Source organism: Micromonospora sp. NPDC051924 (genome assembly GCF_055586005.1).
The window spans coordinates 110574-167550 of the sequence record NZ_JBVJJA010000005.1 but is presented as its reverse complement, the minus strand read 5'-3'; the positions used below and the strand labels follow the sequence as shown (position 1 = coordinate 167550).

General features: G+C 72.2%; 50 protein-coding genes (2 of these 50 only partly in view). 22 read left to right on the top strand and 28 right to left on the bottom strand.

The genetic code is table 11. From position 1 onward, the window contains the following. Window positions 1-324, top strand: partial view of a hypothetical protein gene (locus ACZ6S5_RS05800; protein ID WP_465998137.1) — the 3' end only. It extends 477 nt beyond the left edge of the window; only the last 324 of its 801 coding nucleotides appear in the window; its start codon lies off the left edge, out of view; the stop codon is at window positions 322-324. A 9-nt stretch (window positions 325-333) separates the two neighbouring features. Here ACZ6S5_RS05800 and ACZ6S5_RS05795 read toward each other — a convergent pair whose 3' ends face one another. Both ACZ6S5_RS05795 and ACZ6S5_RS05790 read right to left on the bottom strand, forming a co-directional pair. Beyond that, on the bottom strand, window positions 334-1332 hold the full coding sequence (locus ACZ6S5_RS05795; RefSeq protein ID WP_465998135.1) for a D-alanine--D-alanine ligase family protein: 999 nt from the start codon (window positions 1330-1332) through the stop codon (window positions 334-336). 7 nt (window positions 1333-1339) lie between these two features. Beyond that, entirely contained in the window at window positions 1340-2653 is a 1314-nt protein-coding gene (locus tag ACZ6S5_RS05790) for an aminotransferase-like domain-containing protein (RefSeq protein WP_465998133.1), read from the bottom strand. A 289-nt stretch (window positions 2654-2942) separates the two neighbouring features. Here ACZ6S5_RS05790 and ACZ6S5_RS05785 point away from each other — a divergent pair, with 289 nt between their 5' ends. After that, window positions 2943-3611 carry a GNAT family protein gene (locus ACZ6S5_RS05785; RefSeq protein ID WP_265007942.1) on the top strand — a complete coding sequence of 223 codons (669 nt, stop codon included), beginning with the start codon at window positions 2943-2945 and terminating at the stop codon, window positions 3609-3611. A 15-nt stretch (window positions 3612-3626) separates the two neighbouring features. Here the strand turns inward: ACZ6S5_RS05785 and ACZ6S5_RS05780 are convergent, their stop codons facing one another. The 7 genes from ACZ6S5_RS05780 to murJ form a co-directional block, all read right to left on the bottom strand. Further along, window positions 3627-4787, bottom strand: a complete 1161-nt coding sequence (locus ACZ6S5_RS05780; protein ID WP_465998132.1) for an N-acetylmuramoyl-L-alanine amidase — start codon at window positions 4785-4787, stop codon at window positions 3627-3629. A 188-nt stretch (window positions 4788-4975) separates the two neighbouring features. Further along, on the bottom strand, window positions 4976-5299 hold the full coding sequence (gene trxA / locus ACZ6S5_RS05775) for a thioredoxin (RefSeq protein WP_465998130.1): 324 nt from the start codon (window positions 5297-5299) through the stop codon (window positions 4976-4978). Window positions 5300-5335: 36 nt separating this feature from the next. After that, complete coding sequence (trxB, locus tag ACZ6S5_RS05770) at window positions 5336-6289, bottom strand: thioredoxin-disulfide reductase (RefSeq protein WP_465998128.1); 954 nt, start codon at window positions 6287-6289, stop codon at window positions 5336-5338. A 196-nt stretch (window positions 6290-6485) separates the two neighbouring features. Beyond that, window positions 6486-7466 (bottom strand): serine/threonine-protein kinase, encoded by a 981-nt coding sequence (locus ACZ6S5_RS05765; protein WP_465998126.1) that lies wholly within the window; start codon window positions 7464-7466, stop codon window positions 6486-6488. Then, window positions 7463-8194 (bottom strand): RNA polymerase sigma factor SigM, encoded by a 732-nt coding sequence (gene sigM, locus ACZ6S5_RS05760; protein ID WP_465998124.1) that lies wholly within the window; start codon window positions 8192-8194, stop codon window positions 7463-7465. Before sigM ends, ACZ6S5_RS05765 begins: the two co-directional genes overlap by 4 nt. A 43-nt stretch (window positions 8195-8237) precedes the next feature. Next, on the bottom strand, window positions 8238-9854 hold the full coding sequence (locus ACZ6S5_RS05755) for a protein kinase family protein (protein ID WP_465998122.1): 1617 nt from the start codon (window positions 9852-9854) through the stop codon (window positions 8238-8240). 425 nt (window positions 9855-10279) lie between these two features. Then, window positions 10280-12019: a murein biosynthesis integral membrane protein MurJ gene (gene murJ, locus ACZ6S5_RS05750; RefSeq protein WP_465998120.1), complete on the bottom strand. Its 1740-nt coding sequence runs from the start codon at window positions 12017-12019 to the stop codon at window positions 10280-10282. Window positions 12020-12148: 129 nt separating this feature from the next. Here murJ and ACZ6S5_RS05745 point away from each other — a divergent pair, with 129 nt between their 5' ends. Then, window positions 12149-13609 carry a CCA tRNA nucleotidyltransferase gene (locus tag ACZ6S5_RS05745; RefSeq protein WP_465998118.1) on the top strand — a complete coding sequence of 487 codons (1461 nt, stop codon included), beginning with the start codon at window positions 12149-12151 and terminating at the stop codon, window positions 13607-13609. 43 nt (window positions 13610-13652) lie between these two features. Here the strand turns inward: ACZ6S5_RS05745 and ACZ6S5_RS05740 are convergent, their stop codons facing one another. Together ACZ6S5_RS05740 and ACZ6S5_RS05735 are read right to left on the bottom strand one after the other, a co-directional pair. Beyond that, window positions 13653-15149, bottom strand: a complete 1497-nt coding sequence (locus tag ACZ6S5_RS05740; RefSeq protein WP_465998116.1) for a flotillin family protein — start codon at window positions 15147-15149, stop codon at window positions 13653-13655. Between the two features lie 28 nt (window positions 15150-15177). Further along, entirely contained in the window at window positions 15178-15699 is a 522-nt protein-coding gene (locus ACZ6S5_RS05735; protein WP_465998289.1) for a hypothetical protein, read from the bottom strand. A gap of 95 nt (window positions 15700-15794) precedes the next feature. Here ACZ6S5_RS05735 and ACZ6S5_RS05730 point away from each other — a divergent pair, with 95 nt between their 5' ends. Next, a complete protein-coding gene (locus ACZ6S5_RS05730) occupies window positions 15795-16274 on the top strand; it encodes a methylated-DNA--[protein]-cysteine S-methyltransferase (RefSeq protein ID WP_465998114.1) in 480 nt (159 codons plus the stop codon). 63 nt (window positions 16275-16337) lie between these two features. Here ACZ6S5_RS05730 and ACZ6S5_RS05725 read toward each other — a convergent pair whose 3' ends face one another. Next, window positions 16338-17417 (bottom strand): inositol-3-phosphate synthase, encoded by a 1080-nt coding sequence (locus tag ACZ6S5_RS05725; protein ID WP_465998113.1) that lies wholly within the window; start codon window positions 17415-17417, stop codon window positions 16338-16340. Between the two features lie 23 nt (window positions 17418-17440). After that, the gene (locus tag ACZ6S5_RS05720) at window positions 17441-18079 is read right to left on the bottom strand and encodes a PadR family transcriptional regulator (protein ID WP_123242184.1); all 639 of its coding nucleotides are present in this window, start codon (window positions 18077-18079) and stop codon (window positions 17441-17443) included. 174 nt (window positions 18080-18253) lie between these two features. Between ACZ6S5_RS05720 and ACZ6S5_RS05715 the strand changes: the two genes are divergently transcribed. The 4 genes from ACZ6S5_RS05715 (at window position 18254) to ACZ6S5_RS05700 (ending at window position 24009) form a co-directional block, all read left to right on the top strand. After that, window positions 18254-18718: a DUF5318 domain-containing protein gene (locus tag ACZ6S5_RS05715; RefSeq protein ID WP_465998111.1), complete on the top strand. Its 465-nt coding sequence runs from the start codon at window positions 18254-18256 to the stop codon at window positions 18716-18718. Between the two features lie 194 nt (window positions 18719-18912). Continuing rightward, the gene (locus ACZ6S5_RS05710; protein ID WP_465998109.1) at window positions 18913-21666 is read left to right on the top strand and encodes a transglycosylase domain-containing protein; all 2754 of its coding nucleotides are present in this window, start codon (window positions 18913-18915) and stop codon (window positions 21664-21666) included. 188 nt (window positions 21667-21854) lie between these two features. Beyond that, entirely contained in the window at window positions 21855-22376 is a 522-nt protein-coding gene (locus ACZ6S5_RS05705; RefSeq protein ID WP_465998107.1) for a DUF2690 domain-containing protein, read from the top strand. Between the two features lie 124 nt (window positions 22377-22500). After that, window positions 22501-24009: a glycosyltransferase family 87 protein gene (locus ACZ6S5_RS05700; protein WP_465998105.1), complete on the top strand. Its 1509-nt coding sequence runs from the start codon at window positions 22501-22503 to the stop codon at window positions 24007-24009. A gap of 55 nt (window positions 24010-24064) precedes the next feature. Here ACZ6S5_RS05700 and ACZ6S5_RS05695 read toward each other — a convergent pair whose 3' ends face one another. After that, window positions 24065-24586: a DUF2690 domain-containing protein gene (locus ACZ6S5_RS05695; RefSeq protein WP_465998103.1), complete on the bottom strand. Its 522-nt coding sequence runs from the start codon at window positions 24584-24586 to the stop codon at window positions 24065-24067. Window positions 24587-24824: 238 nt separating this feature from the next. On the opposite strand from ACZ6S5_RS05695, the gene ACZ6S5_RS05690 reads away from it, so the two are divergent. After that, on the top strand, window positions 24825-25073 hold the full coding sequence (locus tag ACZ6S5_RS05690) for a hypothetical protein (RefSeq protein WP_465998101.1): 249 nt from the start codon (window positions 24825-24827) through the stop codon (window positions 25071-25073). A gap of 79 nt (window positions 25074-25152) precedes the next feature. Here the strand turns inward: ACZ6S5_RS05690 and ACZ6S5_RS05685 are convergent, their stop codons facing one another. Both ACZ6S5_RS05685 and ACZ6S5_RS05680 read right to left on the bottom strand, forming a co-directional pair. Continuing rightward, window positions 25153-27414 carry a hypothetical protein gene (locus tag ACZ6S5_RS05685; protein ID WP_465998099.1) on the bottom strand — a complete coding sequence of 754 codons (2262 nt, stop codon included), beginning with the start codon at window positions 27412-27414 and terminating at the stop codon, window positions 25153-25155. After that, on the bottom strand, window positions 27411-28193 hold the full coding sequence (locus ACZ6S5_RS05680) for a deoxyribonuclease IV (protein WP_465998097.1): 783 nt from the start codon (window positions 28191-28193) through the stop codon (window positions 27411-27413). The genes ACZ6S5_RS05685 and ACZ6S5_RS05680 overlap by 4 nt, the downstream gene beginning before the upstream one ends. A 673-nt stretch (window positions 28194-28866) precedes the next feature. Here ACZ6S5_RS05680 and rpsF point away from each other — a divergent pair. From rpsF to rplI, 4 genes are all read left to right on the top strand, one after another. Next, window positions 28867-29157, top strand: a complete 291-nt coding sequence (rpsF, locus tag ACZ6S5_RS05675) for a 30S ribosomal protein S6 (RefSeq protein WP_013736576.1) — start codon at window positions 28867-28869, stop codon at window positions 29155-29157. Window positions 29158-29237: 80 nt separating this feature from the next. Next, window positions 29238-29765, top strand: a complete 528-nt coding sequence (locus tag ACZ6S5_RS05670) for a single-stranded DNA-binding protein (protein ID WP_199737222.1) — start codon at window positions 29238-29240, stop codon at window positions 29763-29765. A 41-nt stretch (window positions 29766-29806) separates the two neighbouring features. Beyond that, window positions 29807-30046 (top strand): 30S ribosomal protein S18, encoded by a 240-nt coding sequence (gene rpsR / locus ACZ6S5_RS05665; protein WP_013289355.1) that lies wholly within the window; start codon window positions 29807-29809, stop codon window positions 30044-30046. Window positions 30047-30060: 14 nt separating this feature from the next. Continuing rightward, entirely contained in the window at window positions 30061-30507 is a 447-nt protein-coding gene (gene rplI / locus ACZ6S5_RS05660) for a 50S ribosomal protein L9 (protein WP_465998095.1), read from the top strand. Between the two features lie 79 nt (window positions 30508-30586). Here the strand turns inward: rplI and ACZ6S5_RS05655 are convergent, their stop codons facing one another. Then, the gene (locus tag ACZ6S5_RS05655; RefSeq protein WP_465998093.1) at window positions 30587-32098 is read right to left on the bottom strand and encodes a hypothetical protein; all 1512 of its coding nucleotides are present in this window, start codon (window positions 32096-32098) and stop codon (window positions 30587-30589) included. Window positions 32099-32491: 393 nt separating this feature from the next. Here ACZ6S5_RS05655 and dnaB point away from each other — a divergent pair, with 393 nt between their 5' ends. Beyond that, on the top strand, window positions 32492-33895 hold the full coding sequence (gene dnaB / locus ACZ6S5_RS05650; protein ID WP_465998091.1) for a replicative DNA helicase: 1404 nt from the start codon (window positions 32492-32494) through the stop codon (window positions 33893-33895). 12 nt (window positions 33896-33907) lie between these two features. Here the strand turns inward: dnaB and ACZ6S5_RS05645 are convergent, their stop codons facing one another. The 5 genes from ACZ6S5_RS05645 to ACZ6S5_RS05625 all read right to left on the bottom strand — a co-directional run bounded on the left by ACZ6S5_RS05645 (window position 33908) and on the right by ACZ6S5_RS05625 (window position 39742). After that, complete coding sequence (locus ACZ6S5_RS05645; RefSeq protein ID WP_465998089.1) at window positions 33908-34588, bottom strand: maleylpyruvate isomerase N-terminal domain-containing protein; 681 nt, start codon at window positions 34586-34588, stop codon at window positions 33908-33910. An 82-nt stretch (window positions 34589-34670) separates the two neighbouring features. After that, window positions 34671-35054, bottom strand: coding sequence for a TFIIB-type zinc ribbon-containing protein (locus ACZ6S5_RS05640; protein WP_465998087.1), 384 nt, complete (start codon window positions 35052-35054; stop codon window positions 34671-34673). Between the two features lie 23 nt (window positions 35055-35077). Next, window positions 35078-35710, bottom strand: a complete 633-nt coding sequence (locus tag ACZ6S5_RS05635; protein WP_465998085.1) for a phosphoribosyltransferase — start codon at window positions 35708-35710, stop codon at window positions 35078-35080. A gap of 56 nt (window positions 35711-35766) precedes the next feature. Continuing rightward, on the bottom strand, window positions 35767-37068 hold the full coding sequence (locus ACZ6S5_RS05630) for a glycosyltransferase 87 family protein (RefSeq protein ID WP_465998083.1): 1302 nt from the start codon (window positions 37066-37068) through the stop codon (window positions 35767-35769). A gap of 139 nt (window positions 37069-37207) precedes the next feature. Further along, on the bottom strand, window positions 37208-39742 hold the full coding sequence (locus ACZ6S5_RS05625) for a putative bifunctional diguanylate cyclase/phosphodiesterase (protein ID WP_465998081.1): 2535 nt from the start codon (window positions 39740-39742) through the stop codon (window positions 37208-37210). A 452-nt stretch (window positions 39743-40194) separates the two neighbouring features. Between ACZ6S5_RS05625 and ACZ6S5_RS05620 the strand changes: the two genes are divergently transcribed. The 5 genes from ACZ6S5_RS05620 (at window position 40195) to ACZ6S5_RS05600 (ending at window position 46200) form a co-directional block, all read left to right on the top strand. Then, the gene (locus tag ACZ6S5_RS05620; RefSeq protein WP_465998079.1) at window positions 40195-43269 is read left to right on the top strand and encodes an AfsR/SARP family transcriptional regulator; all 3075 of its coding nucleotides are present in this window, start codon (window positions 40195-40197) and stop codon (window positions 43267-43269) included. Between the two features lie 225 nt (window positions 43270-43494). Beyond that, window positions 43495-43986 (top strand): cyclic pyranopterin monophosphate synthase MoaC, encoded by a 492-nt coding sequence (moaC, locus tag ACZ6S5_RS05615; RefSeq protein ID WP_465998077.1) that lies wholly within the window; start codon window positions 43495-43497, stop codon window positions 43984-43986. Beyond that, window positions 43983-44453, top strand: coding sequence for a MogA/MoaB family molybdenum cofactor biosynthesis protein (locus ACZ6S5_RS05610; protein ID WP_465998075.1), 471 nt, complete (start codon window positions 43983-43985; stop codon window positions 44451-44453). The genes moaC and ACZ6S5_RS05610 overlap by 4 nt, the downstream gene beginning before the upstream one ends. A 35-nt stretch (window positions 44454-44488) precedes the next feature. Beyond that, window positions 44489-45748, top strand: coding sequence for a molybdopterin molybdotransferase MoeA (locus tag ACZ6S5_RS05605; protein WP_465998073.1), 1260 nt, complete (start codon window positions 44489-44491; stop codon window positions 45746-45748). Between the two features lie 20 nt (window positions 45749-45768). Continuing rightward, entirely contained in the window at window positions 45769-46200 is a 432-nt protein-coding gene (locus ACZ6S5_RS05600) for a molybdenum cofactor biosynthesis protein MoaE (protein ID WP_465998071.1), read from the top strand. A gap of 35 nt (window positions 46201-46235) precedes the next feature. Here the strand turns inward: ACZ6S5_RS05600 and ACZ6S5_RS05595 are convergent, their stop codons facing one another. Further along, window positions 46236-47672, bottom strand: a complete 1437-nt coding sequence (locus ACZ6S5_RS05595) for a glycosyltransferase 87 family protein (protein ID WP_465998069.1) — start codon at window positions 47670-47672, stop codon at window positions 46236-46238. Between the two features lie 204 nt (window positions 47673-47876). Further along, window positions 47877-48422: a DoxX family protein gene (locus ACZ6S5_RS05590; RefSeq protein ID WP_465998067.1), complete on the bottom strand. Its 546-nt coding sequence runs from the start codon at window positions 48420-48422 to the stop codon at window positions 47877-47879. Between the two features lie 146 nt (window positions 48423-48568). Here ACZ6S5_RS05590 and ACZ6S5_RS05585 point away from each other — a divergent pair, with 146 nt between their 5' ends. Then, window positions 48569-49114 carry a GNAT family N-acetyltransferase gene (locus tag ACZ6S5_RS05585; protein ID WP_465998065.1) on the top strand — a complete coding sequence of 182 codons (546 nt, stop codon included), beginning with the start codon at window positions 48569-48571 and terminating at the stop codon, window positions 49112-49114. 9 nt (window positions 49115-49123) lie between these two features. Here ACZ6S5_RS05585 and ACZ6S5_RS05580 read toward each other — a convergent pair whose 3' ends face one another. Further along, window positions 49124-50359 (bottom strand): AAA family ATPase, encoded by a 1236-nt coding sequence (locus ACZ6S5_RS05580; RefSeq protein WP_465998063.1) that lies wholly within the window; start codon window positions 50357-50359, stop codon window positions 49124-49126. 138 nt (window positions 50360-50497) lie between these two features. Continuing rightward, window positions 50498-51184 carry an LppU/SCO3897 family protein gene (locus ACZ6S5_RS05575; protein WP_465998061.1) on the bottom strand — a complete coding sequence of 229 codons (687 nt, stop codon included), beginning with the start codon at window positions 51182-51184 and terminating at the stop codon, window positions 50498-50500. Window positions 51185-51271: 87 nt separating this feature from the next. Between ACZ6S5_RS05575 and ACZ6S5_RS05570 the strand changes: the two genes are divergently transcribed. Both ACZ6S5_RS05570 and ACZ6S5_RS05565 read left to right on the top strand, forming a co-directional pair. After that, the gene (locus tag ACZ6S5_RS05570; protein ID WP_465998059.1) at window positions 51272-52273 is read left to right on the top strand and encodes an EamA family transporter; all 1002 of its coding nucleotides are present in this window, start codon (window positions 51272-51274) and stop codon (window positions 52271-52273) included. Window positions 52274-52284: 11 nt separating this feature from the next. Then, a complete protein-coding gene (locus ACZ6S5_RS05565; RefSeq protein WP_465998057.1) occupies window positions 52285-53037 on the top strand; it encodes a prepilin peptidase in 753 nt (250 codons plus the stop codon). Window positions 53038-53128: 91 nt separating this feature from the next. Here ACZ6S5_RS05565 and ACZ6S5_RS05560 read toward each other — a convergent pair whose 3' ends face one another. Beyond that, window positions 53129-56323: a UvrD-helicase domain-containing protein gene (locus tag ACZ6S5_RS05560; RefSeq protein WP_465998055.1), complete on the bottom strand. Its 3195-nt coding sequence runs from the start codon at window positions 56321-56323 to the stop codon at window positions 53129-53131. Between the two features lie 94 nt (window positions 56324-56417). Next, window positions 56418-56977, bottom strand: the 3' end of a protein-coding gene (locus ACZ6S5_RS05555) for a metallophosphoesterase (RefSeq protein ID WP_465998053.1). The gene runs 718 nt beyond the window's last position; 560 of the gene's 1278 nt are visible here — the last part of the coding sequence; its start codon lies off the right edge, out of view — the gene reads right to left on this strand; it ends in the stop codon at window positions 56418-56420.

The window sequence follows — 56977 nt, the reverse complement described above, 5'->3', positions numbered from 1 at the left end:
CAGCTGCGGGGCACCTTCCTGTCCCTGTGGGATTCCATCCTGCCGCCCATCTCCGAGGCGCAGTGGCGGGAGAACCTGGCCCTGGTCGCCGCCTGGCTGGCCGAGTTCGGCGGTCGTCCGCTGGCTGAGCCGCCGCGGATCCAGTGGCAGGCGCCGTCGAGTCTCTCCGCCTCCCCGGCGGAGAGCGCAGAGCCGGACGCCGAGGAGGAGCCCGCTTCAGTGATCGAGGCGGCCGAGGAGATCCCGGAGCCGGAGGAGGCCCCGGAACCGGCGGAAAATCCGGGGGCGGACGAGGCGACGGCCGAGCAGTCCCGGGCCGGTTGAGGGCGGGCCCTACGCGCGGCGGGCGGCGGCTCGGCTCACCAGCGAGCCGAGCACCCGGCCGAAGTCCAGCCCGGCCGCCTGGACGGCCAGCGGCAGCAGCGAGGTCTCGGTCATCCCGGGGGAGACGTTGACCTCCAGCACGTGCGGTTGCCCGTCGGAGTCCACGATCAGGTCGACCCGGGACAGGTCGCGCAGGCCCAGCGCGGTGTGCGCGGCGAGCGCCACCTCGGCCACCCGCTCGGTCGTCTCCCGGTCGAGCCGGGCCGGCGCGTGCCAGGTGGTGCGGCCGGCGGTGTAGCGGGCGGCGTAGTCATAGACCCCATTGCGGGGCACGATCTCGACCGGGGGCAGGGCCTGCGGGCCCTCGCCCAGGTCGATCACCGAGACCGCCACGTCCATGCCGGGCACGTACCGTTCCACCAGCGCCGTCTGGTCGTACGCGAAACAGCCGACCATCGCGGCCGGCAGCGACGCGGCGTCCCGAACCACGGCGGCGCCCAGGCCGGAGCCGCCCTGCGCCGGCTTCACCATCAGCGGCAGGCCGAGCCGGTCGGCGATCCGGTCCAGCACGGCCACCGCGCCCAGCTCGGAGAAGCGGTCGTGCGGCAGGGCCACCCAGTCCGGGGTGGGAATGCCGGCCTCACGCAGCACCGCCTTCGCGGACGGCTTGTCCCAGGCCAGCCGGGAGGCGCGTGCATCACAGCCGACGTACGGCACGTCGCAGAGGTCGAGCACCCCGCGCAATGAGCCGTCCTCGCCGGTGGCACCGTGCAGGGCGATCACCACGGCGTCCGGCGGGTCGGCGGCCAGCGCGGGCAGCAGGGCCACGTCCGCATCGCGCAGCTCGGCGTCCATGCCGACCGTCCGCAGGGCGTCGAGCACCCGACGGCCGGACCGCAGCGAGACGTCCCGTTCGTAGGAGAGCCCGCCGGCGAGCACCAGGACGTGCAGCTCGTCGGTGGCGGCGGGGTCGGTCACGGAAGCCTGGGTGGCAGGGCTGACGGCCATGCGGGAATCATGCCAAGTCGGGACCGGGCGCGTCCGAGCCGCCCTGCCGGCGCCGCGGCCCGGGACCGCCGACCGCGCCGAAGACCTTGCGCATGGCGATCTCCTGCTCCATCACGCCGGACAGCCGGCGGATGCCCTCGCGGATCCGCTCCGGCGGGGGGAAGGAGAAGTTGAGCCGCATGTTGCCGCTTCCCGCGCCGTCGGCGTAGAAGCCGGTGCCCGGCACGTACGCGACCCGGGCGGCGATGGCGCGCGGCATCATCGCCTTGGAGTCCAGGCCGTCGGGCAGGGTCGCCCAGACGAAGAGGCCGCCGCCCGGCGTCGTCCAGGTGGTGCCCGCGGGCATCAGGTCCGCCAGCGCGGCGAGCATCGCGTCCCGGCGCTCCCGGTAGACCTCGCGGTAGACCTTGAGCTGCTGTCGCCAGGGCATCGTGCCGAGGTAGGTGGAGACGGCGGCCTGCGCGTAGCCGCTGGGGCAGAGGATCTGCGCCTCGCTGGCGATGACCAGCTTGTCGCGGACCGCGTGCGGGGCGAGGATCCAGCCGACCCGCAGGCCCGGGGCGAAGGTCTTGGAGAAGGTGCTCAGGTAGAAGACCCCGTCGCGCCGCCGGGCCCGCAGCGGCGCGGGCGCCTCGCCCTCGAAACCGAGCTGACCGTACGGGTCGTCCTCGACCACCAGCAGGCCGGCGCGCTCGCAGATGTCGAGCACCCGTTCCCGCCGCTCCTCGCTGAGTGTCACGCCGGTCGGGTTCTGGTAGGTGGGGATGGTGTAGAGGAACTTCACCCGTCGCCCGGCGCGGGCCAGGTCGGCGATGGCCGCCTCCAGCGCCTCCGGGATCAGCCCTTCGTCGTCCATCGGCACGTGGGCCACCTGAGCCTGGGCGGCCTGGAACACCCCGAGTGCGCCGACGTACGTCGGCCCCTCGGCGAGCACCACGTCACCCGGGTCCAGGAAGAGCCGGGCCACCAGGTCGAGCGCCTGCTGCCCGCCGACGGTTACCACCACGTCCTCCGGGGAGGCGCCGCAGGAGGCGTCGATCCCGGAGAGGGCCATCACCTCGCAGATCCGCTCGCGCAGCTCCAGGGTGCCCTGGCCGATGCCGTACTGGAGGGTGGTCGCGCCGTGCTCGGCGGCGAGCCGGCCGAGCATCTCGCCGACCGCGTCCAGCGGCAGTGCCGCGATGTACGGCGCCCCGCCGGCGAGCGAGACCACCTCCGGCCGGCTCGCCACCGCGAAGAGCGCCCGGATCTCGGAGGCGGTCATCCCCCGGACCCGGCGGGCGTACCGGTCGGTGTAGTCGTCGAGCGTCGTGCCGGTCATGACATCACCTCGATCGGGTGTCGGCGGGGCTGCCGCCCGGTGTGGTACCCGCGATGCCGGCATCCATGGCGGCGCGGGACGGCCGGTTGGTCGATCGTAGTCCCCGCTCACCAGGGACGGACCCGCCATGTGGGTACGTCCACATCCCGGACCGGCCCGCTCGCCGCCCCGGGTGGCGGTATGCGCGTCCCCTCCCGAACCGCCCGACGGCGGCGTACGATCGCTCGTCGGGGGCAGAAAGCGGCACGAATGTGGCTTCCGCCCCGAGCCTATTGGTGGGGATGCGCTGATGTCGCGACGTCTGGTCAGTCTGACCCTCGACACCCTCGAGGACCTGCCCCGCCCGTGCCGTGAGTGCGTCTACTGGGAGCTGGATCCGGTCTCCGCCGACCGGGCCTGCGCCGCCGGTGACCCCGGGCTGGAGAAGGAGGCCTGGGTCTCACAGACCCTGCTGGAGTGGGGTTCCTGCGGCAAGCTCGCGTACGTCGACGGAATGCCCGCCGGTTTCGTCATGTACGCCCCGCCCGCGTACGTTCCGCGCTCGATGGCCTTTCCCACCTCGCCGGTCTCCGCGGACGCCGCGCTGCTGATGAACGCCACCGTGGTGCCGGCGTTCGCCGGCGGCGGCCTGGGCCGGATGCTGGTGCAGGGCGTGGCCCGCGACCTCACGAAGCGCGGCATCAAGGCGATCGAGGCGTTCGGCGACGCCAAGTTCGGGGACGGGGCGGAGGACGACCCGACCCGGGCGTGCGTCGCGCCGGCCGACTTCTTCCTCTCGGTGGGCTTCAAGACCGTCCGCCCGCATCCCCGCTACCCCCGGCTGCGGCTGGAGCTGCGGACCGCGCTGAGCTGGAAGTCCGACGTCGAGTACGCGCTGGAGAAGCTGCTCGGCTCGATGAGCCCGGAGACGCTGCTCCGGCCGGTGCGACCGGCCCCGGCCACCCGTTCCACCAGCTGACCGGCGCCCGCCGGCTCAGTCCACCACGGTGCCGGCGGTGACGATCGCCCGCAGCTCGCTCACGTCGATCGAGCCGGTGGGGACGTCCCGCTCGATCGGGAAGTACATCCGCTGCACGGCGGCGACGATCGCCTCGACGACCCGGTCGCGGAACCGCGGGTCGACCAGCCGACCCCGGTCCGCCGGTGAGGTCAGGTAGCCCACCTCGACCCGGACCGCCGGCATCTTCGTCAGCCGCAGCAGGTCCCAGGCCTTGGCGTGGGTACGGCAGTCGCGCAGCCCGGTGCGGGCCACGATCTCTCGCTGCACCAGCCCGGCCAACCGCTCCCCGGTGGCCGAGGTGACGCCGTTGTCGGTGCCGTAGTGATAGGTGGCTACCCCGTCCGCCGCCGGATTGGCGTGCCCGTCGGTGTGCAGCGAGATGAAGACGTCCGCGCCGAGGGAGTTGGCCAGTTGGGCGCGGTCGGCGTCCGGCCGGCAGGTACGCGGCGACGGGCCGCGGGTGAGCTGCACCCGTACCCCGGCTGCGGCGAGCCGCCCCTCCAGCCGGCTGGCCAGGTCGTACACGATGTCGGACTCGGTCCACCGCAGCGGGCCGTCGGGCACCACCTCGCCCGGGTCGGTGCCGCCGTGCCCCGGGTCGATCACCACGGTCCGCCCGACGAGCGTGGGTCCGGCCTGGCGGATCGCGTCGGACTCGCGGAGCCACTGCGGGCGCCCGCCGACCACCTTCCGGCCGAGGCGGCGCAGGGCGTTCATGGTGTGCGGGCCGCATGCCCCGTCCGGCTTCAGGCCCATCTCCCGCTGGAACTGGGCGACCGCCCGGGAGGTGCGGATCCCGTAGATGGCGTCGGCGCGGCCGGCGTCGTACCCCATCTCCAGGAGGCGTTCCTGGAGCGTGCGGACGTCCTCGCCGATCAGCGGCTCGGGCACCGCGTGGTACAGGGTCCGGGCGCCGAGCCGCCACCGGGCCGCGTCCAGCGCCCGCCAGGTCTCCGCGCCGACCCGCCCGTCCACGCTGAGGCCACGGGACTGCTGGAACGCCCGGACGGCCCGCTCGGTCGCGGCGTCGAACTCGTCGCCCCCGCCGCCGGCGGGGAGCAGGTCCAGGCCGGTGAGGACGGTACGGATCTCGGCCACCGCGGGTCCCCGGTCACCGGGTCGGATCGGACGCACGACGACCTCCTCTGCGAGGGACGCTGGCTGGCCGGAGACTCCGACGAGGTGCTCGCCCCGCACGGGGACGCTTACGGAGCGTACCGTGATCGGTTACCAACCGGCCTCGGGTTCGGCCAGGTCAGCAGAGCCGGAACCCCCGCCACCCGGGACGGGCGACGGGGGTTCCGGAGGTGTCGGGCGTCGGCTCAGAGCGCCGACTGGATGAGCCGGACCAGTTCACCCTTGGGCTTGGCACCGGCGATGGACTGCACCGGCTCACCGTTCTTGAAGATGGTGAGGGTCGGCACCGACATCACCCGGTAGGCGCGCGCGGTCTCGGGGTTCTCGTCGATGTTGAGCTTGACGATGCTGACCTCGTCGCCCATCTCGCCGGCGATCTCCTCCAGCAGCGGCGAGACCTTGCGGCACGGCCCGCACCACTCCGCCCAGAAGTCGACCAGAACCGGCTTGTCCGACTTCAGCACATCGCTCGCGAAGCTCGCGTCGGTGACCGCCTTGGTTGCTCCCACTATGAACCCTCCTCCGGGAACTGTTATGAAGATGTTTCAGCTTTGCAGGGTGGCGATGAAGCGCTCGGCATCCAGCGCGGCCGCACAGCCCGTACCGGCGGCGGTGATCGCCTGACGGTAGGTGTGGTCGACCACGTCGCCGGCCGCGAAGACACCCGGGACGCTGGTCCGGGTGCTCGGCGCCTGCACCTTCACGTACCCCTCGTCGTCGAGTTCCACCTGGCCGCGGAAGAGCTCACTGCGCGGGTCGTGGCCGATCGCCACGAAGACGCCCGTGACGTCGAGCACCTTGCTCTCGCCGGTGTGCACGTTGCGGACCCGGGCCCCGCTGACCTTGCCGTCGTCGCCGAGGATCTCCTCGATGACGGTGTTCCACTCGACCTTGATCTTGTCGTTGCCCAGCGCCCGCGTGGCCATGATCTTGCTGGCCCGGAACGAGTCCCGGCGGTGGATGATCGTGACCGACTCGGCGAACCGGGTGAGGAAACTGGCCTCCTCCATCGCCGAGTCGCCGCCGCCGACCACCACGATGTGCTGGTTACGGAAGAAGAAGCCGTCACAGGTGGCGCAGGACGACACGCCGTGGCCCAGGTACTCCTGCTCGCCCGGCACGCCCAGTGGACGCCAGGCCGAGCCGGTGGAGAGGATGACCGCCTTGGCCCGGTACGCGGTCTCGCCGACCCAGACGGTGCTGAGCGCGTCGGAGCCGACCTCGCCGGTGTCCTTCAGCTCGACCCGGGTCACGTCGTCGGTCAGGAACTCGGCGCCGAACCGCTCGGCCTGCTTGCGCATGTTGTCCATCAGCTCGGGACCGAGAATGCCGTCCGCGAAACCGGGGAAGTTCTCCACCTCGGTGGTGGTCATCAACGCGCCGCCGGACTGCACGCCCTCGATCACGAGCGGCTTGAGGTTGGCGCGCGCGGCATAGACCGCCGCCGTGTAACCGGCCGGCCCCGAGCCGACGATGATCAGGTTGCGGACCTCGTCCACTGCCGTCTCCCGATGTGTGTGTTCGTCATCTGCTCCGGCTGATCCCCCGCCGGGACGATGTCGATCCCGAGTGCCGGCGGACCGTGGCGGCGCCGGCGCCTGACTTGCAGAACGTCATCGTACGAAGCGGGGATTCCCAATCCGGTCATCCGGTGGGTCACGTCACGTGGAACGGCATCCGCCGATGACCGCGCCCTCACCCTACCCGCGCATGGAACCGGGTGTCCGCGCCGGAGCCCGGTACGCCGCACTCCGGTCCGCTGGCCCACGCCCAGCGGCTGCCCGCCGGGTCGACGAAGGTCACCACCAGGGCGGGGAGCCCCTGGAACGACGCGTAGTCGACCAGGTCGACGGTGATCGACCCGGACCCGTGCTCGATGCCGATCGCGGTGAGGCAGGCGTCCAGCGCTCCGGGTCGGGCCAGCCGTTCCAGCCCGAGTGGAGTGGTCATCCGCCCGCCCTCCGGGGCCAGGCCCGGCCGACTCCCCTTCTCTCGCGACGGGCTGGCGAGCATGCTGCTGAGGCCGCCGGCCAACCGCTCCGGGGTGTAGTCCGTGCCGCTGCTCGTCGTGGGTGCGCTGATCCGGTAGGGGGCGGCGTTCCTCGGGACCGCCGCCGGCTTGCCCGCGTCCTGCGCGGAGAAGCCGGCACCGCCGATGCCGGTGCCGACCAGGTTGCTCAGCCCGAGCCCGACCGCCGTGATCGAGGCGGCCGCCACGGCGACCGGGACGCCGATCCGGGCCCAGTGCCGCGCGCGCCGGCCCGGACCGGTCCGGCGATCCGGGCCGTCCGCCGGCCGGGTCGCCCCCCTCGCCCGTCGGCTCCCGCCGGTCGTCTGCGCCGGCACGGTGTGGCGGACGTCGGCCGGGTCGCCGTCGACCCCGGGCACCGTGAGCGGCGCGGCGTCGGCCAGTGCGGGGCCGGCGCCCGCGAGCGCCGCCGTGATCCGGTCCGCCACGACCAGGGGCAGCTCCGGCGCCGGTCCGGCCGCCCATTCGGCCAGGTCCGCGTCCACCAGGTCCAGCGCCCGCACCAGCTCGGCGTACGCGTCGCCCCAGGCCGCGTCCTCCTGGACCAGCCGGGCGACGGTCTCCTGCTCCCGGGTGCCGTCCAGCGCCCCGCCGACGTAGTCGGCGAGCAGGTCGTGGTCGACCCCGCTGAACTTCCCGGCAGTCACGTCTCCTCCTGGCTGGCGTCCGGCCGGGACCACCCCGGCGTGGATCCGACGCCCTCGGGCGGGCGTGGGTTCCCCCCGGTGACCGGGCGCACGTCCGTCCCCTCGTCCGATCCGGTACGCAGGTGCCCGAGGAGCACGGCCAGCCGGGCCCGACCCCGGGCACACCGGCTCTTCACCGTCCCCTCGGCGACGCCGAGGATGCGGGCCACCTCGGCCACCGGGTAGCCCTGCACGTCCACCAGCACCAGCGCGGCGCGCTGCTCGGCGGGCAGTTCGGCGAGGGCCTGCCGGACCACCAGCGCGGTCTCGTGGTCGCGGACCGGCGCGGCCGGCTCCACCCCGCCGGTGTGCCGGCCGGGCTCCCCGTCGGTGTGCACGCCGTCGGGGAGCGGGACCGTGGCGTGCGTCTGCCGCCGCCGCAGCCGGTCCAGGCAGGCGTTCACCACGATCCGGTGCAGCCAGGTGGTGACCGCCGAGTCGCCGCGGAACCGGGCCGCCCCGCGGTGCGCCGAGAGCATCGCGTCCTGCAGCGCGTCCGCCGCCTCCTCGCGGTCGCCGACGGTACGCAGGGCCACTGCCCAGAGCCGGTCCCGGTGCCGGTGGAACAGCTCGGTGAAGGCGTCCCGGTCGCCGGCCACGTGCGCGCGCAGCAGGTCGAGGTCGGAGCCACCGGTCGTCGCGGCGTCCCCGGTCACCGGCTCGGGCGTACGCCCGCCGCGACCCGTCATCACCACGTCCGAAAGAGGCGGTGCGGCAGCCGCGGCGGCCGGTTCACGAGCCCTGGACCGTGATCTCCTGGACCCCCACCTTGTAGCCGCTGCCGCCTTCCTTCTGCGGGAGCTCGGTGATCCAGAAGAGCAGGTACTGGTACTTCTGCTCCGGGTCGAACCCGTTGAAGGTCATCTTGGTGCCGTCGTGCTCCTCGAACGGCTGCCCGATCGGCTTCTTCAGGTAGCTCGCCAGGAGCTGCTTGTCGCCGGCGGAGTTGACCGGGAAGTCGGCGGTCCCGGCGAGAAGTTGGGCGGAGGCGCCGGTGGCGGAGAGCACGGCCTGCACCGACTTCACGGAGTGCGGCGAGCCGAGGTCGATCCAGACCCCCATGCCGCGCTTGAAGTTGCCGAAGTTCGCCCGGGTGTAGGTGTCGGTCTCCCAGCCCTTGTCCAGGTTGCCGTCGATCACCAGCTCGGCGTCCTCCAGCTCGTCGCGGGTCCTGCTGTCCGGGTCGATGATCCGGACGTCCTCGACGGGGAGCTGCCGCGCCGCTGGGGCGGCCGGGGTGGTGTCGCCCGTGGCGGGGGCGCTGCTGGACGGGCGGGCCACCGGCTCGGTCTTCGGGTCCTTGTCGTCGCCGCCCAGGGCGCTGATCCCGATGAGCAGGCCGACCAGGGCCACCGCCAGCAGGCCCGCGATGCCCAGGGCGACCTTGCGGCCGGCGACCGAGGCCAGCGGCGACGGCTCCTCGCCGGTGTCGGCGGTGAACCGGAGCGGCCCGGCCTGGTCCAGGAAGTGGTCCTCGGCGGGGATGTCCAGCCGGCTCAGCTCGGCGGCGAGCACGTCCGAGGAGGGCGGGGCGATCTCCGGGTCGAGCAGGTCCATGGTGAGGTCGTCGAGGTACGCCGGCACCCCGGCGCGGACCTGGCGGGGCGCGGCGATCGAGCCGCCGGCGTCCCGTACCGCGTCGGGCAGGGCGGCCCGGCCGTGCCCGGCGGTGGCGCCGTGCAGCGGGGCCTCGCCGTGCGGCCAGTGGCCGGTCAGCGCGAAGTAGAGCACCCCGCCAACCGCCCGGAGGTCGGTCTCCTGGCTGTCCGCGCCGTCGGTGCGCGCGTCGGCCAGCACCACCCGGCCGTCGTCGCTGATCATGACGGTGCCGGGGTGGACGTTGCCGTGCACCATGCCGGTGGCGTGTACCGCCGCGAGGGCGCTGGCCACCGCGTTGCCGATGGCGGTCGCCCGGGCCGGGTCCAGCGGCCCGTCCCCGGCGACCAGCTCGCGCAGGGACTGGCCGTCCACCCACTCGCGGACGACGTACGCCCGGTCGGCCTCGTCGATCGCGTCGTAGACGCCGACCAGGTTGGGGTGGATCACCCGACTGGCCGCCACGGCGGCCTGGAGCATCTCGGTGGCGGAGTCGCCACCCGGGTAGCGGAGGACCACCGCGACGGGACGGCGCAGCACGACGTCGACCCCGCGCCAGACCAGCCGGCCCGCGCTGTCGTTGTTGATGTGCTCGACCAGCTCGTACCGATCGGCAAGGATCTCACCGGCCGTGGGAGCACCGAAGGTCATGACCGGAGGGGCAGTCTCCTCCGCCTCCTGACCCTCGCCGACCTGGGTCACCCGTCCTCCCTCGGTGATCGTGTCGATCGATGGACCCGTGCTGCTGGGCATGTGGCTTTCCGCTCTGCCTTCGAAGGAACCGGCGGACCCGTGTCGACGCCCACGTCGGCACCTGCCGTATCCGTCGTGAGTGACCTTACCCGGGATGCCCGGTTCCCCGACATGTCATCTTCCCGCCGGAGTTGGTGGGACGCCAGTGGTCACGGCGGCCGGCCGGGTCGCGGCCCGAACCTGCCCTGTCACTGACAACACGCTTCAGCCAATCTAGAGGTTGACGGCAAGTAGTCGGCGCAGGGGCGCACCGGTGTGGCGACCGTGCGACGTACCTGTGAATTCCCTCGGGCGGGTCGCCCACCCTCATCCTTACGGATGGTTGTCCACAGGCCGAGGGGCCTACTGCGCGGCGCAATCCCGAGTTATCCACAGCCGTATCCCCAGGCTGGTGATCCTCGTTCACCGTCCGTCATCCGGGCCGGTCAGCGGCCCAGCCGGCGCCGCACCATGCCGACCACCTCGGTGATCTCACCGATCCGCAGCACCATGGCCAGCCCGAGGTACGTCGCGCCGATCACCGCGCCGCCGATCACCAGCTGGGCCGCCGCGGCGAGCCAGCTCAGGTGGCCCGGGTCGCCGGGGAGCAGCTTGACCACCAGCAGGCCGACCAGGGCCGCGCCGAGCGCGGCGACGACCACCCGGCCCATGGTCCGCATGATCCCGCCCAGCCCGATCCGGCCGACCCGCGGACGGAGCAGCATCGCCGAGATCACCGCCGCGGCCACGTAGGAGATGGCGTTGCCGAGCATCATGCCGGCCGCCGCGAAGGTGGCCGAGAAGGCGAGGAAGAGGCCGACCTGGAGGAGCACCCGCAACGCCACCACCGGGATGTTGACCAGGGCCGGGGTCCGGGTGTCCGGCAGCGCGTAGAAGGCGAAGGTGAAGAGCTGGCTGATCGCGAACGGGACCAGGCCGAGCGCCGCCACCAGCAGCACGGTCGAGGTGGCCACGGCGTTGTCGCCGGTGAAGGCGCCGTACCGGAAGACCACCACCGAGATCGGGCCGGCCAGCACCGCGTAGCAGACGGCGATCGGGGCGAGCACCGCGGTGACCATCCGGGTGCCCCGGGACAGGTCGGCGGTGACGTCGCGGAACCGGCCTTCGGCGGCGGCCGCGCTCATCCGGGGCATCAGCGCGGTGATGATCGAGACGGCGATGATGCCGTGCGCCATCATCAGCAGCAGGAAGACGTTGTTGTAGATCAGCAGGCCGGCGTTCTTCCCGCTGGCACCCCGCAGCAGCAGGTTGACCACCACGAAGAGGCCGAGTTGGTTGACCCCGACGTAGCAGAACATCCAGCCGCCGAGCCGGGCCAGCTCGCGCAGGCCCAGTTCGCGGAAGTCGAAGCGCCACTTCCACCGGAAGCCGACCTTGCGCAGCGCCGGCAGCAGCCCGGCGGCCTGCACCGCCACGCCGAGCAGGGTGCCGCCGCCGGCCAGCAGGATCCGGCCGGCGGTCATCTGGTCCGGGTGGAGCGCCTTGGCGCCGTAGATGGCGATGTACAGGCCGAAGGTGCCGATGACCACCAGGTTGTTGAGGATCGGCGCCCACATCGGGGCGGCGAAGTGTCCCCGGGTGTTCAGCACCGCGGCGATCAGCGCGCTCACGCCGGTGAAGAACAGCATCGGCAGCATCAGGTAGGACAGGTCGTTGACCAGCCCCTGGTACACCGCCCCCTTGCCGCTCGCGTAGATCGCGGTCAGCACCGGGGCGAGGAGCACCGCGATCAGCGCGGCTGCGGCCAGGGTGATGACCGCGAGGGAGAGCAGCCGCTGGGCGTACGCCTCACCCCGGTCCGGGTCGGCGTTGCGCCGCCGGACCAGCACCGGGATCAGCACGCTGGTGAGCACCCCGCCGAGCAGGAACTCGTACACCTGGTTCGGCAGGAACTGGGCGGTGGTGTACACATCGCCGACGGCGTTGCCGAGGGCGGCGCCGATCATCAGGTTGCGGATGAAGCCCGTACCCCGGCTGACCAGGCTGCCGATCGCCATCACCGTGCTGTTCGCCGCGGCGCTGCTCTCCGCCACCACCTCCTGCGGCGGCGCGGTGGCCTCCACCGCCGGCTGGTTGAGCGGCTCGGCCGAGATGAAGACCGCCTCGTCGTCCGGCGGCTGGCCGCCGCCGTGCGCGTTGGCGCTGCGGTAGAGCCCGCCGCTCATCTCCAGCCTCCCAGGGGTACGTCCGAGCCGGACCTCCGGGCCCGCACGCCCAAGACGATAGTCAACCTCGGTGGGTTACCCGCGCCCGGCGCAGTTGATCGCGTCCTGGACCGATAGGCTGGCGATCCCATGTCCGAAGCCTCCGCATCCCACGCCGCCGACCGCCGTGAGCTGACCGCCGCGCAGCGCAACGCCGTCGCCGAACTGCTCCGCGTCTCGCCGGTCGCCGACGAACTCGGCCGGCGCTTCGCCCGGGCCGGTCACGAACTGCACCTGGTGGGCGGATCGGTACGCGACGCCCTCCTCGGCCGCCTCGGCGAGGACCTTGACTTCTGTACCGATGCCCACCCGGACGAGACGCTGAAGATCGTCCGGGGCTGGGCCGAGTCGATCTGGGAGACCGGGCGGGAGTTCGGCACCATCGGCCTCCAGCGTGACGGCCTCCGGCTGGAGGTCACCACCTTCCGTGCGGAGGCGTACGACCAGGTCAGCCGCAACCCCGTCGTCGAGTACGGCACCAGCCTGGAAGAGGACCTGAAGCGCCGGGACTTCACCGTCAACGCGATGGCGGTCAGCGTCCCCGATCACCGGTTCACCGACCCTTACGGCGGGCTGGCCGACCTGGCTTCCAAGATCATCCGTACCCCGGGCACGCCGCAGGAGTCGTTCCGCGACGACCCGCTGCGGATGCTGCGCGCGGCCCGGTTCGCCGCCCAGCTGCGCTTCACGGTCCACCCGGACGTCCGCGAGGCGATGACCCGGATGGCCGCGGACCTGGATCGCATCACCGCCGAGCGGATCCGGGACGAGTTCACCAAGCTGCTCTGCGGCGCCGACCCGGTCACCGGGCTGCGGCTGCTGGTCGACACCGGGCTGGCCGAGCGGTTCCTCCCGGAGCTGACCGGGCTGAAGCTGACCATCGACGAGCACGCCCAGCACAAGGACGTCTACGAGCACACCCTCACCGTGGTCAGCAACGCCATGGCGCTGGAGGAGGACGGCTGCGACTTCGTGCTGCGGATGGCCGCCCTGCTGCACGACGTCGGCAAACCGGCCACCAAGGCGGTCGGCGGGGACGGCCGGGTCAGCTTCCACCACCACGAGGTGGTCGGCGCCCGGCTGACCAAGGTCCGGATGAAGGCGCTGCGCTACCCCAAGGACGTGACGGCCCAGGTGGTCAAGCTGGTCGGCCTGCACCTGCGCTTCTACGGGTACGGCCGGGGCGAGTGGACCGACTCGGCGGTCCGCCGGTACGTCACCGACGCCGGCGACCTGCTTGCCCGGCTGCACAAGCTGACCCGTTCCGACTGCACCACCCGCAACCGGCGCAAGGCGGCCCAGCTCGCCGCCGACTACGACGCGCTGGAGGAACGGATCGCCCGGATCGCGGCCGAGGAGGACCTGGCCCGGGTCCGCCCCGACCTGGACGGCAACGCGATCATGGAACTGCTCGGCGTACCGCCGGGGCCGCTCGTCGGGAAGGCGTGGCAGCACCTCAAGGAGCTGCGGCTGGAGCGCGGCCCGCTGGACCGCGACGAGGCCGAGGCGGAGCTGCTCCGCTGGGCCCGGGAGCAGGGCCTCCTCGACTGACGACAGGGCCCCCGGCCGACGCCGGGGGCCCCGCGCTCGCCGGTCAGGCGTCGACGGCCGGCTTGGTGTTCCCGTTGCGGTTTGCGCTGCCCAGCTTGGCGAGCAGGCCGGCCAGGTCGATGCCGGTCAGGTCGCTGCCGAGCTGGAGGCCCTGGGCCACGTTCCCGGCCACCGACTTGGTCAGCGAGGACGCGCCGTCGGTCGAGATGACGGTCATCTTGTCGATCGCGCCGATCGGGGCGCTGGCCGCCTCGACCACCTGCGGCAGCACCTTGACCAGCAGGTCCAGCACGGCCGCCTCGCCGTACGCGGCGAACGACTCGGCCTTGCGGGCCATCGCGTCGGCCTCGGCCTGTCCCTTGGCCAGGATCGCGGCCGCCTCGGCCTGGCCCTCGCGCTCGACCGCCTCGGCGATCGCGCTCCGCCGGCGCTGCTCGGCCTCACCCTCCTTGGCGCCCTCGATCGCGTTCGCCTCGGCCAGCGCGGCCCGGCGGGCCCGCTCGCCCTCACCGGTGAGGCGGGCCTGCTCGGCGGCGGCCTGTGCGGCGGCGATCGTCGCCTGGCGCTGGGCGTCCGCGTTGAGCACGGCCGCGTTGCGGGCCGCCTCGGCCTCCTGCTCGACCTTGTAGCGGGCGGCGTCGGCCGGCTTGCGCACCTCGGTGTCGAGCTGCCGCTGCTTCAGCTCGGCGTTCCGCTCGGCCACCTTCTGCTGCTCGGAGAGGATCGCCTGGTCCCGCTCGGCCTGGGCGAGCGGGCCGGCCGCCGCCGACTTCGCCTTCGCCGCGTCGATCTCGGCCTGGATGGCGGCCTGCTTGAGCGCCAGGTTGCGGTTCGCCTCGGCGATGGCCTCCTCGGCGAGCAGCCGCTCCTGCTCGGCCTGCTGCCGTGCCCGCGCCTCGGCGATGGCCGCGTCCTTGAGCACCCGGGCCGCTTCCGGCCGGCCCAGGTCCTGCAGGTACGAGCCCTCGGCCAGGATGTCCTGGAGCTGGAAGGTGTCCAGCACCAGGCCCTGGTTGGTCATCGAGTGCTCGGCCTCCTCGGCGACCGCGCTGGCGAACGCCGCCCGGTCCCGGATGATCTCCTCGACGGTGAGCCGTCCGACGATCGAGCGGAGCGCGCCGGCCAGCACCTCCCGGGTGAAGTTGTCGATCTCCTCCTGCTGGTTCAGGAAGCGCTGGGCGGAGGCGCGGATCGCGTCCTCGGTGCCACCGACCTTGACGATGGCGACGCCGTGCAGGTCGGTACGGATCCCCTGCTTGCTCACCGCACCGCGGATGCTGACGTCGATCCGGCGGCTGGACAGGTCGAGGGACTGGAGCTTCTGTACCACGGGCAGGACGAAGACCGAGGCACCGAGCACCACCTTCTGCCCGGACATGTCGGTGGCCCGGCCGCCGTCGGCGGTCTGGGTGGTCCGGCCCTTGCGGCCGGTCACGATGAACGCCTGGTTCGGGCCGGCCACCTTGATCCGAGAGAGGACGAACAGGACGAGGAGGACGGCGAGGAGGACCGCGCCGCCGATGGCGACGAGCAGGGGCATGGGCGTTCCCGTCTGTGCGAAGGGGAAATCAGTAGGTCTCGACGTGCACGCTGGTCTCGCTGAGCGCTTCGACCACGAAGATCCGGGCACCGACCGGGAGCGGATGGTCGGCGCGGGCGTTGAGCTTCACCGGTTGCCCGGCGAGGCGTACCCGCACCTCGCCGTAGCCGCCGGTCGGGATGGGGGTGACCACCAGGCCGGTCGCGCCGACCAGGTGGTCGCGGGTGGGCGTGGCGTCGGTTCGCATGTTGCGGGCCGCCCGGCTGAGCCGGGCCGCGAGCCACGCGGTGGGCACGGCGGCCGCCGCGCCGCCGGCCACCGCCGCCGCGATCATTCCGGGGGTACGCCCACCGAGCAACTCGTTGACGATGGCGGCGCCGAAGCCGAAGGCGCCGGTGAACCCGGCGACCGCCTCCAGCGACACCGGACCGTCGACGTCCGGGTGGCCGATGTGCAGCAGTCCTGCGCCGACCAGCGCGAGGGCGAGTACGCCGACTCCCGCCCCGCCGATGATCAGGAAAAGGAACGTCCCCGTGGCCACGACCTGCACGGTATCGACGTCGCGCAAGGTCGCCGGCTGCGCCGCGGCTCAGTGCGCTCCCGGTCGCGGCCGTCCCTGTCCCACCGATCGGCAAGAATGGGGGCATGCGCTGGACCGTGCTCGACTCGCCGATCGGGGAGTTCTCCGTCGCCACCGACGGCGAGGCCGTCCGCGCGGCGCATTTCGGCCGGGTGGCGTCGGCCACCGAGGAGCCCAGTGGCGAGCTGGCCGGCCGGGCGCTGGCCGAGCTGCGCGCCTACTTCGCCGGCGAGCTGACCGAGTTCACCGTCCCGGTCGCGGTGCTGCGCGGCTCGGAGTTCGAGCGCGCGGTGTGGCGGGAGATGATCCGCATCCCGTACGGGGAGACGCTGACCTACGGCGAGGTGGCGAAGGCGGTCGGTGATCCGGGCGCGGCCCGGGCGGTCGGGGTGGCCTGCAACCGCAATCCGGTGCCGGTGATCGTGCCCTGCCACCGGATCGTCGGGGCCGGCGGCAAGCTGGTGGGCTTCGGCGGCGGGCTGCCGCGCAAGGTGACCCTGCTGGAGTTGGAGGCGGCGGTGGCGCTGCGACGCGCCTGGTCCTGACGTACGCGGACGAAAGAGGCCGGGTCCGTGCGGACCCGGCCTCTTTTCCTGCGTGTCAGCGCGTCAGCGCTCGACCTCGCCCTTGATGAACGCCTCGACGGCGGCGTGCGCGTCGTGGTCGGCGTACTGCTTCGGCGGGGACTTCATGAAGTACGAGGAGGCGGAGAGGATCGGGCCACCGATCTTCCGGTCCAGCGCGATCTTCGCGGCGCGGACGGCGTCGATGATGACACCGGCCGAGTTCGGCGAGTCCCACACCTCGAGCTTGAGCTCGGCGTTGAGCGGGGTGTCACCGAAGGAGCGGCCCTCCAGGCGGATGTACGCCCACTTGCGGTCGTCGAGCCACGGCACGTGGTCCGACGGGCCGATGTGCACGTCGCTCTTCTGCATCTCGTGCGGGATCTGGGAGGTCACCGACTGGGTCTTGGAGATCTTCTTCGAGACCAGGCGGTTGCGCTCCAGCATGTTCATGAAGTCCATGTTGCCGCCGAAGTTGAGCTGGTACGTGCGCAGCAGCTCGACCCCGCGGTCCTCGAAGAGCTTCGCCAGGGCGCGGTGCACGATGGTGGCGCCCACCTGGCTCTTGATGTCGTCACCGACGATCGGCAGGCCGGCGTCCTCGAACTTCTTGGCCCACTCCGGGTCGGAGGCGATGAAGACCGGCAGGGCGTTCACGAACGCGCAGCCGGCGTCGATCGCGGCCTGGGCGTAGAACTTGTCGGCCTGCTCGGAGCCCACCGGCAGGTAGGAGACGACGACGTCGACCTGCGCGTCGCGCAGCGCCTGGGCCACGTCGACCGGCTCGACGTCCGACTCCTCGATGATCTCGCGGTAGTACTGGCCGAGACCGTCGAAGGTCGGGCCGCGCTGCACGGTGATGCCGGTCGGCGGCACGTCGCACAGCTTGATGGTGTTGTTCTCGCTGGCCACGATCGCCTCGGCGAGGTCCATGCCCACCTTCTTGGCGTCCACGTCGAACGCCGCGACGAACTTCACGTCCGAGACGTGGTAGTCGCCGAAGGTGACGTGCATGAGACCCGGGACGCGGTCGTTCGGGTCGGCGTTCCGGTAGTACTCCACGCCCTGTACGAGGGACGAGGCGCAGTTACCCACACCGACGATGGCGACGCGGACGGAGCCCATAGCGTCTGCCTCCTTCTTCTTCATCACGGCCGCTCTTTCCTGGACTCTCCAGGCGGGGGCGGGCTGTCTTCTTCTCGTCGGCCGCCGGCCGTCCCGGGTTGCGGGACCGTCGGGGCTCGGCCGGAGCGCTCGTTGGCGATGAGCTCCTCCAGCCAGCGAACCTCGCGCTCACAGGCGTCGAGCCCGTGGCGTTGCAGTTCCAGGGTGTACGCGTCGAGGCGCTCGGCTGCCCGGCCGAGCACGTCACGAAGGCCTTCGCGACGCTCCTCGATCTTCCGACGGCGACCTTCCAGGATCCGGAGCCGGGTGGCCTGGTCGGTCCGGGCGAAGAACGCGAAATGCACCCCGAAGCCCGTGTCGTCGTACGTCTCCGGCCCAGCCTGCGCTATCAGCTGGGCGAAGCGTTCCTTGCCCTCCGCGGTAATGGTGTAGACCACCCGACCTCGCCGGCTGGTCAGGGCGGGAACCTCCTCGGCGGTCGCGGGCGTCTCGGCGGCTTCGGTGATCCATCCCGCCGCCTGCAACCGGCGCAGGGTCGGATAGAGGGAGCCGTAGCTGATCGCCGCCCGGATGGCGCCGAGCTTGGCGGTCAACTCCTTGCGCAGCTCATAGCCGTGCATCGGAGCCTCCTGCAGGAGGCCCAGGATGGCGAACTCGAGCACGGGCCACCCCTTCTTACCCCCGGCGCGGAGTCGTAACCGCCGCGATGTATCGGACCGATACATCGCACGTTAGCGGAGACCCATGATCAGGGCAAACCCCCGTTTGCGCGGCGCCGTCATCACGGATCGTGACGGTGGTCGCCTCGCCCCGCCGGACCGCGTACCCTTTGCCGCATGCGTACGCAGCGCCAGGTCGTCGACTACTCGCTCCAGAAGCGAGCGGTGCTGCGTGACCTGCTCGCCAGCCGGACCGGCACGTACGACGTCTGCGACGCCTCGCCGTACCTGAAGAACGCCGCCCGGTTCCACGGCGAGCCCACCGAGGAGCGCTGCCCGATCTGTCGCAGCGAGAACCTCATCCACGTCCACTACATTTACGGCGACGAACTCAAGCAGTCCGCCGGCCAGGCGCGTAACCGGGCCGAGTTGTCGCTGCTCGCGATGACGCTGCGTGAGTTCCAGGTGTTCGTGGTGGAGGTGTGCCCCGGCTGTGACTGGAACCATCTCGTCGAGCAGTTCCTGCTCGGCCGGGACGGCCTGGCCGGTGGTGTCGAGGACGGGTCGGAGCAGGAGGCGGTGAGCGGCTCGTCCGCGCCGACCGTTTCCACCCCTCGTCGAAGGCGAGAGGCGCAACGGTGAATTCGGCTGTCCGGGTCGAGCCCCGCGGTACCGGCGGGTGGCGCACCCGACAGCTTTTAGGTCTGAATAGTCCGAATAGATCGGATTTGACGACTGCGCCCCGGCCCGCCCGGGGTGTAGCGTCTCGTGTCGCAGCTCACGGCAACCCGGTGGTGGCGCCCCCGCGCCCCACCGCGACCGGCAGGGTGTGAGGAATGAACTACGGCGATCCCAGTTCTTCGCGTGGGCGGGCCCAGATCCCGGGCCCGAACGGTGACCCCGGTTCCGGAGGGAGCCCGCGCGGGAACGGTTGGTCATCCGGGTCCGGCGGGCGTGCCTCGGTCGGTGGCGCCGCCCCGGTGCCGCGCGGCGCTGCGGGCTCGGCCTCCGTCGGTCGGGCCGGCGCGGGCCGTGCCTCGGTCCCGGTCTCGCCCGCTCCCGGCGGCGCCTCGGGGCGCGCCGGTGCCGGCCGTGCCTCGGTCCCGGTGTCCCCGGCGGGTCCCGCCGGCCGCGCCTCGGTCGGCGCGGCGAGCGTGGGTACGGCCGGTCGGGCGAGCGTCGGCTCGGCGGCCGTGGGTGGCCGCGCCGCGGTGGCCCGTGCCGGTGTGCCCGGCATGGTGGGCGGTGGCCCCGGTGGGCCGGGCGGCCCGACGGGGCCCGGCCGGGGTGGTCGCGGTGACGACCCGGCGGCGGCGGCCCGGGCGAAGAAGCGTCGGCGGATCAACATGCTGATCGCGGGCTTCGCCGTCTTCATCATGCTCGCCGGCATCGGCGTGGTCGGCTTTACCTACTACTCGACCAACGTCATTCTCCCCGAGGACACCATCCCGCCGCTCTCCACCACGATCTACGCCGGCGACAACAAGACGGTCATCGCGAAGATCGGTGACCAGAACCGGCAGCTGGTGACCATCAACCAGATCCCGGAGTACGTCCAGCACGCGGTGGCCGCGGCCGAGGACCGGAACTTCTACCGGCACTCCGGGGTGGACTACAAGGGCATCGCCCGCGCCGCCTGGAACAACCTCACCGGCGGTGACAAGCAGGGCGCCTCGACCATCACCCAGCAGTACGCCCGCAACGCCTTCGACAACCTGAACCAGGACACGTACGGCCGCAAGGTGAAGGAGGCGATCCTCGCCTCCAAGCTGAACGACAAGTACGACAAGCCGACGATCATGCAGCACTACCTGAACGTGATCTACTTCGGCCGCGGCGCGTACGGCATCCAGGCGGCTGCGCAGACCTACTTCGGCAAGGACGTCTCCAAGCTGACCGTGGCGGAGGCCGCGGTGCTCGCCGCGTTGATCAAGCAGCCCGAGCCGAGCACGACGCCGGGCGGCCACAAGGGCTACGACCCGGCGATCAACCCGACGGATGCGCTGGACCGGTGGAACTACGTCATCAACGGCATGATCGCCGAGAAGTGGCTCGACGCGCCCAACATGCCGGCGCACCCCACCGCGTATCCGACGAAGACGCTGAAGAAGCCGACGAAGAACAACGGCGCGGACTTCGGTGTCAACACGCCGTACGGCAACGTGGTCAACTACGTCTCGCAGGAAATGCGCGAGATGAAGCTGTGCACCGACGACCAGGCGGCAGCCACGCCGGACAAGCCGCTCTGCTCGCAGGCGCTGAGCCGGGGCGGCTACAAGGTCTTCACCACCATCGACCCCAAGATGCAGGAGGCGGCGCTCGACGCGGCCCAGCGGGCCAGGAAGGGCTCCGAGCTCTACGGTCAGCGGAAGAACCTGATGGCCGCCGTGGTGGCGATCGACCCGAGGACCGGCGCCGTGAAGGCCTACTACGGCGGGGACAACGGCACCGACTTCGACTACGCCGGCAAGAACGTCGACAACAAGGGCGTGCTGAGTGGCGGCCACTCGCCGGGTTCGAGCTTCAAGATCTACACCCTGGCCGCGGCGCTCGACAACGACATCTCCGTCAAGTCGCGCTGGAAGGGCAAGGCGTTCACGCCGGAAGGCTTCAAGGATCCGATCAGCAACGCGGGACATGCCGACCCGTCCTGCCACGACTCCTGCACCCTGGAGAAGTCGACGCTGCTCTCGCTGAACGTGCCGTTCTGGCACGTCACCCAGCAGATCGGCCCGGACAAGGTCGTCGACATGGCCAAGCGGGCGGGCGTCACCACGATGTGGCGGACGGACACCGACCCGGCGAAGGACTACGACCTCACCAAGCTGAAGGGCTCGGAGGTGGCCCCGGAGCCGTTCTACTACAACGTCGGCTTCGGTAAGTACCCCATCACCGTGCTGGACCATGCCAACGGGGTGGCCACCTTCGCCAACCAGGGCGTCTACAACAAGGCGCACTTCGTGAAGAAGGTGCAGAAGCAGAACACCGTCACCGGCAAGTGGGACACGGTAGGCGGCGAGAAGCTCAAGCCGCAGCAGCGCATCAGGAAGGACGTCGTAGCGGACGTCACCTCCGTGCTGGAGGAGTACCCGGCCCAGGTGAACCGGCGCCTCGACGACGGCCGGAAGGCCGCCGAGAAGACCGGCACCTGGGAACTCGGTGACGGCAGCGAGCACAACGGCGACGCCTGGATGATCGGGTACACGCCGCAGCTCGCCACCGCCGTCTGGGTCGGCAACGTCGGCAAGCGACTGGCGATCATCGACAACGACAAGCGGGACATCAGTGGTGCCCGGATGCCGGGCGCCATCTTCCAGCGCTTCATGAACGACGCCCTGAAGGGCACGGACAAGGTGGACTTCCCGCCCGCCGCGCACCTCGGCAAGGACGACGTCGGCAACGGCGATCCGGCGCCGGCGCCGGAGCCGCAGCCGGGTCAGCAGCCGGGTTGTGACCCGCTCGGCCTGTTCTGCCCGGGCGGCAACAACAACGGTGGCGGCAACAACGGGCCGGACCTCCCGCCGGGACCGGGTAACGGTGGTGGTGGTGGCGGCCTCCTGCCGAGCACCCCACCACGGCAGACGTACTGACGGCAGCGCCCTGACGACGGCGGCCGGACCACTGGTCCGGCCGCCGTCGGCGTTTCCGGCTGCGCTTCTACCCCGACAGGCCATCGAATCCCCATCACCGTCAGTCAGCAGGCGACTGCGCTTGATGACGGGCCAACGGGCGACGGTGTGAGGCTGGCACCAATGGTCGGCCGAGCAGAGGAGGAAGCATGGCGATGCGTTCTGTGGCACGAGCCCTCGGGATGGTCGTCGCTCTGATCCTGGCAGTCGTGGGAGCGGCCGCGCCCGCCGGCGCCGCAGGTATCGAACCAGCCCCCGGCGGGGCGTTCATCATGGAGGCGGACAGCGCCTATGTGCCGGCGGCCGAACTCGCCTACTACGGGTGCCGCTCAGAATGTGACGGTAAGAACCCCGCGACGTACAAGGTCTACTACGACTACTGCTCGAACTGCTACTACAAGTGCGCCGACGACGCCACCACCGTCGCGAGCAACACCAACTCCATCACCCTGGAACTCCGCTACAGCCCCCGGTGCCGGACCGCTTGGACCCGGGTCGGCAGCGACTTCTACTACCCGACCATCAAGAGCTTCTATCTGGACGGAACGCCCCGGAAGCAGTACAGCGGATTCGCCGGCAACTACTACACGGTGATGGTCGGCGACGCCAACCTGGAGGCTCAGGCCTGGGCGACGTCGGGGCCGACCACCTCGTGGACCGACAAGTACTAGGTCGGTCGGGCGCGGCGAACGTACAGAACGAAGTGCCCGACGGGCGGGCTGGGCCACCGGCCCGGCCCGCCGCCGTCAGGCATCCGTTCCCAAGGTCGCTCGGGATACGGCAGGATGCCTCTCCATGAGCAACCAGTCGACGGCAGGCATCGACGACAGCGGGACGACCGACCACCCGTCCCGCTCGGACGGCTTCGTTCGCGGCGCTTCCGAGCTGATCGGTGGCCCGCTCGGCGACCACGCCGTCACCCTGGACCGGCCGGCCGGCCGGGAGGGCCGATTCTGGACCGCCGCCCGGATCGTGCTGGCGCTGGTCTGCCTGACGCTCGCCCTGCACTGGGTGCAGAAGTCGCCCTGCCAGGACGGCGCCTGGCAGAACAACGCGCAGTACACCCGCATGTGCTACACCGATGTGCTGGCGCTCTACTACGCCGAGGGGCTCAACGAGGGCAAGGTGCCCTACGCCGACCACCCGGTCGAGTACCCGGTGCTGACCGGCTACTTCATGGGGGCGCTCGGGCTGCCGGTGCACGCCCTCGGCGTCGATGACCCGGGGATCAACCAGGGGCAGTGGTTCTACAACCTCAACGCGCTGGTGCTCAGCGCGCTCGCCGTGGCCACCGTCGCCATCATCCTCAACCTGAGGCGACGACGGCCCTGGGACGCGGCGATGTTCGCGCTCGCCCCGGCCCTGCTGCTGACCGCCACCGTCAACTGGGACCTGCTCGCCGTCGGACTCGCCGCCTTCGGGCTGCTGGCCTGGGCCCGACGCCGTCCGGCGACGGCCGGCGTCCTGCTCGGACTCGCCGGGGCGGCGAAGATGTGGCCGCTCTTCCTCCTCGGCCCGATCCTGGTGCTCGGACTGCGCGCCGGGCGGCTGCGCGCCGCGCTCACCGCCACCCTCACCGGCGTGGTGGCGCTGGTCGTGGTCAACCTGCCGGTGGCGATCCCGTACCGGGAGAGCTGGAGCCGGTTCTTCGATTTGAACACCACCCGTCCCATCGACTGGGGCACCCTCTGGTACATCGGCCGGTACCTCGACGGCAAGGTCGGCCCATCGGCCCCCGGTGACCTCGGGCCCTTCGAGTGGCTGAACGCGCACATCCCCACCCTCAACTGGGTGTCCTATCTGCTCTTCGGCCTGGCCTGCCTGGGCGTGGGCGCGCTGGCGCTGTTCGCTCCCCGCCGGCCCCGGCTCGCCCAGCTCGCCTTTCTAGTGGTCGCCGCCTTCCTGATCTTCAGCAAGGTCTGGTCCCAGCAGTTCGTGCTCTGGCTGCTCCCGCTCGCGGTGCTGGCCCGGCCGCGCTGGGGCGCCTTCCTGGCCTGGCAGTTCGCCGAGGTCTGCTACTTCGTCGCCTTCTACGGCGAGCTGCTCGGCGCGGCCACCAGCCGGCCGGTCTTTCCCGAGGGCGTCTTCGTGCTCGCCGCCAGCCTCCGGCTGGTCACCGTCGCGGTGCTCTGCGGCTTCGTGATCCGGGACATCCTGCGCCCCGAGCGGGACGCGGTCCGCACCACCTACCTGGACGACCCGGACGGCGGCGTCCTGGACGGAAGCCCGGACGCACCGTGGCTGGCGGCCCGGCGACGGCGATCCGTGTCGGGCATCGGCGTGTCGGCGGAAGTGCCGGCGTGAACAGCACTGCCGGCGACCACCACGGTGGTCGCCGGCAGTGCTGGACCGATCGGCCTCAGTACCAACGGGTGCAGGCCCAACCGCTGTACGGACCGATCGGCTGGAAGCAGGCCTGCGCCTCGAGGTTGGCGTCGTTCACCATCGCCGTCCAGGTGTCCGGGGAGTAGGCCGACATCGTCGTGCGATAGGTGCCGGTGGTGTACCGGCTGATTACCTTGAACGACACGTTGCTGGAGCTGGTCCTCGCCCACGCCGTTCGGCACCTCGGGCTGTACCGCAGCTCGACGTTGCCCAGCGGGTCCGTGACCCGGTACACGTAGCCGTCGGACAACTTGGGCGTGATGGCGTCCGCGCCGCAGGTGGTGACGACGCCGCCGATGTTGACGGTGTACGTGGCCGGGTCCTTGCCGTCGCAGAGCGAGCCGCATCCGGACGTGGCCGTGATCATTGCCGGGTTCTTCGGGGAACCAAGGGGAGCGGCCGATCCCCCTCCCGCCTTGGCCTGCGCCGGTGCGCCGACGGCGAACGTCGCCATTGCGGCCAGCCCGGCGACGATGACTCGAATTCCTCTACTCATGTGTGCTCCTTCATGTGCGCCGGTCGTCTCGGCTCGAGACGGTCTCGTCAGGGCACGATCACAGGACCTGCCATCGTTCTGCCATCAATCGATCACTCGGCTGGCCGGCAGCGGATCCGCCTTCAACCGGCCCTCCTGTTGAGCGACGGCGATGACGATGGCCCGACGATGATGCCGTGATGAGGCCGCTTCCTACGCTTCCCGTCACCTGGATGAGTCAGCGGAAAGGGAAACGGTCTTGAGCAAGGCATTCGGCGTCAAGCGGGCGTTGCTTGCGCTCGCAATGGTGGGCGGTGCGGTGTTCGCGGCCCCGGGGGCCGCATCGGCGGGGGTCACCTACGACCCGGACATCTGCCGCGGCAGTGGTGGGTCGGGCTACCAGTCGTGCAACGGCAAGGACCCGAACGCGATGGGCTGCAGCGCGGTCACGGTGGACCAAGGCCAAGCGGCCAACGGGGTCTTCCTCGAGCTGCGGTGCGTGCGCTGACCGGACGGTGTCGCACCGCACAACGGTGGGGCGCCCGTTCGAATCCGAACGGGACGCCCCACCGGCACGTCGATCCGCGTCACAGGTGGTAGACGACCGCGTCGCCGACCTCCTCGCGGGTCACCCCCAGCCCGTCGACCGGCTTGTCGAGGATCCGCTCCCACGGGGTCCCGCCGAGGTTGTTCCGGAGCACCACCACGTTCTTCACTCCGAGCTGCCGGAGGTACTCGATGCTGGGCTGATCGGGGAAGCCGACGCTGACGTCGCGTACCTTCGCCTGGGTTTCCGGGGTGAAGCCACTGCCGCCGTTGACCATCTGCTGGAACCGGCTGGTCGACCAGACCATCACCGGCTGGTCCAGGTTCTGGCTGCTCGGTAGGACCAGCATCGGCCCGTCCACCGTGCGCATCACCGCCGGCTGCTGCGGCACCACCGGGTGCGGCGTGACGTTCAGACCCTCGACGATCACCAGCAGCAGCGGCAGCAGAGTGGCCAGTCGCAGCCACGGCCCGGGCCACGGCGGGACCCGCTCCGCGGCGAGCTCGCGTACCCGGGCGCAGAAGGCGGTGACCGCGCCCGCGGCGAGCAGGCCGAGGAACAGGGTGGCCCAGAGCATCAGCCGGCCCGGCGTGCGCAGCCCGTTCCACCCCGGCAGGTACTCGAAGAGCGGCACGAAGGTCCAGGTGCCGCCGAAGAACCGGGTGCCCATCGCCAGGACCATGCTGACCAGCACCCCGGCGAGCAGGTAGAGCCGGTGCCGGACCCGCCAGACCGAGAAGAACAGTCCGCCGGCGGCCAGGGCGTAGAGCGCGTAGCCGGGCAGCAGGGTCATCTCGGGGTGCCAGGGCAGCGCCGCCCGCGCGCCCTCGTGCAGCCCACCCCAGACCCGCGACTCTGCCGGGGCGGTGAGGAAACCGCTCGCCGGCGGCGAGTAGATGGCGATGTCGCCGAGCGTCCGGGCCGCGTTCGGGTGCAGCTCCGCGACCTTGAAGAAGGGCACCGCCAGCAGCGCCCCGACCGCGCCGAAGAGCAGCCCGCCGAGCAGGTCGGCGAGGAACAGTCGGCCGCCGAAGGGCCGCTTGACCGGCCGCACCACCCAGCGCCGGGCGAACCAGAGCACCGCCGACACCAGCACGATGCCGCCCAACAGGTACGCGAACATCAGGCCGATGCCGAAGCCCAGGCTGAGCTGCCAGGCCGCCACCAGCCAGCCGGTGAACGCCCAGCTGGCGTGCCGGCGCTCCGGGCGGTACCCGTACCGCAGGGACCAGCCGTGGCCCCGGGCGAGCATCGCCAGCGCCAACGGGATCCCGCCGTTGGAGATGATGTGCAGGTGCCCGGCCTGCGCCAGCAGCCAGGGAGCGTAGGCGTAGCTGGCCCCGGCCACCGCGGCCCCGATCCGGCCCGCGCCCAGCTGCCGGGCCAGCGCGTACGCCCCGAGCGTGGCGAGCGCGTGCGCCAGCACGAACATGATGTTGTAGCGCACCAGGGCGGCCTCGGGACCGTGCCCGATCATGCCGGCCGGGGCGTACCCGAGGAGCGTGTCCGAAAAGGCGAAGCTCCACGGGTCGGGGAAGAAGGCGTTGGAGTTCCACAGCTGCGTCGGGTCGGTCAGCAGGATGTGCCCCGACCAGGCCATCTGCCAGGCCTGGAGGCTCGGGTCCCAATAGTCCTGGGGCAGCGTGTAGGCCGGATAGCGCAGCGTCGGCCAGGTCATCAGGACGGCGAGCGCCAGCGCGGCGACGGTGGCCAGGGTCCACTCGTGGACCAGGAACCGGCCCACCGCGCGGACGGCCCGACGGGGGCGGCCGAACACCGGATCCGGGGCGGGGCCGAATGCGGTGAACGGGTCGTCCGGCTTCGTAGCGTCCGCGGGTTCGGCCTTCTCGTCCGTCTTCACGGGATCGGTCGGGTCCGCCTTCCCGGCACGGGTCGTGTCGTCGGCCGTCGCGGGATCGGTGGGCTCCGCCTCTCCGGTATGGGCCTTGTCGGCGGCCGCACCGACGCCGGTGGCGGATGCCGCGCCGTCGGCGGACCCGCCCGTGGCGGCTTTCGCGCCGGCTCCGGCGGTCGCGTCGCCCGGACCCGTCGTCGCGGTGGTCACGTCCGTGCCGGTGCCGTCCGGGGCCCGGTCGCTGCCGGCGTCACCCGGTCCGGTCCCCCGTTCGGTCGCCTCCGCGCCCGTGCTCCCGGCGGCGGCGGGACCGGAAGGGGGCGTCGACCCCTCGCCCGCCGTCGACGTGGCCGGTGCCGGTCCGCCGCCGGTCCGGTCGGATCCGCCGGTGGCGGAGGGCTCGACGGGGCGGCCGGCGGCGGTCGCGTCGGACTGCTCGGTGGTCATGCCACGGCCCCCAGCTGCGCACGCAGGAAGGCGATGTCGGCCGCCTGGCCCTCCACCCCGCCCGGGGTCTCCACGATGACCGGCGCCCCGGCCGCCCGGATCAGCGCCACCACCAACTCGGGATCGATCGTCCCGCCGGTCAGGTTGTCGTGCCGGTCCTGCCCCGAGTCGAACGCGCCCTTGGAGTTGTTGGCGTGGATCAGGTCGATCCGGCCGGTGATCGCCTTGACCCGGTCGACCAGGCCCAGCAGTTCCTCGCCGCCGGCGTACGCGTGGCAGGTGTCCAGGCAGAAGCCCACCTCGTAATCGCCGAGCGCGTCCCAGAGCCGGGCCAGCGCGTCGAGGTGGCGGGCGCAGGCGTTGTCCCCGCCGGCAGTGTTCTCGATCAGGACCGGCAGCGGGAAGCCGCCCGAGTCCGCCGCGTACGCGAAGGTCTTGCGCCAGTTGTCGAAGCCGACCGCGAGGTCGTCACCCGCGTTGACGTGGCCGCCGTGCACGATCAAGCCCTTGGCCCCGACCGCCGCGGCGGCGGACGCGTGGCCGAGGAGCAGCTTGCGGCTCGGGATGCGGATCCGGTTGTTCAGGGTGGCCACGTTGATCACGTACGGCGCGTGGACGTAGAGGTCGACGTCGGCGTCGCGCAGGCGTTCGGCGTCCTCCCGGGGCTTCGGGGCCTTCCATCCCTGGGGATCGGAGAGGAAGAACTGCACCGCTTCGGCGTCGCGGGCGGCCGCCTCGGCCAGCGGGTCGGTCGGATCGACGTGGGCTCCGATTCGCATGGAGGGCAGCCTACGTCGCGGCCCCGACGCGCGGGACGACCGCGGCGGGCCGGTTGCGGTGTGCGGACCGGCGCGCGCCTCGGTGGTCGGGGCGGCGACCAGCGTCACCTGCCGGCCCGGTGGTCGTTGTCCGAGGTGGGATTGATGGTCGACGCTCCGACCGGACGCGGGTCCACAGCGCGCCCGGGCGAGGGGAAGACCACCCGGAAACGGGACGCCCCGCCGTGCGGCCCGGCATGGCGGGGCGTGACCCGGCTCGTCACAACGGACGGCTCTCGGCAGATCCGCCGGGCAAATTCCTCCATTTACCCCAAGAGGTGACGAGAGCCGTTGTATGGTCAGACCAGGTGACAACACAATAAAGCTCCGCGGGGCGTCCTCGATCCAACCTCATCGGTGTGGTCGTTCCTCCCCAGGTCCCACCCAAGGAATGCGGACGGGACGCCCCGCGGCCCCGTGGACAGGGGTCCACCTCCGACGCCGGAGGTGGACCCCTGTCGCCGCGCCCGGGACCCCGCGTCCGACCGGCCCGGACATGATCGTCTGGACCGGGTATCCTGGTCCGGTTGTCCGCGTCCGGCCGGGTTCCCCCGACACCGGGCACGGGCCACGACGCACGACCTCCTGCCACGGAAGGACCGTGGCCGCTTAGCCCACAGGAGGTGAGCACGTCTTGCGTCATTACGAGATCATGGTGATCCTCGACCCCAGCCTCGAGGAGCGCACCGTCGCCCCGTCGCTCGACACGTACCTGAACGTGATCCGGACCGCGGGTGGCTCGGTGGAGAAGACCGACGTGTGGGGCCGCCGGCGCCTCGCGTACGAGATCAACAAGAAGGCCGAGGGCATCTACGCCGTCGTCGACCTCCAGGCGACGCCGGAGGCGGTGGCTGAGCTGGACCGTCAGCTGCGACTCAACGAGTCCGTGCTGCGCACCAAGGTCATCCGGCCGGAGATGCGCTGAGCATCTGACCCGGCACGTCCGGATCAAGCCTCATCGACGCTGTCAGACGGCTCTGAGAGCCTGTGAGGGCGAAACGATGAGTGCGCGAGGAGATGGTCATGGCAGGAGACACCACCATCACGGTCATCGGCAACCTGACCGATGACCCCGAGTTGCGGTTCACCCCCTCCGGGGCGGCGGTCGCCAAGTTCCGGGTCGCCTCGACGCCCCGCTTCATGGACAAGGCGTCCGGCGAGTGGAAGGACGGCGAGCCGCTGTTCCTCTCGTGCACGGTCTGGCGGCAGGCCGCCGAGAACGTCGCCGAGTCGCTGCAGCGCGGCGCCCGGGTGATCGTGTCCGGCCGGCTGCGTCAGCGGTCGTACGAGACCCGAGAGGGTGAGAAGCGCACCGTCATCGAGCTGGAGGTCGACGAGATCGGCCCGTCGCTGCGCTACGCCACGGCGAAGGTGCAGAAGATGTCCCGCTCCGGCGGCGGTGGCGGCTTCGGTGGTGGTGGTGGCCAGGGCGGCGGCGGAGGCAACTTCGACGACCCCTGGGCCTCGGCCTCCCCGGCTCCCTCGCGCGGTGGTTCGGGCGGCGGAAACTTCGACGAGGAGCCCCCGTTCTAATGGCGCCGAGCGCCCGCGATCGCAAACCAGGAGCAAGAGCAATGGCCAAGGCTGCGGCACTTCGCAAGCCGAAGAAGAAGGTGAACCCGCTCGACAAGGACGGGATCACCTACATCGACTACAAGGACACCGCGCTGCTGCGCAAGTTCATCTCCGACCGCGGCAAGATCCGCGCTCGGCGGGTGACCGGCGTGACCTCGCAGCAGCAGCGGCAGATCGCCCGTGCGGTCAAGAACGCCCGCGAGATGGCGCTCCTGCCGTACACGGCCACGACCCGCTGAGAGGAGGCACCGACATGAAGATCATCCTGACTCAGGAGGTGTCCGGCCTCGGTGCCCCGGGCGACATCGTCGAGGTGAAGGACGGCTACGGCCGTAACTACCTGCTGCCGCAGGGCTTCGCGATCGTCTGGACCAAGGGCGCGGAGAAGCAGGTCACGGTCATCAAGCGGGCCCGCTCGGCCCGCGAGATCCGCGACCTCGGCCACGCCAACGAGGTCAAGGCCCAGATCGAGGGCCTGAAGGTCAACCTGAAGGCCCGCGCCGGCGACGGCGGCCGGCTCTTCGGTTCGGTCACCCCGGCCGAGATCGTCGACGCCGTCAAGGCCGCCGGTGGTCCCAGCCTGGACCGTCGCCGGCTGGAGCTGCCCGGCCACATCAAGGCCCTCGGCTCCTACCCGGTGAGCATCAAGCTGCACCCCGAGGTGAGCGCCAAGTTCGACCTGAACGTCGTCAAGGGCTGACACCGAGCACGACGAAGGGCCCGCACCGGACTCCGGTGCGGGCCCTTTCGCTTGCCCGACAGCGCTCGCCCGGCAGCGTTCAGCCGATCGGCTGGCCGGTCACCGCGCTGATCACCACGGTGGAGAGGCCGCCGCCGACGACCGCCGCCGACAGCGCCACCGTCGCCGACCGCCACGTCGTCCCGACCCGGCGCAGCACCACCGCCACGACCAGGCTGCTCACCAGGGCCAGCCCGAACCGCGGGGCGCCGGCGATCAGCGAGGCGAAGGCGTGCGTCCGCGGGGAGTCACAGCCGCCACCGGTGATGTCCGTGACACAGCCCGCCGGGGCCTGCCCGTCGAGGAACAGCAGCCCGACGAAGGCCAGCAGCGCCGGCAGCAGGTAACAGGCGGCGGTGTAGACCAGCGGCCGGAGCGGACCGCCCGGATCCGGGTCGAGCAGGTCGTCCTCCAGCCGACGGCTCCACGATCCGCCGCCGACCGCCTCCACCCGCCGGCGCGGGGTCGACGCCCCGCCCCGGCCCGCGTCCACCGGATCGACCGGGCGGCGCGTCGTACGCGGGCGGGGAGCGGTGTACGGGACCACCGGCGAGCGCGGTGCGGACGTCGGCGTCTCCATCCAGCGCGGATCGTCACCGGCCAGCCGGGTCCCGGACCAGAAAGCCTCGGCCTGCTCCGCCGATGCCCAACCCTCCCGGACCGGCGTCGGCGGCACCGTCCGGTCCCACTGGTCGACCTCGGCGTACCGGCTCCACTGGCCGGTGTCCGCGGTGGACCCGTGCCACTGGCCGGTGTCCGTGACGCGGGCCCACTCGCCGGTGTGCTCCGTACGCTCCCACCGGGCCGTGTCGTCCCATCGGTCGGCGGCCGACCGGTCCCACGCGTGCACCCCGGAGGCGTCCCACGGGTCGACCGCCGGCCGCTCCGCCGGATCCGCCTCGACCGACCGGCCCCGGCTCCACGAATCGGCCGCCGGCCGGGACCAGGAATCGCCGGAGCCCGCCCACCGGGCGCGCCCGGTCGAACCTGACTCCCACCAGTCGCCCTCCGTGCCCGGCGACGTGCCGTCCGCCAGCCCGGACCAGGTCACCTGCGGTCGCCGGGCCGGAGCACGCCGTGGCCGGCTGCGCGGGACCGGACCGGACACCGGATCGTCCTCGCCCGGCTCGGCCCGGCGGCTCCCCACGTACCCCTGCTCCTGCGGGGTGTCGAGGGTCCACTCGGCGGTGTGCTCGCTCGCCGGGCCGGCGTCGATGGCTTGCAGTTCACGGCGGTCGCCCTCGCGGCGCCACCCGCCGCCGGCGCCCGAGCCACCGCCGGAGTACGGCGGCTCGAAGTTCTCGTCGTCGTTTGGGGCGGCGTGCCGTCCCCCGCCGTCCGTCCGACTCACGCCGGACTCCACCGCCCACCGGGGAAGGTACGTGTCGACCGGCTCGTCCTGGCCGCGCTCGATCGCCCGACGACGGCTCGGCGTGCGGTAACGCCCGGGCGTCTGGTCTCCCGGGAACGGCTCGCCGGGATCGTCCCACGGGGCGATCGGCTGGCGCTCGCGCGGCCTGCCCTCCCCGCTTCCCCAGTCCCGGTAACTCACGGCCGGAGCGTGACCCTTCTCAACCGAAAGCGCAATCCGCTGTCCAGGTGTAGCCGTTCGCAGAGATAGTACGGGACGAACGGCTCAGAGGCTCCACCCGAAATCTGTCGTCCACAGGGTGGGGATTAAGGAATCCCAGCTCAGGATGCTTGTGGACAGAATCTGCCAACACTTTTCCACAACCTGTGCACACCCTGCGCACATGTCCTTCGCTCGGCGTCCACAGGTTGTCCCGAGGCTCGTCCACCGGCATTGTTGAGGGCCTGACCTCGGGTTCCGTATCGTGGTCCCCCGACCGTCCGGGCGATGGCCCCCGATCGACCGGAGGGTCGTCGGAGCTGTCAGACCCCGGCGGTAGACCTGGATTCGATCCGACGCAGCGAGGGGGGACCCGTGTCGGTCACCGACGACCAGCGGACGGAGCGGACCGGGGGGCCGTCGCCCGCGCCGCCGCAGCGAGACGCGCAGTTCGAGAAGACCCCGCCCCAGGACGTGGCTGCGGAGCAGTGCGTCCTCGGCGGCATGCTGCTGTCCAAGGACGCCATCGCCGACGTCGTCGAGATCCTGAAGTCCAACGACTTCTACCGGCCGGTGCACGCCACCATCTTCGACGCGATCCTCGACATCTACGGCCGCGGCGAGCCCGCCGACCCGATCACCGTCGCGGCCGCGCTGGCCGACTCCGGCGACCTGGCCCGGATCGGTGGCGCGCCGTACCTGCACACGCTGATCGCCAGCGTGCCCACCGCCGCCAACGCCGCCTACTACGCCCGGATCGTCGGCGAGCGAGCGGTGCTGCGCCGCCTGGTCGAGGCCGGCACCAAGATCGTCCAGCTCGGGTACGGCACCGGCCAGGGCGGCAGCCGGGACGTCGACGACGTCGTCGACCTGGCCCAGCAGGCCGTCTACGAGGTCACCGAGAAGCGGGTCAGCGAGGACTTCGCCGTACTGGCCGACATGCTCCAGCCGACGCTGGACGAGATCGAGGCCGTCGGCGCCCAGGGTGGCGTGATGACCGGCGTGCCGACCGGGTTCAGCGACCTCGACCGGCTGCTCAACGGCCTGCACCCGGGCCAACTCATTATCGTGGCGGGCAGGCCGGGTTTGGGCAAGTCAACAGCATCCATGGACTTTGCCCGAAATGCATCCATTCGCTCGAACCATGCGTCGGCGATCTTCTCGCTGGAAATGAGCAAGGTCGAGATCGTCATGCGACTGCTCTCGGCCGAGGCCCGGGTGCCGCTGCACGTGCTGCGCAGCGGCCAACTCTCCGACGACGACTGGACCAAGCTGGCCCGCTGCATGGGCGAGATCAGCGAGGCACCGCTCTTCGTCGACGACACGCCGAGCATGAACCTGATGGAGATCCGGTCCAAGGCGCGGCGGCTCAAGCAGAAGCACGATCTCAAGCTGATCGTGGTCGACTACCTCCAGCTGATGACCTCGCCGAAGCGCACCGAGAGCCGGCAGCAGGAGGTCGCCGACCTGTCCCGTGGCCTCAAGCTGCTGGCCAAGGAGGTCGAGTGCCCGGTGATCGCGGTGTCCCAGCTGAACCGTGGTCCCGAGCAGCGTACGGACAAGCGACCGCAGCTCTCCGACCTGCGCGAATCGGGATCAATTGAGCAGGACGCCGACGTTGTCATCCTGCTCCACCGCGACGACTACTACGACAAGGAGTCGCCACGCGCCGGGGAGGCGGACTTTATTGTGGCCAAGCACCGAAATGGCCCGACCGACACCGTGACCGTGGCCGCCCAGCTGCATCTTTCCCGCTTCGTCGACATGGCCATCGTCTGACCCACGGCGTAGTCAGCCGAGCAGCGGGAACCAGCCCGCGGCCTCGCCCAGGTCGCGCCGGTCGCGGTCGGTGAGCGGCAGCCGGCCGGTGGCCTTGAGCAGATACTCCGGGTCGTCCCAGCCGGCGGGTCGGACGGTGTCGTCGCTGAGCAGGCCGTCCACGGTGGTCACCGCGACGCGGGTCGGCGCCTCGGCGGGGAGCGGAGCGGCGGGCAGGTCCACCACCAGGTCGAGATGGTGGATGACCGCCTCGGTGGTCAGGGTGGCGAGGAAATCCGGTACGCGCAGCACGTGGCCCTGGGTGGCGACGTGCCCGTCCGGATCAGCGGCGGCGGCCGCCCGGACGGCGGCGGGGGCGGTGTCGGTCCAGATCCGCACGACGCCGCTGGGCCGTTCGAACGCGGCCGCCGAGCGGCGGGCCCACCAGGCGTGCCGCGCGCCGGCGTCGCTGGCGCCGCCCGCGAAGGCGCGCCAGTAGCTGACGTCGTCCACGTCGGCCGGCCCCTCGGCGGGGCTGGCCAGCGTGACCAGGGCCCGTTGGGCGTCGCAGAGGACGTGGAAGAGCAGGTCGGCGACGAGCCAGCCGCGGCAGCGGGTCGGCCGTTGCAGGTCGGCGTCGTCGAGCCCGCCGACCACCGCGGTGATCCCTTCGTACGCCTGGCCGAGCGCCTCGTGCTGCCGGATCGCGGTCATGAGGTGCAGACTGCCACGGCTGCGCCCGGTCGGCACGACGGCGGGCGGCCGGGCCGGTGGACGGCCCGGCCCGCCACTCCGGTCAGTCGAAGAGTTCGCCGAGGAAGCCGTGGTGCTTCTTGCGCCGGTAGTGGCCGTGGTAGCCGTAGTGCTGGCCGTGGCCGTACGCGGGCTGCGCGTAGCCGTGACCGGGCGGCGGCGGAGGGGGCGGCGGGACGGCGCCGTACCCGGGCTGGTGCGGGGCGGCGGGCGGTGGTGGTGGCGGCGGGGTGTAGCCGCCGGTCGCCGGGGCCGCCTGCTGCGGTGCGCCGTGCTGGCGGTTCCAGTTCGCCTCGGCCTCGAACAGCTTTTCGAGCTCGCCGCGATCGAGGAAGATGCCGCGGCACTCGCCGCACTGGTCGATGACGACTCCGCTGCGCTCGTACTGGCGCATGTCTCCGTGACACTTGGGGCAGGTGAGCTGCATGGGACCGACGGTACCCGGTGGACTCACGCGGTGGCCTTGAGCGTTTCCGTCACCTCGTCGTCGGAGACCTCGTGGAAGTCCTCGTAGTACGCGCCGACCGCCATGAAGTCGGGCGGGGTCTCCAGGATGACCACCTGGTCGGCCTCCGCGGCCAGCATCTCGTACGCCTCCCGGGAGCCGACCGGCACCGCCACGATGACCCGGGCCCCGCCGAGGTGGCGGGCGACCTGCACGGCGGCGCGGGCGGTGGCGCCGGTGGCCAGGCCGTCGTCGACGATGACCGCGGTTCGCCCGGTGAGGTCGAGCGGCGGGCGGCCGGCCCGGTAGAGGCGCTCGCGGCGCTCCAGTTCGGCCTGCTCCCGCTGCCGCACCTCGGCGCGTTCGGCCTCGCCGATCCGGTCGGCGACCATCTCGTTGAGCACCTGCACGCCGCCGGGCCCGAGCGCGCCGTAGGCCACCTCGGGCGCGTACGGCACGCCGAGCTTGCGGACTACGAGCACGTCCATGGACACGCCGAGCCGCTCGGCGATCACCCGGGAGACCTCCACGCCGCCGCGTACCAGCCCGAGGACGATGACGTCCGGTCGCCCGGCGAGGTCGGTGAGCTTGTCGGCGAGTCTTCGGCCCGCGTCGGCCCGGTCGCGGTAGGTGGTCATGTCCTCAGGTGTACGCCCTGCCGGCGGGCCGCGTCCGGGAGTTTCCGGAATGCCGGTCAGGCGGGCACCGCCCGGCGGTCGCGGGTCTCCGCCAGCACCAGCGCCGGGGCCAGCACCAGCAGGGCGACCGGGTAGAGCAGGTAGCCGAACCGGGTGGAGGGCATCAGCAGGATCGCCGCGAGCAGCCCGTACCCGCAGATCAGCGCGGTGGAGGCGGCGGTGCGCGGCGGGCGGCGCAGCAGCCGGACGGTGATCGCCACCCCCACCGCGACCAGCAGCGCGGCGGCGACGATCCGGCCGGCGGGCAGCGCGGCGGCGATCAGGTGGCCGGGGAACGGGGACTGTGCGGGGCTGGTCACCAGCCCGTGCCCGAGCGGGAAGCGCAGCACGTTCTCCACCAGGGCATCCCGGTCGACCAGCAGGGCGGGGAGGAGGGCGACCGCCGGCAGGCCGAGGGCGCCGAGGGCGGTCCGCAGGCCGGCCCGGCGGGTGACGGCCCAGCAGACCAGCACGAGCGCCACCGGCCAGGCGAAGAGCTTCAGCGCGCCGGCCACCCCGACGGCGACGCCGGCCCGGCCGGGTCGGCCGGCGGCGGCGAGGGCCAGCGCGAGCAGGCAGAGCGCGAGTACGGGCAGGTCGTCGCCGCCGGTGGCCAGGGTGAGCGCGCAGAGCGGCAGGACGGTGGCGGCCTGGACGCCGCGCAGCACGGCGGCGTCCCGGCGGGGCGCGTCGGGGGCGGGCGCGGCGCGCAGGGTGGCCACGGCGGTGGCCAGCACCAGCGCGGTGACCAGGGCGAACCACACCCGGGCGTCGGTCCACCAGGCGTCGGCGGCGGCCCGGGGCAACCCGAACAGCGCCATTCCCGGCTGGTACGGGGTGTAGCCGAGCAGCTGTTCCGCCGGCGGGAGCGCGGCGATCGCGTCGTGACCCAGGTAGGGGGTGCCGTGTTCGACGAGCCGGATGCCGGCCTGCTCGACCACCACCACCTCCTCCTGCGCCCGGTCGGTACGCCCCGCCGTCCGCTGCGCGCTCTGCGCCACGATCGGCAGCAGCGCCGTGGCGGTCCAGGCGAATCCGGTGACTGCCCAGCGGGCGGGGAGCCCGGCCAGGGTGGTGCCGAGGTGGTGGCGTCGGGCGAGGAGTTGGCCGGTCACCAGGAGGGTCGCCAGCAGGTAGCCGACGGCGGCGATGGTGCCCCAGGCGCGGTGCGGTGCCAGGGTGGAGGTACCGGCGGTGACCCCGGCGAAGACCGCCGAGACGGCGTAGAGGCCCAGGTCGAGGGCGAGGCCGCCGGCGGCGGAGTCCACGGCCTGCCAGCGACGGGTGGCGGGGGCGGCCCGGTGGGGGTCGGCGGTCACGCCGGCCAGTCTGGCAGACCCGTCGGACCGGCCGGTTGCGCTGGGGGCTCCCAAGCTTGATCGACTCCACCTGCGGCAGACCGCGGTGTCCCGGTCCCGGGAGAGCCCGACCTGCCGCACCTTGAGCGGATCAACCGGGTCAGCCTCCGCCGCGTTCGCCGGTCCGGCCGGTGTTGGCGCTGCCGGCGGTCCGGTTCCTGCCTCCCGTGCGGCGGCCGGGCAGGCGGATCACCGCGCCCGCGTCGTGCAGCGGCGGGGCGAGCGCGCCGGGCTGTCCGCCCGCGCCCCGCTTGAGGGCCGCGAGCAGCGCGCCGGCCGGCAGCGGCCGGGCGAAGAGATGACCCTGGCCGGCGGCGCAGCCCAGCTCCCACAGCGCCCGCCGCTGCGGTTCGCTCTCCACGCCCTCGGCCACCACGGTCAGGTCGAGACTGCGGCCGAGGTCCAGCGTGGAGCGGATCACCGCGGCGGCCTCGGGCGCGCTCTCCATGGCGGTGACGAAGCTGCGGTCGATCTTCAGCTCGTGCACCGGAATGCGGGAGAGCAGGGAGAGCGAGGAGTAGCCGGTGCCGAAGTCGTCGAGCGCGAGCCGTACGCCGGAGTCGCGGAGTCGGCTGAGCACCTGGTCGACGACGTCGAGTTGGCTGAGCGTGAGGGTCTCGGTCAGTTCCAGCACCAGCCGGTCGGGCGGCAGGTCGTGCGCCCGTAGCCGGGCCAGCACCGCCCCGGGGAAGCGCGGGTCGAGCAGGCTGCGCGGGGACACGTTCACCGAGACCGGGAGGTCGAACCCGGCGGACCGCCAGGTGCCGGCCGCGATCAGTGCCTGGTCGAGGATCGCCTCCGCGAACGCGGGCAGCAGCCCGGAGCGTTCCACCGCCTCCAGGAACCGCAGCGGGTCGATCATGCCGTGGGTCGGGTGGTGCCAGCGGGCCAGCGCCTCGGCGCCGATGGCCGCGCCGCTGCCCAGGTCGACGATCGGCTGGAAGGTGACGGTGAACTCGTGGTCGGCGACCGCGCGGGGCAGTTCACCGCCGAGGGTGAGCCGGCCCAGGTCGGCGGTGTCGCGGGTCGGGGCGTACGTGGAGATCCGCTGGCCGGTCCGCTTGGCCTGGTACATCGCCACGTCGGCGCGGCGGAGCAGCTCGGGCATTCCGCCGCTGGTCGGGGCGACGGCGATGCCGCCGCTGGCCTCCACGCTGATCCGCATGCCGTCCAGGTCGAGCGGCTCGTGCAGCGTGCCGAGGAGCGACTCGGCGCGGTGCGTCGCGACCGCCGGGGCGGGCAGGCCGCGCAGCAGCACGGCGAACTCGTCGCCGCCGAGCCGGGCAACCAGGTCACCCGGGCTGGCCGCCGCCCGCAACCGGTCGGCGACCTGCGTCAGCACCTGATCGCCGGCGCCGTGTCCGAGGGTGTCGTTGACCTCCTTGAAGTGGTTGAGGTCGATCAGCACCAGCGCGGTGACCCCGTCGGCGTGCCGGTTGGTGAGCTGCTCGGTGCCCTCGTCGAGCAGGTGCCGGCGGTTGGAGAGGCCGGTCAGGGCGTCGTGGGTGGCGGCGTACTCGTGCTCCTCGGCGATCCGGGCCAGCTCGGCGTACGCCTGCGCGTTGCGGACCGCGGTGCACAACGCCGAGGCGAAGGTACGCAGGGTGTACTGCTCCCGCTCGGAGAGCTGCACGGGGCCGGCGAAGCGCAGCCGCAGCACGCCGAGGTCGACGGTTCGTTCGTGTCCCTCGAGCCCCACCGGGAGGACCGTGCCGTCCACCGTGCTGGGCTCGGGGCTTTCTCCTTCGTACGCGATGCCACCGGTGCCCCCGCGGACCGTGCGCCGCCCGTCGCGCAGCTCGATCTCGACCTCGTCGGCGGAGAAGAGTTCGGCGGCCTGGGTGACCGCGGTGGTGAGCACCTGGTCGAGGCCGACCACGTTGAGCGCGTCGGTGGTCCGGGCGAGTCGCTGCCAGGCCTGCTGCTCGGTACGGGCCTTGACGCGGTTGGAATAGAGCAGGTGCAGGCTCAGCACCAGTGGCGGCACCGCCAGTAGGAATCGGCCGTCGGCTTGAAGAATGAAGACGGTCCCGATGATCACCAGGAGTCGGGCCACTGCGGCCCCCACCCGCAGCCCCCAATCCTCCTTGAACAGAACTCTGAGGTGCTCCCCGGTCGCCATCGAGATGACGGGAAGGGTGATCGCTTCGTCCAGCACCACAGCGGTTGCATAGGCGACCGAGAACGGGAGGATGGCGTGGGTGATGTCGTCGCCGAGTCGCCAGCCGGCGATGTGGAGCACGAAGCCGGCCGTAGTGGCGACCAGCATGTTCTTCCCCACGCCGAACGCCGTTTTGAACGGCGTTACCCGGGTGAGGAACATGGCCAACGCGAGCCCGCAGCCCGTGGCCAGGATGACCGCCGGCGCGGGAGCGACGGCGAGACCGATCATGATGGCGGTTTCGGTCCAAGCAAAGTTGTGGTTGCTGGCTCGGATGCGGATTCGTACCTTCACCGAGAAGCCGACCGCGACCAGGGAGGCGACGGCGACCCAGACGGGTGGTGTCGTGGCGAGGCCGCCCGTGCCGATTTTGACGAGCGAAACAGTTGCCGAGGCGGCCGCCAGAACGACGACGAGACCGACTAGCGACGTCAGTCGCTGATCGGTCTCGTTACGTCGATCCTCAGAAGCCACCCATCGTCCTCATGTGGTAACCGATGGCTATCGAGCCTCTGAAGCGTACCCCGCTTCTCGTCACAGTAGAAGCTTGCTCAGGTCCACTCGTGCGACTTCACAACGACCCCCAGCCGTAGATGTTGCCTTCCGATGCCGGGAGTCTAGGCAGGGTTCGACATAGCTTGTACAGATATTTGTCTTTATATGCAACATCAGAGAAATGCAGGTCATTTGTGACGGTCCGTCCACCATTCAAATGCGGAGCGCTCGAAGGTGGGCCCGTGTCGTCGCCATCGCCTCAACTCAGTGTGGCGCCGCCCCGGCCCCTTTCTCCATCCGTAGTTCGGGCTGCTGCTGATTGGTGATCGGCGACATCGCCTCGTGTGCTCGAATGGCACATCCTCTTTGTTGAGGTGTCGACCACTTGGTAGATGCTGGACGACGTAAACCTACGCAGGGTGACCCCGTGGATGCCCTTCGAGTTGGAGCAGGGAACTGTGGAGATCAGAGTTCTGGGCAACCTCGAAGTTGTACTCGACGGCCGCGAGATGTACCTGGGCACGCCAAAACAGCAGATCGTTCTGGCAATGCTGGCAGTTCATGCCGGACGCATGGTGACACTCGAAACGCTGGTCGATGAACTGTGGCCAGAGGAGCCACCGCGTTCCGCAGTAGCGAACGTCCGGACCTACGCCGGAAATCTGCGTCGCATGTTCGAAAAACTGCACCGGCCCGTGCTGATGCGTCTGCCCGGAGGCTACCGGCTCGAGTTGGGCGACGAGTCGCTCGACGTGATCAGATTTGAACGCCTTGTCGAGGGTGCCGGCCGCGCGTGGGCGGACGGGAATGTCGACAAGGCGGCGGCCCTGCTGTCGCGCAGCGAGGAACTCTGGCGCGGCGCACTGCTGGCCGGTCTGTCCGTGGGGCCCGTCCTCGGAGCGCGGCGGGCGTCGCTCAACGAGCAGCACCTGTCCGCGATCGAGTTGCGGGCGAGACTTGACCTTAACTTCGGGCGTACGAGAGACGCCGTTGCCTTTCTCACGGACCATGTCGTAACGCACCCCTACCGGGAGCAGGCCCATGTTCTGCTCGCCAGGGCGCGCTATGCGGACAGCGACCCGGCCGGCGCACTGGCCGTGATCGACCATGCCCGGGCGGTCCTGCGGGAACACCTCGGGGTGGAGCCGGGGATCGAGTTGCAGGCGCTGCGGCAGAGCATCATGAATCGGGCCGATGCGAGTCTCGATGTACGGCCTCAACCTGTCGCCGATTCCCTCTTGCAGGAAGACAAGGAGCACTGCGCGGCACCCCGCATCGAGCCGGCCAACCGCCTGCCCCGTCCGGTGGCGAACTTCGTGGGCCGAAAAGAGTTGGCTGAGCGCCTGGTGGCTCAGATTGTCGAGGACGGCCCGTACGAGGCGGCGATTCGGGTCATCGATGGTATGGCGGGCAGCGGCAAGACCGCGTTCGCTGTCCATCTGGCGTACCGCCTGGCCAGCCACTATCCGGACGCTCAGCTCTTCATCGACCTCCGCGGGCACGCCGAGGGAGTACCGGTCGATCCGGCCGATGCGCTGACCGGGCTGCTCCGCCAACTCGGCGTTCCCGCCGGCCGGATACCGACAGACCATCTGCTCCGCGCCGAGCTGTGGCAGCGCGAGCTGCGCGGACGCCGCGTCGTTGTGGTGCTCGACAACGCGGCCAGCAGCGAGCAGGTTCGGCCGCTCCTACCAGCAGCCCCCGGCTCCGTCGTCCTCGTCACCAGTCGACGCCGGCTGTCGCCCGGCGACATCGGGCCGCCCGTGCCGCTTCCGGCCCTGACCCCAGAGGAGGCGATCCATCTGCTGGCGCACACTGCCGGCGAAGATCGGGTGCACCGGGAGCCCGAGGCGGCGGTGGAGGTGGTGCGTCGGTGCGGTCATCTGCCGCTCGCCATCCGGCTGGCCGGGGGGCGTCTTCTGCACCGGCCCACCTGGGGGGTCGCCGACCTGGCCCGACGACTGAGCGCCGGGCAGACGGTGCTGCGGCAACTTGCCGTCGAACAGCAGACCGTGGCCAGCGTCTTCACCGCGTCGTACGAGCCGCTGGCGGAACCGGTCAAGCGGTTGTTCCGGCTCGTCAGCGTCCACCCTGGTGTTCACTTCGACGCGCCGATGGCGGCGGCGCTCGTGGACCTGCCGCTCGATCGGGCCGAGCAGGTGCTGGACGAGCTGCTGGATCAGCACCTAATCGAGGAGGTTGAGCCGGGCCGCTACCGCCTGCACGACCTGATGCGCCATTACTCGGCCGAGCTGTCCCGGGATCTGGATGAGGTCGGGATCCGGAGGAACGCCGCCGAGAGGCTCCTCGACCACGTGCTGCACGAGGTGGTCGGCCGAGCACAGTCGCTGGAGCAGCTCGCGCTGCCCCGCCAGCTCCGTCTGGGCGCGGCCCGTCGCCCCGACCTGCTCGGACAGTCCGATCCGGGAGACGTCGAGTGGTTGGAGCGGGAACGCTCGAACTTGCTCGCGCTCATCGCGTCCGCCGAACAGGAGTCCCACCACGGCTACGCGTGGCGAATCGCTCGGGCGATGTGGCGGTTCTGCTACATCCGGGGCTACTTCGACGACATTTTCGCCACCCACCGCACCGGTCTCGCCGCCGCCGAGAAGGGTGGTGATCGGGCGGCGGAGGCCGCCATGCACAACTACCTGGCCTCTGCGTACACCCGCACTGGCAGCTACCTGGACTCGCTGCGGCACCTCGAGGCGGCGGTGTCCATCACCCGTCAGCTCGGCGACCAGTTCAGCGAGAGTCGCTACCGGGCTAACCTAGTGGTCGTCCACATGCTGACAGGCGATCTGGCCCGCTCGGTGAGCCTCGGGCGACAGTCGCTCCGTGAGCGCCCCGGTCCTCCCGCGGTGGACTCGATCCTGGCGCTGGCGAACCTCGGTCTCGCTCTCACCGTCGCGGGGCGCTACGGGGAGGCGCTCAGGGCCCACCGACTTCATCTCTTCATCGCGCGGTGCCGGGGGAGTCACTACGACATCTCGGCTGCCCTGGGGCACATCGCTGCCGTGGAGAACCGGCTCGGACGCTTCGCCAAGGCTGCCCGACTCATCATCGCGTCGCTTCGGTTACGCGGCCGGACCGGGCACCGGTTCGGGGAGACCGAGGCCCGCAACGACCTGGCGATCGCCTACCGGCACCTGGGCCGGCTGGACGAGGCGCGGGAGCAGCACGAGCTGGCCCTCGACCTCGCCGTGGACTCGGGAGAACGGCACGTGCAGGCGGCCGTGTGGAACGACCTCGGCATCACGTCGGCGCTCGCGGGACGTACGGATGAGGCGATCGTGGCCCACCGGCGCGCACTTGACCTGGCGACCCGCATCGCGCACCCGTACGAGCAGGGCCGCGCCCTCGTCGCGCTCGCCGATCACCTCCGCGACGACGAACCGGAGCAGGCCCGCCGGTATCGGCAGCGTGCCCTGGCGATCTTCCGTCGGATGGGCGCGCCGGAGCGGGAGGCAGTGGAGCGGGTCCTCGCCGAGCCGGAAGGCAGTTGAGGCGCTTATCGATTTCTTATCGCGTCGCCGGCTAGCGTCTCCCTCCGTCGGCGAACGGGGGAGGTCCGGTACCGGGGACGGGCCGAGTCGACGAGACGCCCGCCGGCGAGTTCCCCCCAGCGACCTGCCGGCGGGTAGGTGCGGGAGGAGCGCCACCGGCACCCACGGCGCTCCTCCCCACCGACCGGACGCGGCCGGTCGTACCCGAGGGATAGGCTCGCGGCCGTGACCGAACCCGCGCAGCTCACCCACGTCGACCCGGCCGGCGCGGCCCGCATGGTCGACGTCTCCGCCAAGCCGGTCTCCGGGCGGCTCGCAGTCGCCGCCGGCCGGCTCCGCACCACGGCCGAGGTGGTGGAACTGCTGCGCCGTGACGGCCTGCCCAAGGGCGACGCGCTCGCCGTCGGCCGCCTCGCCGGGATCATGGGGGCCAAGCGCACGCCGGATCTGATCCCGCTCTGCCACCCGATCGCCCTGCACGGTGTCACCGTCGACCTGCGGCTCACCACCGACACCGTCGAGATCACCGCGACCGCGAAGACCGCCGATCGCACGGGCGTCGAGATGGAGGCACTTACCGCCGTGGCGGTGGCCGGGCTCGCCCTGGTCGACATGGTCAAGGCCGTCGACCCGGCCGCGTCGATCGACGCGGTGCGCGTGCTGCGCAAGGAGGGCGGCAAGACCGGCGAGTGGGTGCGGCCGGAGGACCGGCCGTGATCCGGGCCCGGGTGATCGTGGCATCCAACCGGGCCGCCGCCGGGGTGTACGCGGACACCAGCGGTCCGCTTCTCGTCGCCGGCCTGCGGGAGCTGGGCTGTCAGGTCGACGACCCGGTGGTCGTGCCGGACGGCGAGCCCGTCGGCGCCGCGCTGCGGACGGCCCGGGACGAGGGTGTCGACGTGGTGCTGACCAGCGGGGGCACCGGCATCACCCCGACCGACCGGACCCCGGAGGTGACGCGCGGCCTGCTCGACTACGAGATCCCCGGCATCGCCGAGGCGGTCCGGGCGCACAGCCGGGACAAGGTCCCCACCGCCGCGCTGTCCCGCGGGCTGGCCGGCGTGGTCGGCCGGATGCTGGTGGTCAACCTGCCCGGGTCGCGCGGTGGGGCGAAGGACGGGTTGGCGGTGCTCGCACCGATCCTGACCCACGCGGTCGACCAGCTGCGTGGCGGCGACCACTGACCACGCGTGGGCCGCACCGGCGATAGGCTCGCCGGATGAGCACGGAAACCGCAGCCGCCGCTGCGCAGGTCGCCGCGCCGCCGCCGGCCGGGTGGGAGGAGGCCCGCTCCCGGGTGTACGCGGTCGGCCTCGCCGCCGCGCTCCCCGCAGTCGACCGGCCGATCGCCGACGCCGACGGGCACACCCTGGCCGAGCCGCTGACCACGCGTACCGACCTGCCGGCGTTCCCCACCTCCAGCATCGACGGCTGGGCGGTGCGCGGGGACGGGCCGTGGCGGGTGATCGGCCGGGTGCTGGCCGGGCAGACCCCGCCCCCGCTGGCCGACGACGGCACCACCGCCGAGATCGCCACCGGCGCGATGGTCCCCGTGGGCACGACCGCGATCCTGCGGATCGAGGAGTCGACTCGTACGCCGGACGGCCTGGTCGCCGGCACGCCACGCCCGCAGCGGGAGTGGCGGGAACCGGGCGAGGAGGCGTACGCCGGGGAGGAGTTGCTGCCGGCCGGCACGGCGGTCGACCCGGCGGTGATCGGCCTGGCCGCCTCCTGCGGGCATGACACGCTGCGGGTCCGCCGGCAGCCGCGCGCCGCGCTGCTGGTCTTCGGCGACGAACTGCTCACCGCCGGCCCGCCCGGTGCCGGCCGGGTCCGGGACGCCCTCGGTCCGACCGTGCCGGCCTGGCTGCGCCGCTACGGCTGCCAGGTGCGCCCGGCCGACGTGGTCGGCCCGGTGGCCGACACGCTGCCCGCGCACGTGGCCGCGCTGCGCGGCGCGCTGGCCAACGCCGACCTGGTCTGCACCACCGGCGGCACCATGCACGGCCCGGTCGACCACCTGCACCCCACGCTGGAGGCGCTCGGCGCCGACTACGTGGTCAACACCGTCGCGGTCCGGCCGGGCTTCCCGATGCTGCTGGCCCGGCTGGTCGACGACGACGGCCGGGTCCGCTTCGTGGCCGGCCTGCCGGGCAATCCGCAGTCGGCCGTCGTCGCGTTGGTCTCGCTAGTCGCGCCGCTGCTCGCCGGGCTGGCGGGCCGGCCGATGCCGGTGCTGCCGCAGGTCACCCTCGCCGAGCCGATCCCCGGTAGGGGCGACTACACCCATCTGGCCCTGGTCCGGGTGGACCGGGCCGCCGGCACCGCGTACCCGGTGCGGCACGTCGGTTCGGCGATGCTGCGTGGTCTCGCCGGGGCGGACGGCTTCGCGGTGATCCGGCCGGGCAGCACCGGCGAGGCCGGCGCCCTGGTGCCGGTCGTCCCGCTGCCGCTCATCCCCGGGGAGCGGTCATGGTAGTCGCGAGCGAAGGAGGAACAGTGAGCCCGGTTGCGGGGGTGACCATCGGCGCGGTGACCGACCAGCCGCTCGACCTGGCCGCGCACGAGGCGGCGGTCGCCGACCGGCGGGCCGGCGCGGTGGTCTCGTTCCAGGGCGTCGTCCGCGACCACGACCACGGCCGCGGTGTCACCCTGCTGGAGTACGAGGGCCACCCCACCGCCGAGGCGGTGCTCCACGAGGTCGCCGCCGAGATCGCCGCCGACCCACAGGTGTACGCGGTGGCGGTGTCGCACCGGATCGGCCGGCTGGAGATCGGCGACGTCGCCCTGGTCGCCGCGGTCAGCACCGCGCACCGGGCGGCCGCGTTCGCGGCCTGCGCGCGGCTGGTCGACGAGGTGAAGGCGCGGCTGCCGATCTGGAAGCGGCAGGTCTTCGCCGACGGCACCGAGGAGTGGGTGAACTGCCCCTGATCGGTCCGCCCGTCCGGACGAGAGCGGGCGGACCGTCAGCGCCGAGCGGTCAGCTGAGCGGTGCGGACCAGCCGGTCGTGGTAGAAGGCGGGCTCGGCGCCGGGCCGCCAGGGCAGCGCCGCGACCAGCACGATCAGCGCGATCGCCAGCGAGTTCTCCATCAGCGCGCCGAACAGGCCGTCCTGGTAGTGCGACACCTCGGGGAGTTGGTGCTCGTACGGCCAGATCGGCGAGATCAGGAAGAGCAGGTAGAGCGCGAGCGCACCGACCCCGTGCCGCAGCCCGGTGAGGGTCGGGTACCAGATCGGCGGGCGCAGCGGCGGCACCCCGCCGGCCGGCGGTGCCCCGGTGACCCGGGTCGACAGCCCGCGGCTGGCCTCGCGGCGGCGTACCGCGGCGTCGGCCAGCACGATGATCGCCGGGATCACGAACACCAGGTGGTGTGACCAGGAGATCGGGCTAATCACGTTGGCGGTCAACCCGACCAGGGTGAAGGCGGTCAGCTCGTCGCCGTCGGCCCGGGCGCTGGCCGCCCGGGACAGCCCCAGCGCCAGCACCAGCACCGAGAAGGCCAGCCAGAGCAGGCCGGGCGTCTCGATCGAGTCGTAGAGCCGGGCCAGCAGGCCGGCCAGGGACTGATTGGCGGTCATGTCCGCCGCGCCGACCCGCTCGGTCTGCCAGAGCACCGAGCTGAAGTACGTCCGCGACTCCTCCCCGCAGAGCGCGAACGTCCCGAGGGTCACGCCGAGAGCGGTGCCGATCGCGGTCACCGCCGCGCGCCACTGCCGGGTGATCATCAGGTACGCGACGAACAGCGCCGGGGTCAGCTTGACCGCGGTGGCCAGGCCGATGCCGACGCCCGCCCAGGCGCCGCTGTAGACGAACCGGGCCAGTGCCGAGTCGGCCGTGTCGTGGTGGGTCCCCCGCTTGGCCCGCCACCGCAGCCCGACCAGGTCCGCCATGATCAGTGCGAAGAGCAACAGGTTGACCTGGCCGTAGCCGAGGGTCTCCCGGGACGGTTCGATGGCCAGCGCCAGCGGCGTGGCGACGGCGACGGTGTACCAGAGCGGCCAGCCGAGCCGGTCCACGATCGGGCGCAGCAGCGCGGCCAGCACGACGGCGAGCGCGGCGATGCTGGCGAGCGCGTTGAGCCAGCCGGCGGCGCCGACCGGCAGCCACGACATCGGCAGCATGACCAGCCCGGCGAACGGCGGGTAGGTGAAGCCCAGGGTCGTGGAGGGTGCGATGAAGTCGTACAGCTCGTTGCCGCTCGCCCACCACACCACGGCACCGTGGTAGATCTTCATGTCGAAGAAGTTGTACGGCCGCCCGAAGGTGCCGATGGCGAGCCAAGCGGCGTAGGCGACGGCGGCCACGATGCCGGTCCGTACGACTGTCCTGCGATCGATCCCACGCGTTCCGCGACGGACTGGAGCGAGGCGGTCCATCCGTCTACCGACAGTCGCCGGCATGGCGGTGCCACCCCCGTACCAAGATCGTCCTACCCGTCCAGGTCCCGCACGGAGCCTAGAACGGCGCCTCACGTTGCTGCCTCCCGCGTTATGCGACCGTGTCCGATCCCACACGTGTTTTTGACATTTCCACCGCGTTAACGGGTGTCGGACGGTTCAGGTGATTGATGGCCTTGCGGGGGGTGGTGGCCGTATTGATGCAGGTCAGCCTGGGAGTCGGCGGGCGGTGGCCGCCGAGCGGGTGGCGATCTTCGCCTCGCGGCGGGCGGTCCGGACCGCGCGCTGAACCGAGCGTCGCGAGTGGTCGATCCGGTGGCCGGCGCGCCAGCGCAGCCCGGGCTTGCCCTCGGTGTCGGCGGCGGCGAGGAGCAGTCCGCCGAAGAGCCCGAGGTTCTTCAGGAAGTGGACCTGGTTGTTGTTCTTCGCCGCCGGGTCGTCGTTGTTCCAGAAGGGATGACCGGCGATGGTGACCGGCACCAGCGTGCCGGCCAGGGCGAGCGCGACGGGCCGGGTGAACTTCCCGGTCGCCAGCATCAGTCCGCCGACGAGTTGGGTGGCCGCGTTGGCCCGGATCAGCGTCGCGGTGTCGGTGGGGATCCGGGGGTGCAGGTTCTGGATCAGCGGGGCGACCCGGTCGGTGACCGGCTGCGCCGCCGGGACCAGTCGGCCCGGGTTCTGCAGGTTGCGGGCGCCGCTGACCACGAAGATGCCGCTCAGCATGACACGGGCGAGGGTACGCACGGGCTTCATGGATCAGTCATACCCCGTCGGGCCGGCCGTTACCCGGGCAACACCCGAAAGGGATCGGCCGACGTGGACGTCCGACCCGGACGCTCCGGCGGCCGATTTCAGCGACCGTCGCGGATGGACCGGCCGGGCGCGGTAAGGTCGCGCGGGTGACGACCCTGCGACTCCGACCCGAGGATCCGGCGGACGAGGGACCGGTCGCCGGGGTGCTGGCCGCCGCCTTCGCCCGCCCCGACGTGGCCACGCCGCCCGAGGTGGCCCTGGTCGACGAGCTCCGGCACAGCGACGCCCGGATCCCTGAGCTGGCCATGGTCGCCGAGTACGGCGGCGAGGTCGTCGGCTACGCCTTGTTGACCCGGGTCCGGGTGTGCACCGAGCGCGGCTCGTACCCGGCGCTGGCGCTCGGCCCGGTGGCGGTCGCCCCGCACCGGCAGCGGATCGGGCACGGCACCGCGGTGGTGCAGGCCGCCCTGGACGCCGCGACCGAGCTGGGGGAGCGGCTGGTGGTGGTGCTCGGCGACCCGGCGTTCTACCGGCGCTTCGGCTTCGGCCCGGCCGACCGGCTGGGCCTGACCAGCCCGTGGTCCGGGCTCGGGGAGCCGTGGCAGGCCCAGGTGCTGCCGCCGGTCACCAGCGACGAGGCCCCGCCGGCACCCGGCGAGGTGGTCTTCCCGCCGCCCTGGTCGAAGGTCTGACGCCGCCGGTCAGGCCGGCTGGGTCCGCAGGTAGCGGCCGAAGTGCGGGACGGTGAAGGCGACCGTGCCGCGTTCGCCGGAGTAGATCAGCCCCTTCTTGATCAGCGCGTCCCTGGCCGGGGAGAGGCTGGCCGGTTTCCGGCCCAGCGCCCGGGCGATCTCCGCGGTCGGCACCGCCGCGTCCATGTCGTCCCGGCCACTCTCCTCCCCCTCGATCAGGGAGAGGGTCGCCATCGCCCGCATGTACTCGCGTTCCGCGGGGGTGGCCCGCTCGAACCGGGAGCCGAAGAAGCCGACCGCCAGTTCGGCCTCCGCCTCGGGCGCCGCAACCCGGACGTCCGCGGCGGTGATCGGCGAGCGCGGGGCGTGGTCCCAGGTGGCCTTCCCGTACGCCTGGACGAAGTACGGGTAGCCGCCGGACTTCTCGTAGAGCAGGTCGAGCGCCTTCTGCTCGTACTCGACCTCCTCCCGCTCGGCCGGCGCGCAGAGCGCCTGGTCGGCGGCGATCCGGTCCAGCCGGTCGATGCGCTGGTAGCGGAAGAGCCGCTCGGAGTAGGACTTGGCGGCGCTGAGCACGGCCGGCAGGTGCGGCAGCCCGGCGCCCACCACGATCAGCGGCGCGCCGAGCTGGGACAGTTCGTGGCAGGCGGCGCAGAGCGCGGAGACGTCCTCCGCGCCGAGGTCCTGCATCTCGTCGATGAAGATCGCGATGCCGGTGCCCACGTCGGTGGCCACCGCCGCCGCGTCGCTGAGCAGCTCGACCAGGTCGATCTCGATGTCCCCGGAGTCGGCCCGCCCGCTGCTGGCTGGCACGTCGATGCCGGGCTGCCAGCGGTCGCGCAGCTTCGGGGCGGCCCCGCCCCGGCCGGTGGGCGCGGACCGCTGGGCGAAGGCCTTGAGTACGCCGAGGAAGGCGTCGATCCGGTCCGGGGCGCGGTGCCGGGGCGCCAGTTCGCGGACCGCCATGTGCAGGGCGGCGGCGACCGGCCGGCGCAGCGACTGGTCGGGCCGGGCCTCGATCTTGCCGGTGCCCCAGAGGTGGATGATCGCCTGCGAGCGGAGGGTGTTGAGCAGGACGGTCTTGCCGACCCCGCGCAGGCCGGTGAGCATCAGGCTGCGCTCGGGGCGGCCCCGGGCGATCCGCTCCAGCACCACGTCGAAGACGTCCAGCTCCCGCCCCCGCCCGGCGAGTTCGGGCGGGCGCTGGCCGGCGCCCGGGGCGTACGGGTTGCGGACCGGATCCACGAATCGCAGAGTATCGGGCCGTCTAGCTGGGAGGCTAGACATCCGTAGATGGGGCTACCGGCGTGTCGAGCGCTTCGAGACAAAACTAGGGCTGTCTAGCATCCGTGCTAGAAAGCCCTAGTTTTGGCTACGGCGGGGTCAGTGCCGCTTCAGGCAGAGCACGAAGTCGAGGGTGTCCAGCTCGCTGTCGAAGAAGAACCAGTCGGTGTAGCCGGCCACCTTGGCGCACTTGGCCTCGGCGTCCTTCTCGCCGCTCGTCGGCCCGTCGATCCGGCTCAGCACCTCGTACGTCTTCGGGGCGCACTCGGTGATCACCAGCTTCGGCTCGGCGACGCCGCCGTCATTGCGCACGCACTGGCCGGCCCGGACGAACCGCGGATCGGTCGAGGAAGCCGGGGCGGCCGCCGTGGTCGCCGGAACGGGCTGCCCGCTCGCCGCCGGCGGGTCGACCGCCGGCGCGGTCGGGGTACCCGGCGCGCTCACCGGCCCGGGCTCGTCCCGGCCGAGGACCCAGAACGCCGCCGCACCCACGAGCAGGAGCACCATCGCCACGGCCAGCACGGCGACCAGTGGACCCTTGCCGCGCTTCGGTCGGGGCGGGTTCCGGTACGGCGGGCCGCCCGGGTCTGGTCCGCGCGGCGGGAAGGTCGGTGGGATGGGCTGCCCAACGTCCCAGCCGGCCGGCGGTTCGTACCGCTGGGCGGGCGGCTCGTACTGCGGAGCGGTCGGCGCGTACCGCTGGTTGGGTGCGGGGGCGTATCCGTCGCCGGGCCACCCGTCCCGCGGATCGGGTGAGCCGCCGCCGGGTGGTCCGAAGTTCGACATGGAAGGCCCTCCTGGGTGCACCCGAGCTGAGAGGCCGGCCACCAACGGAGGACGGCGACGTCCTGGCCACCGTAGCGTGGTCCACCGATGAGCTCACGCCCCGCGAGTGCGACACCGGTCGCCCACCCCGCCCCGCCCGCACCCACCACCCGACCTGCGCTGATCTGGACCGCGCTGGTCCTCGTCTACGTGCTCTGGGGCTCGACGTACCTGGGCATCCGGGTCGCCGTCGAGTCGCTGCCGCCGCTCACCTCCGCGGCGATGCGGTTCGCCGCCGCCGCCGCGCTGCTCGCCCTGGTGCTGCGCCTGCGCCGAGGACCGGGGGCGCTCCGCGTCGACCGGCGGCAGCTCGGCTCCGCCGCCCTGGTCGGCGTACTCCTGCTGGCCGGTGGCAACGGGCTGGTGGTGCTCGCCGAGTCCGGCCCGCCCGGGGTGGGGGTGCCCTCCGGCATCGCCGCGCTGCTGGTGGCCACCGTCCCGCTGCTGGTGGTGCTGCTGCGCACGCTCGGCGGCGACCGCCCCCGGCTGTGGACGTTCGCCGGGGTGGCCCTCGGTTTCGTCGGCCTCGTCCTGCTCGTGGTGCCCACCGGCGGGTCGGGGACGGTGCCGGTGGTCGGCGCGCTCACCGTGGTCGTCGGCGCCACCAGCTGGTCGGTCGGCTCCTACCTCTCCGGGCGCATCCGGATGCCGGCGGATCCGTTCGTGGCCACCGCCTACGAGATGCTCGCCGGTGCCGTGGCGCTCGGCGTGATCGCCGCCGGCCGGGGCGAGCTGCGCGACTTCTCCCCCGCCGAGGTGACCGGCCGCTCCTGGGCGGCGCTGGCGTACCTGATGGTGGCCGGCTCGCTGGTCGCCTTCACCGCGTACGTCTGGCTGCTGCACCACGCGCCGATCTCGCTGGTCGCCACCTACGCGTACGTGAACCCGGCGGTCGCGGTGGCGCTCGGCGCGCTGCTCGCCGCCGAGCCGGTCACCGCCCAGGTACTGCTCGGCGGCGCGGTGATCGTCGCCGGGGTGGCGGTGGTGGTGAGCACCGAGCGTCCGCGCCGGCAGGTCGACGGGGCAGCCGCCGAGGCGGCCCGCCGGTAACATCCCGGCACGTGTCCGCCGGGCTGGTGACGGGTGTCGCGCTCCTCGGCGCGCTGGCCGGCTGGGCGGCCGTCCCGCTCGCCCGCCGCTTCACCGGACCGGCACCCGGTGCCCAGGCATCCGTAACTGACGCATCCGGTGCGGACGCGTCCAGGGCCGACGCAGCCGGGCCGCCTCGGGTGGCCGACGCAGCCGGGCCGTTGCCGGCTGCCGGCGAGCCGGGAGTCCGACGCCGGCCGGTCGGGCGGCTCGGCACGAGCCTGGCGGGCGCGGTGGTGTTCGGCGGGCTGGCGGCGGCGCTGGGCGCCAACCCGGCGCTGCCGGCGTTCCTGCTGGTCGGGGCGGTCGGGCTGGTGCTCGCTGTGGTGGACCTGGCCTGCCTGCGGCTGCCCGACCCGCTGGTGGCGCTCGCCGCGGCCGGCGGTGGGCTCGGCCTGGTGCTGGCCGCGCTGGCCGGTGACACCCCGGGCCGCCTGCTCCCGGCCTCGGCCGGCGCCGCCGCCTCCTTCGCCGGGTACGTGCTGCTCGCCCTGCTGCCCGGCGCCCGGCTCGGCTTCGGCGACGTGAAGCTCGCCGCGGCGCTCGGCCTACCGCTCGGCTGGCTGGGTTGGCCGACCCTCGGCCTCGGGCTGCTCCTGCCGCACCTGCTCAACGGCGTGGTGGCGCTCGCCCTGCTCGCCGTCCGCCGGGTACGCCGGGACGCCGCCCTGCCGTTCGGGCCGGCGATCCTGGTCGGCGCCTGGCTGGCGGTGCTGCTCGCCTGACACGGGATCGACATCGCCTTGCGGCAAGTCGGGTGTCCCAGCTCCAGGAAACCCCGACTCGCCGCAACCGAAGTGGATCAAGACGTGGCGGTCAGATCAGCCGGAGCTGGCGGTCCTTGGGACGGCGGGCCTCGGGTTCGCCGAACCGCTCGAACAGGCCGGGGTCGATCACGTCGAGGAACGGGGACGGCCGGCAGTCGCGTTCGGCGCCGTGCCGGGCGCGCCGGGCGGCGTGGCTGACGTACAGCCGGTCCTGGGCGCGGGTCAGCCCGACGAAGAAGAGGCGGCGCTCCTCGGCCACCGCGTCGTCGTCCGGCTCCGACCCGGGCCAGCGCAGCGGCAGCAACCCGTCCTCGGCTCCGACCAGGAACACCACCGGGAACTCCAGGCCCTTCGCGGCGTGCAGGGTGAGCAGGGTGACCGCCTCGGCGCGCGGGTCGAGGGCGTCCACCTCCGCGCCCGTGGCCAGCTGCGACAGGAACAGCTCCAGGTCGTCGCCGCAGCGGCGGGCCAGCGGGGTGAGCAGGTCCACCGCCACCCGGACGTCCTCGGGGCGTACCGAGCCGGAACCGTCGAGGGTCGGCACGGCGAACCGCTCCGCCAGCACCTGCCCGGCCAACCGGACCCGGGCGGCCAGCGAGCCATCCAGTCCGGTGTGTCGCAGCTCGCGGGCGATCGCCGTCACCCCGGGCCGGTCCCGGAGCCGGTCGTGCGAGCGCTTCTGCACCGGGATGTTGGCCCGGGCCAGGGCGTCCACGATCGGGGCGGCCTGCGAGTCGGTGCGGTAGAGCACCGCGATGTCGGAGAACGACAGGGAGGTCGACCGGCCGTCAATCCGACCCGAGTCCAGCGACCGGTGGGAGAGGCCGCCGACCAGGTCGTCGATGGTGCGTACCAGGAAATCCGCCTCGTCCGCGACGGAGGCCGCGGCGTAGCGGCCGACCAGCGGCGCCTCCGGGTCGAGCCGGGCCGGGTCGAGCCGGCGGCCGCGCACCAGCGACGACGGCGCGATGGCCTGCACCGCGGCGGCCAGGATCGGCGCCGACGAGCGGTAGTTGCGGTTCAGCCGGACCAGGCGGGCGTCGGTGAAGTCCTGGGAGAAGCGCAGGAAATAGCTGACGTCCGCGCCCCGGAACGAGTAGATCGCCTGGTCGGGGTCGCCGATCGCGCACAGGTTGCCGTCGGCGGGGGAGAGCAGTCGCAGCAGCTCGTACTGGACCGCGTCGACGTCCTGGTACTCGTCGACGAAGATCCACTTCCAGCGCTCGCGGTACTCGCGGACCAGCTTCCTGTCAGCCCTCAGCAGCGCCACCGGCAGGGTGAGCAACTCGTCCAGGTCGACCAGGTCGCGCTTGCGCAGCAGCCCGGCGTACGCCTCCGGGTCCTCGCCGGCCTCGGCCCGGGCCGCCGCCCGGTCGGTGTCGTCGGCGATCCGGAAGTCCACCGGCAGGCCGGCGGCCTCGGCGTTCTCCCGCAGGATGGTGAGCCCGAGCGAGTGGAAGGTGCCGACCGTGACGTCCTCGGCCACCGGGCCGAGCAGCCCGTCGAGGCGGTGCCGGAGCTCCTCGGCCGCCCGCCGGGTGAACGTGATCGCCAGGCACTGCTCGGGGAAGACGTTCAGCTCGGCGCAGAGGTACGCGATCCGGTGGGTCAGCGTCCGGGTCTTGCCGGTGCCCGGCCCCGCGACGATCAGCAGCGGGCCGCCCGGCGCGGAGGCGGCCACCCGCTGCATCGCGTCCAGCCGGTCCAGCAGGCCGGTGCCGACCTCCTCCATGCCGGCGAGCATCGGCTCGAACGGCTCGTGCGGGGAGGGCGCCGGCGCGATCGGTGGTGGGGGCGGCGGCGGGGTCTTCCGCTTCGGCTCGGCCTTCGCCGCCGCCGGGCGTCGGGTCCGGGGCTTCGACGCCGGCTCCGTGGGCTTCCGCTGCGCGGGCACGGGTACGTCGAAGAGCGTGTCCTGCGCGCCCGAGCCGCTGCCGCCGCTGCCCAGCTCGGCGGGGTCGAAGAGGGTGATCACGCCGTACTCGCCGTCGTAGCCGGGGACCCGGCGCACCTCGCCCCGGCGCAGCCGGCCGATCCCCTCGGCGAGCAACTCACCGCCGACCCGGCCGATCTCGTCCAGCGGGGTGCCGGTCAGGATCTCCAGCTCCGGGCCGAGCGCCGCGATCAGGTCGTTGAGCTTCCCCTCGACCTTCTTGGACCGGGCGCCCACCTTGTTGATCTCGCCGAGGATCTCGGCGAGCGGGACCAGGTGGGTGACCTCCCGGGCGTGTGCCGGGCGGTGCCCCTCGGGCCGGTCGGCCAACTCCTCGACGCGGCTGAGTACACCCACCGTCAGCGGCCTGCCGCACTCCGGGCATCGCCCACCGGCCTCCCGCGTCCGCTCCGGGGACCAGTTCACCCCGCACAGCCGGTGGCCGTCGGCGTGGTACTTGCCCTCTTCCGGGAAGAACTCGATGGTGCCGGCCAGCCCGTCCCCGGTGCGCAGCGCCTCGCGGATCGCGAAGTAGTCGCGGCCCGAGGTGAAGACCGTGGCCTCGCGGGCCAGGGCGGGCGGCGAGTGCGCGTCCGAGTTGGACACCAGCTGGTAGCGGTCCAGGCTGCCGACCCGCCAGTTCATCCCCGGGTCGGAGGAGAGCCCGGTCTCCACCGCGAAGACGTGCTCGGCCAGGTCGGCGTAGCAGTCGGCGATGGCGTCGAAGCCGGACTTCGAACCGAGCGCCGAGAACCAGGGCGTCCAGATGTGCGCCGGCACCAGGTAGCCGTCCGGGCTGGCCTCCAGGGTGATCTCCAGCAGGTCCCGGGAGTCCAGGCCGAGGATCGGCCGGCCGTCCGAGCCGAGGTTGCCGATCCGCCCGAGCGTGGTGTTGAACCGGGCCACCGCGTCCAGGTCCGGCAGGTAGATCAGGTGGTGCACCTTGCGGGTCCGGTCGTCCCGCTTGTAGATGGTGGAGATCTCCACGCTGAGCATGAACCGGACCGGGGCCGCCTCGGCCGCGCTCGCCAGCCGGGGCGGCAGGCGGCGGGCGATGTCCCGCTCCGCCTCGGGGCTGAGCCGGAACAGGCCGGGCTCGGCCGGGTGCAGCGTCTCCCGCAGGTGGTCGTACCAGGCGGGATGGGTGAAGTCGCCGGTGCCGAGCACGCCGATGCCCTTGCGCCGGGCCCACCAGCCCAGGTTGGGCAGGGTCAGGTCGCGGCTGCACGCGCGCGAGTACTTCGAGTGGATGTGCAGATCCGCGACGAATGGCGGGAGGCCACCGGGGGGTGCGGCGCTGAACGGAGGCACGCCGCATCCTGTCACGCCCGGTCCCCTGGCCGTGCGCCGCCACGCGTACGCGTGACCTGTGCAATCCGCCGCTGGACCGCGCGGCCCGGGCGCGCTATTGGGCGCGCAGCTCGACCAGGGTCACCTGCGGCGGGGCGCCGACCCGGACCGGCGGCCCCCAGAAGCCGGCGCCGTTGGTCACGTAGACCTTGGTGCCGTCCACCTCGCCGAGCCCGGAGACCACCGGCTGCTGGAGCGGGACCAGCAGGTTGAACGGCGCCATCTGGCCGCCGTGGGTGTGCCCGGAGAGTTGGAGGTCGACGCCGAACTTCGCCGCCTCGTGCGCGGCCACCGGCTGGTGGGCCAGCAGCACCACCGGGCGGCTCGGGTCCCGGTCGGCCAGGGCGGCGGCGTAGTCGGCCGGCGCGGCCAGCCCGGTGCCGGCGGCCGTCACGTCATTCACCCCGGCCAGGTCCAGCACGCCACCCCGGGCGTGGATCTCCTGGCGCTCGTTCTGCAGCACCCGGACGCCGAGCCGGTCCACCTCGCGGACCCACTCCTCGACGCCCGAGTAGTACTCGTGGTTGCCGGTGACGAAGAAGCTGCCGTACCGGGAGCGCAGGTCGCGCAGGGGGGCGGCCTCGTCGCCCAACTCGGCCACCGAGCCGTCGACCA

What these genes read in the sequence shown, in the direction of transcription:
- ACZ6S5_RS05620 (WP_465998079.1), top strand. Translation starts at nt 40,195, where the DNA reads ATGCCCTTCGAGTTGGAGCAGGGAACTGTGGAGATCAGAGTTCTGGGC.
- ACZ6S5_RS05680 (WP_465998097.1), bottom strand. Translation starts at nt 28,193, where the DNA reads ATGCGAATCGGAGCCCACGTCGATCCGACCGACCCGCTGGCCGAGGCG.
- ACZ6S5_RS05635 (WP_465998085.1), bottom strand. Translation starts at nt 35,710, where the DNA reads ATGACCACCTACCGCGACCGGGCCGACGCGGGCCGAAGACTCGCCGAC.
- ACZ6S5_RS05595 (WP_465998069.1), bottom strand. Translation starts at nt 47,672, where the DNA reads ATGCCGGCGACTGTCGGTAGACGGATGGACCGCCTCGCTCCAGTCCGT.
- ACZ6S5_RS05640 (WP_465998087.1), bottom strand. Translation starts at nt 35,054, where the DNA reads ATGCAGCTCACCTGCCCCAAGTGTCACGGAGACATGCGCCAGTACGAG.
- ACZ6S5_RS05785 (WP_265007942.1), top strand. Translation starts at nt 2,943, where the DNA reads ATGTCGCGACGTCTGGTCAGTCTGACCCTCGACACCCTCGAGGACCTG.
- ACZ6S5_RS05745 (WP_465998118.1), top strand. Translation starts at nt 12,149, where the DNA reads ATGTCCGAAGCCTCCGCATCCCACGCCGCCGACCGCCGTGAGCTGACC.
- ACZ6S5_RS05605 (WP_465998073.1), top strand. Translation starts at nt 44,489, where the DNA reads ATGAGCACGGAAACCGCAGCCGCCGCTGCGCAGGTCGCCGCGCCGCCG.
- ACZ6S5_RS05590 (WP_465998067.1), bottom strand. Translation starts at nt 48,422, where the DNA reads ATGAAGCCCGTGCGTACCCTCGCCCGTGTCATGCTGAGCGGCATCTTC.
- ACZ6S5_RS05755 (WP_465998122.1), bottom strand. Translation starts at nt 9,854, where the DNA reads ATGCCCAGCAGCACGGGTCCATCGATCGACACGATCACCGAGGGAGGA.
- ACZ6S5_RS05685 (WP_465998099.1), bottom strand. Translation starts at nt 27,414, where the DNA reads ATGACCACCGAGCAGTCCGACGCGACCGCCGCCGGCCGCCCCGTCGAG.
- ACZ6S5_RS05705 (WP_465998107.1), top strand. Translation starts at nt 21,855, where the DNA reads ATGGCGATGCGTTCTGTGGCACGAGCCCTCGGGATGGTCGTCGCTCTG.
- rplI (WP_465998095.1), top strand. Translation starts at nt 30,061, where the DNA reads ATGAAGATCATCCTGACTCAGGAGGTGTCCGGCCTCGGTGCCCCGGGC.
- ACZ6S5_RS05695 (WP_465998103.1), bottom strand. Translation starts at nt 24,586, where the DNA reads ATGAGTAGAGGAATTCGAGTCATCGTCGCCGGGCTGGCCGCAATGGCG.
- ACZ6S5_RS05725 (WP_465998113.1), bottom strand. Translation starts at nt 17,417, where the DNA reads ATGGGCTCCGTCCGCGTCGCCATCGTCGGTGTGGGTAACTGCGCCTCG.
- ACZ6S5_RS05575 (WP_465998061.1), bottom strand. Translation starts at nt 51,184, where the DNA reads ATGTCGAACTTCGGACCACCCGGCGGCGGCTCACCCGATCCGCGGGAC.
- ACZ6S5_RS05795 (WP_465998135.1), bottom strand. Translation starts at nt 1,332, where the DNA reads ATGGCCGTCAGCCCTGCCACCCAGGCTTCCGTGACCGACCCCGCCGCC.
- rpsR (WP_013289355.1), top strand. Translation starts at nt 29,807, where the DNA reads ATGGCCAAGGCTGCGGCACTTCGCAAGCCGAAGAAGAAGGTGAACCCG.
- ACZ6S5_RS05570 (WP_465998059.1), top strand. Translation starts at nt 51,272, where the DNA reads ATGAGCTCACGCCCCGCGAGTGCGACACCGGTCGCCCACCCCGCCCCG.
- ACZ6S5_RS05790 (WP_465998133.1), bottom strand. Translation starts at nt 2,653, where the DNA reads ATGACCGGCACGACGCTCGACGACTACACCGACCGGTACGCCCGCCGG.
- ACZ6S5_RS05715 (WP_465998111.1), top strand. Translation starts at nt 18,254, where the DNA reads ATGCGTACGCAGCGCCAGGTCGTCGACTACTCGCTCCAGAAGCGAGCG.
- ACZ6S5_RS05645 (WP_465998089.1), bottom strand. Translation starts at nt 34,588, where the DNA reads ATGACCGCGATCCGGCAGCACGAGGCGCTCGGCCAGGCGTACGAAGGG.
- ACZ6S5_RS05740 (WP_465998116.1), bottom strand. Translation starts at nt 15,149, where the DNA reads ATGCCCCTGCTCGTCGCCATCGGCGGCGCGGTCCTCCTCGCCGTCCTC.
- murJ (WP_465998120.1), bottom strand. Translation starts at nt 12,019, where the DNA reads ATGAGCGGCGGGCTCTACCGCAGCGCCAACGCGCACGGCGGCGGCCAG.
- ACZ6S5_RS05700 (WP_465998105.1), top strand. Translation starts at nt 22,501, where the DNA reads ATGAGCAACCAGTCGACGGCAGGCATCGACGACAGCGGGACGACCGAC.
- sigM (WP_465998124.1), bottom strand. Translation starts at nt 8,194, where the DNA reads ATGACGGGTCGCGGCGGGCGTACGCCCGAGCCGGTGACCGGGGACGCC.
- ACZ6S5_RS05730 (WP_465998114.1), top strand. Translation starts at nt 15,795, where the DNA reads ATGCGCTGGACCGTGCTCGACTCGCCGATCGGGGAGTTCTCCGTCGCC.
- ACZ6S5_RS05710 (WP_465998109.1), top strand. Translation starts at nt 18,913, where the DNA reads ATGAACTACGGCGATCCCAGTTCTTCGCGTGGGCGGGCCCAGATCCCG.